We start from the raw sequence: 46,080 nt of genomic DNA, 5'->3' as shown, positions 1-46,080 counted from the left end.
CAGGACCTACAGATGTGCGGAAATCGCGTTATATCATGCGCTTGGCAAGTTACCTGAACCGGAAATGACCCACAGATTTTACTGACGAGGCCTTTTTACCTATGATGATTCAGGTAACCTGATAACGATGACAGACTCATCTGGAGCGGTGACGCAAATGAAGTGGTCTGATACCGGCTATCCTACTCAAAGACGCCCTCGGCAACACCGCCACCATGGCATGGAATGCACGGGGATTAATGCTCAGTGCCACCGACCCACTGGGCCGCACCACTCGTATTCAGTACGATGATCTGGGCAGGCCGGTGAAAACCCTGCGCCCCGATGGCCAGTCATCCACCGTCGTTTACGACGAACTGGACCGGGTCGTTGCCGCTACTGACGCACTCAACCAGACGACAAAGTTCAGCTACGATGCCGCAGGCCGCCTGCTTACCGTTACGGATGCCGCCGGGGGTGTTACTGCATTCCAGTATGACCAGTACGGCAGGCAGATCAGCGAAACCCGCCCCGATGGCAGCGCCATCACCCGCACCTACCGGGCGGACAACCTGCTAGCCAGCAGCACCGACCCACGGGGTATTGAAACCACCTATCAATACGACGCGGCCAAGCGACTGATCCGGATCAATGCTCAGGGAGAAATCACCCAATACACCTACGATGCCAACGGTCGCATGCTCAGCGCCACCAACCCCGAAAGCCAGCTGAGCTGGAGCTACGACAAGGCCGGGCGTACCCTTCAGGAAACCGCCGACGGCAGAACCATTGCCCTGCAATACAATGCCGAGAGCGAACCGGTGGAACAAACCATCGCCGGGGAAACCCTCAGCTATGCCTGGGACAAACGTGGCTTGATAGCGGGCATGACCAGCCCCGATGGTACCCACACCTTTAACTGGGACGCCATTGGTCAGATGAAAGGCATCAATTACCCCAATGGTCGCACCAGCAACTGGGATTACGACGCCGCAGGCCAGCTGACCCGCCAGAACTACACCGATGTGGCCGGTATCGACTACGGCTATGAATACAACAGTAACGGCCTGCTTACTCAGCGAACTGGCGACGGTGCCCAGTGGTCTTACCAGTACGACGCCATCGACCGGCTGGTCAGCGCAACCCACGGTGCAGAAACCTATAACTACCAGTACGATGCATTAGGCAACCGGCAGGAAGCCGGACAACAATACGACGCCTTCAACAAATTACTGGAAGACAGCACCCATACCTATCAGTACGACGCCGCTGGCAACCTGGTGAAGAAAATCAGCAAGGCGGACAACCGCTACGAAACCTTTGGCTACAACCACCGTGGTCGTCTGGTGCGGTTTGAAGCCTTCGCTGCCGGTGCCACTACGCCAGCCACCATCGCTGAATACGCTCACGATGCGTTAGGCCGCCGGGTGCTGAAAACCGTTAACGGCACAGCGACTCGCTTCCAGTGGCAGGGTAACAGTATTGTTGCGGAATACGACAGTAACGATACACTGACCAAACAGTACCGTTATGCCCTGGGTTTTGCACCATTGCAGTACAAAACGACGGAGGGTGTGTATGATGTGCATGCAGACCAGCTGTCCACTCCCAGAGCCATGACCGATCAGGCAGGCAGCACCGCCCGGGCAACCAGCCTCTCACCTTATGGCGTGGCAGATATCACCCGTGGTGAAAGCCTTGGGTTCAATATCCGCTTCCCCGGCCAGTATGCGGATGGTGAGAGTGGGTTGTATTACAACCGGTTCAGGGATTATGCGCCGGGCAGTGGGCGGTATGTGCAGAGTGATCCGATTGGGTTACTGGGTGGTGTGAATTTATTTGTTTATGGATTAGCAAACCCGATTTCACAAGTGGATTTATATGGCTTGTGGTCCTTTGGTGTTGAGGCCTATTTAGGCATTGGAGGTGGCGTTAATGTTGCCTACTCTGGTGGAACTCTGGAAGTTACAGGAAGGCTTGGAGTAGGTATTGGAGGAGGAGCCTCTATTGATCCATATGGCACACCTTCGCCACATTCTGAAGCATGTGGTTCTGGCTATATTGCAAGAACTTCTTTTACTGCTTCTGCTGGAGTTGGATATGGGCCTGTGAGCCGAGGTGTTACTGCGTCAGCTACCAGTGGGAATGCTATTACAACACCAGTTGGAGGGTGGTTCACGCAAAGGTCTGATTGGGGCGGAATTGATGGTAACAATACCATGGGACTTGGTGCACGGCTGGGCGTATCTGCAGGTGTAGAAATTGGGAGTTACTCAAATTGGTAAAATTACCTGTTATTACTGGCAAAGTAAAAATTGTTATTGTTTTATTCTTGCTAGTCGCTGGCTTTCAAGCTTTGGTTAGATACTCGCTTGATAATGATCCAAAGAGAGAAAGTATCCAGCTGTGGGTGCTCAGCAAACAAGAGGTTATGCGCCTGGTTGGTGAAAATGCGGCGGCTAAATTAAAAGAAAAAATTAGTGTACATGCATCTCCTGAAAAATCTGCGTATGAGAAATATACGTTCCACATTATTGGTTCAAGGGGGGGGCACTAGTTACTGTAATTGTTGACTCCAGTGACAGTTACGAGCTAGAAAAAGTTGTGGCTTTAGAGATGAAATAAAGCACCCTGAGTATCGCTTCCATGTTCGGCATGGAAGCCTTTCTTCCTTCACATCAACGCCAGATCCACCAATAGTTTTTCAGCACTTTGTTTTTGCCTCATGAAAGCAATGATGAATGCCGTCCCTGTTGATTCATCAAAACGATAAATCACTTTGTAGTTCTGCATCAGGTTCAGTTGCCAGTAGTCGTGGATGCCAATCAGTGCCAGTTCCGGGCATACCGGGCGTATAGCAACTTCTTTTATCCGCTGTTCTGTGTTGATAAGTAGCTCAGTCAACAGTGCGTTTAACTCTTCTTCCTCAAAAAAAGCACTCATATAGCCTTTTAACAGACTGAGGGTTTGAAAACCGGTTTCAGTGATTGTTACGATGACCGGCTCATTCATTACGTAATCTCTGGATCGCCTCTTCCGTGGATAGGGTTTCGCCCTGGCGTATGTCTCGTTCTGCCCGATTGACCAGCTTAAGCAGGGCAATGGCTTCATCCCGCATTTTGGCTTCCTGTTCGGAGTAGATTCGATAAACCGGCAAGCCATGCTGGGTGATTCTCAGCGGGCCATCATCCACATTGAGTTTGGCGGCATTTTGCTTCAGGTAGCTTAACGTCTGGGTTTCCATGGACTTTTCCTTTAATGGTCTATTAATAGACTGATTATAGACCATATTCGATTTGGTGTTCAGGGTTGTGAAGTTTCATTGGGTCGCTTTTTCATTGGTTGGCAGGCTGCCAGTGCTGAGTATTGAGTCTCAGAACTTCAGTGTTTGCTATGGAGAGTGAATTTGCCGGTGTTACCCGCATGCAGGATGCATTACCATAACTGCTTGAACGACAAAGTAATGATAATAACGTAAAGATGTCACTATGATACCGGGCTGTTCAGAATCAACAGGCCAGAAAGGATTCACTCTCATCGAGCTACTGGTGTGGTTGTGATTACGGGTGTCTTACTCAGCCTTACCTTAATCAATCGGCTTCAGAACCACCATGAAAATTTACCCGCTGCCCAGGCGCAGCGGCTGATCGTGATGATGACCAGCGCCAGGGATCAAGCGGTGGCGCAAAACCGTGAGCTGGGGTTGTCGATTGACGATGGGAATCTTTATCGGTGGTGGCAGCTTAATGACAATCGTATGCGCTGACAGCCTGTTGCAGAACCCTCTTTTCAGCCATACCGCCTACCGGAAAATCTGTTGGTCCGTTTGAGCGTGAGCCATTTCCAGGAGCCAGTTAACACTGGCGAAGCCGTTATCCCTGATCTGGTTTTCTTTCGTGACCGACAGGTGACGCCTTTTCAATTAAGTATCTCAGGCTCTGGTGATGCCAAGCGTATCACTATAGGCAGCGACGGGTTATCTGATGTTGCAATCATGGAGTAAGCACAAAGGGCTCACGCTGATGGAAGTGATGGTGGCTTTGGTTATTTTTTCTGCTACTGCTGCCATGTTGGTGCTGACTGACGGAAATACCGCCAAACAAACCCGGCATGTGCGCACCAGGCTGCTTGCCGCACAAGTTGCTCATTATTATTTGAACTCTGCCTACGCGGAACCGTGGCGTGTGGTGATTGGGCAGCGGGCGGAGCATCGGCAGCAGTTGGGCTATTCGTGGTTTGTGGTACAGCAGGTTACGCCGACTTCTTCACCATTGCTGAGCCACTTACCCGGTATTGGTCATCAGTGTTTCGACGTACTTTTTCGGGGTCGGGGATGGATGGGGGAATCTGGAAGTTTTTGCAGATGGGGTTCTGGCAGCAATTGACCTGAATTCCTTCTACCGGCTCAGGCACCCTTGGTATTTTTACAGCAGAAGATATCTTGGGCAAAACTACGCTCCCTGTACATGCAAAAAACTCCTTTTTTTACAGTGTAGCAAGGGATATTTATAACGTCATTTCACCCGTATTAGGGAAGCGGCTTGAACCGAATCCAGACAAGTCATAATATCGCCAATAATTTCCAGGGGAGGCAAGGAGATGACCGAACAACAGGAAACCCATCCGTTTACGCTGCACGATACCCGTGTTCCCCGTTTTATCTATGGCACGGCCTGGAAAGAACAGGCCACCTCCGAGCTGACACTGAAAGCCCTGAATAACGGTTTCACAGCCATAGACACCGCCAATCAGCGCAAACATTATTTTGAGCAAGGGGTTGGGGAAGCTCTGCAGAACTTTTACCAAACCAGTGGCAAGTGCCGTGAAGACCTCTTCCTGCAAACGAAATTTACCTACGCTGAAGGACAGGACAACCGTCTGCCCTACCATCCTGAAGCCGATACCAAAACTCAGGTTGAGCAGTCCCTTCTCTCATCATTGGAGCACTTGAACACGGATTACCTTGATGCTTATCTGCTGCATGGTCCATCCCGGTCACATGGACTCAGTGACCGGGACTTTGCCGTCTGGGAAGCAATGGAAGGCTTCTATCGGTCCGGCCAAATCAAACTTCTGGGGGTCAGCAATGTAAATCACCAACAGCTGGAGCTCCTGAACCACCATGCGGCGATCAAGCCCATGCTGGTGCAGAACCGCTGCTTTGCCAGAACCGGATGGGACGCCAATATCCGTGCGCTATGCCATCGACATAACATTCTTTACCAGGGGTTTTCGTTACTGACAGCCAACACCCAACTGTTGGCAATGCCTGAATGTCAGACCATTATGAAGAGGACAGGATTAACCGGACCACAGGTCATTTTTCAGGCAGCATTAAAAATGGGGATGATTGTCTTAACAGGCACCAGTGATACAAAACACATGCAACAGGATCTGAATTGTTTGCAGACGCCACTGACGGATGATGAAGTGAATATGATAGAACAACTGATGGCTTAAAATTCAGGCGACATCTCTGAAAATAAAAAAAAAAAACCAGCATGATGCTGGCCAATAAAAAAACAAATCTGGTCGGGGTAGAGAGATTCGAACTCCCGACATCCTGCTCCCAAAGCAGGCGCGCTACCAGACTGCGCTATACCCCGAAATTCATAACCAGGTTATGAATAAAAACAGTGTTCCGGACATCATGGACAGTGATACTTCCTGAAACACCGCCATACCGGAACGGTTGATACTTTAGCAAACCACCCATCTTTTTACAGTGGTGATTTCCGCAAATTAGCTGCGGAATATACTTCAGGCAACAAAAAAGCCCATACTCAAGAGCATGGGCTTTACCTGATCTGGTCGGGGTAGAGAGATTCGAACTCCCGACATCCTGCTCCCAAAGCAGGCGCGCTACCAGACTGCGCTATACCCCGTTAACTCACCGCTACTGCAACCGACGTTGCGCTGAGCCAGTGGATGCGTATTATCCCTATTTTCCGAACGCCGTCAACTGCCATTGAGGTTTTTATGGTCAATTTAATAACTATGGCTCCCAGTCATATTTATCAATGCTATTGATTGTCAGGCCAGCATCAATATCACCATTCAGAGAGACATCCACAGAATAATTAACCAGACGACCCTGCACACCACCGATCACCAGCAGAGACTGTCCCTGAAAATCATAGCCAGCGCCTAATTCCGCCTGCCAGTCAATCTCACCCCGAACACCTTTCAGGAGGAACTTATCAAAGCCATCGGTGAAGTGATAAGAGAGGGAAAGATCAACACCGGTTACATCCTTAATACCATCCACATCGACGCTACGAACTCCGATAATGGCTGAGGGTATCCAGCCATGCTTTACGGTCCAGCCCAACCCGGCGTAGACATGGTTATCATTCTGGGCTGCAGCCGCAGTATTGGTCTGCAACAATACTGTTGCCATAATAGCCGTTATCAAGCCTTTTATTGTCCGGGACATGTCGCTACCCCCTTTTTTTCAGGCAATATATATTTGCTTATACGCGCTTCCAACTCTACCTGACTGGTAAAAATTAGCAATGCAAGGCAAGAGCTGAAGATTTGTGGCGAAATGCTTTTTCTTTCTCCCGGTAAAAGTTGCCATCCATAGCAAACACTCCATTCCCTGAAGATAAAAAACTCAGTGTGATTCGTTTCTGGCCAGCACCGGGCATTGATCACTGGAATCATTGGCAACGGGCTGATAGTACTGACGCTCAAGCCAGTCTAATGCTTCCTGAAATGCAAGGTCGCCGTAGTCTGAATAGCTAAAACGACGAGTTTCGTGTATTTTCGAACAATCAGGTTTTACCAGATGCGCCTGCCAACCTGCCTGCCCATCTCTGAGCGTATATTTCTCAATTCTCAACATTGCTGATGATAGTTTCCGTTCTTAATTTTGACTGTGCACGATCACTTTTATTGGTGTTGTTAATGCCATCAACAAGGGCAGATTAACACTGAAAAGATGACAGAATCGTGACAGTCAATGACCAATCAACAGGCTGATTATTAGACAAATTATCAATACGCATATTGATACGTATCAATACCTGGCAATTAATTAGTCGTTAAACCCTGTGGCTTCGGGTATCTATTATCTTGTCCGCAATGATTCCTGCCCAGACCTGACACCCTGACTCATTAGGGTGATAACCATCTTCCGCCATCAACGAAGCGTCAGGATTCGTGCCACTGTGGATATACGTCCAATCCTCCTGCTGGCAAAGCTTCTGCAACTGTCTGTCCAGCAAGTAGGCCTTTGCTCCCAACAACCAGCTTAATGGGGCTGGAATCAGGGGAAACCGGTTGATCTTTGGAATTGATGTGATAAATACCCTGGTATTGTCGGAAGCAAAGCGATGGACACACGCCTGCATATGTTTATTGAATTCCGAGCCTGAGGTAAATCTGGTCGTATCATTGACGCCAAAGCTGATGATCAACAGATCCGGTTCTTTAATGGTCGCCTCAAAGGTTAATGAGTCGAACACTCTGGCACCATTTTTTGCCAGTATTTCCCAATCAAACTCCACACCCCGATCCTGAGTCAGGTTCCTGATAACCTGGTGGGTCAGCCCCTGTCTTATCTCTGCCACCCCCACCCCGGCGACAGGGCTTTCACCCACATGAACAATTGAAAAATCCGAGCCTCTGGCCTGCAGCCGTTTACCACTGGCCTCGGGCAGGCGAAGTGCACTTCTTTTTAAATGGACGCCCTGGCAGATTGCGATAGAAAGAAGCAATAGACAACATAAAACGGTGCTTACCAATCCAATAAGTTCAAACATCAAAATAGCCGTTGTGCATTTTTATTGTTGATTCATTTAAACCGATGCCCGGTGATTTTGCAGACTTTAGACCAGGAAAACAATGGCAAATCCATGCTGACCAAGCCTTGTCAGCTTATGGTCACAGAAACAGGTGGCTGGCCCTGCTCAAGGACCAGGTTCACTTTTTTAATGGCTAAAGGTTAAACAACACACTCATACATTCAGGCCAGGGCTGGCAGCCACCTTCAGAGGCGACCAATGCAGGGATACCGAGACTGATCCCCATATAAAGCCCGATACCCACCCCATTGGCAATAATATCGCCAAAACTGAAACGGCGATAACGGGTCATGTGCTGACAGACCTCGATAAACACGCCAAACGCCATCAGCCCTGCCGGTTTCCACCAGCAGACGCTGGCCGCTGGAAATGCCAGATCGATCAGCAGAGAGAGCACCATAAAGGTGAGCACATGTTTCACCTTATCATTGATAAAACGGGTGGGGTCCCATTTGCCAGGTATCAATGACATAAACAGGGCAAAAGCCAGGGCACACAAAGAGAGGATTTGCCAGGTTGAAGGGGGAGTTGCCTGAAGTGAAGTAATCAGTTCATTCATTGGATGGCCCTGAGTTAGAGGTTGTAACAGGTCATCGGCCAATGGGCGTTGGGGTTGATGGCACTTAACATTCCTGTTTAAGGCCTGGTGTTAAGCTTACCCCTCCACTCAATCATAAACATTGGAGTCTTTGTCATTAACGATATTGTATGGTTTGTTCCTTACTGATTGTTGAAATATAACAACCCAACTTGCTACATTAGCAACTCTAAAAACAGACACCGTCGTCAGTTTATAAGCGTTAGCTGCTTCCTGGCTCTATATGGCAGTTATGCGCATTAGCAGAATAAAAAGAACAGGGGTAGACCATGCGCCGTTGGAATGGCTGGGGTGATGAGAGTTACGTTAAGGAAGTCTCCGACCATGGGGATGCATTGATTCGCCGTATTATCGGCGAACCGACCCCCTTGAAAGATGCCACCCTGGAGAGTGTGGTAGCCAGGGTACCAGCGTCCCGTCTGCCTGAACATCCACTGATTGTCACTGCTGCAGAAGATCGGGTTCGCCATGCCCGTGGCCAGAGCTTTCCGGACTGGCTGGCCATGCGCAGTGGTGATTTTGGGGTTTTTCCGGACGGTGTCGCCTATCCGGAAACCAGTGCACAGGTTCGCGAACTTCTTGCCCTTGCGGTCCGGCACGATTTTATTGTGATTCCCTATGGCGGTGGAACATCCGTTGCCGGACACATCACGCCACAGAAAAATACCAGAGCCATTTTGACCATTGATATGGGTCACATGAACCAGTTAATGGATCTGAATGAAGAGAGCCAGATTGCCACCTTTGGTGCAGGGACTCCCGGACCACAGGTTGAAGCACAGCTGCAGGCACGGGGTTATACCCTTGGGCACTATCCCCAATCCTGGGAACTGTCCACCATTGGCGGCTGGATCGCCTCCCGCTCTTCAGGCCAACAGTCACTCCGTTACGGCCGTATTGAACAGATGTTTGCCGGTGGCCGTATGGAAACCCTGCAGGGCACACTGGATATTCCTTCGATTCCCGCCTCTTCCGCAGGGCCGGACATTCGTGAGCTCACCATGGGCACCGAAGGCCGCCTGGGTATCTTTACCGAAGTGAAAGTACGCGTACAACGTGCAGCAGAAGAAGAAAAGTTTATGGTCTGCTTTATGCCAAACTGGCAGGCAGGTAAAGCCGTCGCCCGGGAAGTTGCACAGCAGAAGATCCCGCTCTCCATGATGCGGGTCAGCAACGCTAAAGAGGCCCGCGCCCACGCTCATCTTGGTACCTCACTGACACAGTTCAAACTGCTGGATGGCTATCTGCGTTTTCGCGGGCTGGACGACAATCGCTGCATGCTGACCTTTGGCGTGACCGGCTCTGAATACCAAAATAAAGTAGCCCTGAAACAGCTGGGCAAGATTCTGAAAAAACATGGCGGTGTTGGTGGTGCACTGGCCAATATCATGGGCACCATCTGGGCACATGGCCGTTTCAAATTCCCTTATCTGCGGGAAACCACCTGGGCACGGGGCATAGCAGTCGATACACTGGAGACCTCCACCGATTGGGAGAATGTGGACAGCCTGATGCATCAGATGGAAGCGAGCCTGGAAAACGCCTTAAAGGATGAAGGGGAAAATGTCATGGCATTCACTCACCTCTCCCATATCTACGGTCAGGGGTCGAGTATCTATACCACCTATTTCTTCCGCTGCGCTGACAGCTACGAAGCCACTCTGGCACGCTGGAAAAAACTGAAGGCCAAAACCTCTGAAGTGATTGCCCAAGGCTATGCCACCATTTCCCACCAGCATGGCACTGGCCGTGACCACGCGCCTTATATGCCGACAGAAAAAGGTGAGCTGGGGATGCGGATGATTGCCACCCTGGTGCATGACTTTGACCCGGACAAACGACTGAACCCCGGCGTGTTACTCCGGGACAGCGAATAAGTTGAATTAATCAGGTACCCAACCCATGTGGCAGAAATCCTGGCAGACAGGTAACCGGAATCAGTTACTGGAAGCGTTAAAAAACAATACTGACAAAGAATGGGATATCGTTGTGGCCGGTGGCGGCATCACCGGTGCTGGCATTGCCCGTGAAGCGGCACGCCGGGGCCTGAAGGTGCTGCTGGTTGATCGTCAGGATTTCGCCTGGGGAACCTCCAGCCGTTCATCAAAAATGATCCATGGCGGCCTACGCTACATCGCTTCCGGCGATATCAAAACCACCATGCACTCAGTTTCCGAACGGGAACGCCTGATGAAAGAGGCTCCCGGCCTTGTTGATCAAATGGGCTATCTGATGGCCCATTACAAAGGTGGGTTTCCAGGGCCGCTGGTCTTCAATATTCTGCTGCGTATTTATGATTTTTTTGCCGGTAAGCGTTACCGTAAATTTCATAAATCACACGACGTTGAAAACCTGAGCCCACTCATTAATGCGCACAAGCTGCTCGGTGCCACCCAGTTTGCCGATGCCATTACCGACGACTCACGCCTGGTTATCCGGGTTTTGCGCGAAGCTCAGAAAGACGGTGCTACGGTAATAAATTATGTTGGTGTCGATGCGCTGATTAAACACAATGGTCAGGTGACGGGTGCTCAACTGAAGGATACCGAAACCGGTCAGGTAATGCCGGTGAAAGCCAAAGTGGTGATCAATGCCACAGGTGCCTGGGGTGATCAACTTCGGGGTGAGATGACCTCAGAGCAGCATATTCGCCCTGCCCGTGGCAGCCATATTGTCGTACCTGGCTGGCGACTGCCGGTGGCTCAGTCATACACCGCCATGCACCCGGATGATAAACGACCCATATTTATTTACCCCTGGGAAGGCAGAACCGTGGTCGGGACAACCGACCTGGACAACGGCACTATTGGCAACCATGAAGTAGCCATGACCCGTGATGAACTGGAATACCTGATGAAAGCCGCCTGTTCCCAGTTCCCGAAAGCCGGGTTAACCGAACAGGATATTATCTCTTCATGGGCCGGTGTACGCCCACTGGTCAGCTCCGGGACACTGAACCCGTCAAAAGAAAAACGTGACCACAGTATCTGGAACGATAACGGACTGGTGACCATCAGTGGCGGCAAGCTGACCACCTTCCGGCTGATTGCCCTGGATGTATTAAAAGCAGCTGAAGAGTACCTGCCCGGCGTTGATTTCAGTGATACTGGCGCGGAGATGTTTACTCAATACGAGCCTGACAGTTCTCTGTTTAACAAGCTGCCGGACTATTTAAAGAAACGTATCCGGGGCCATTACGGCATGGACGCTGATCGTTTACTGGCACAGATCCAACCCGATGAACAGGACGTTATTCCCGGTGCCCGTGCCCTCTGGGCCGAGTTGCGCTGGTCGGCCGGCAACGAAGCCGTTGTGCACCTGGATGATCTTCTACTCCGCCGTACCCGCCTGGGCTTGCTGCTGGAACAGGGAGGCCTGATTTTTGCCGACAGAATCAAGGCCATCTGCCAGGAAGAACTGGATTGGAGCGAGCAGCAGTGGCAACAGGAAGTCACCCGTTATCAATCCATCTGGAACACTTATTACAGTATTCCGAAACGGCGCAAGAACGCTGATACTCGATAATAAGAAACAAGAAGTGAGTGTGTAGTGAGTGATTCAGACTATGTGCTGGCCATCGACAATGGCACACAGAGCATTCGGGCCCTGGTATTTGACAGTGTCGGCAATGAGATCGCCAAAAGCAAAGTTGCGCTGGAGGCCTATTTTTCACAACACCCCGGCTGGGCAGAACAGCACCCTGACTACTATTGGCAACAGCTTGGAAAAGCCTGTAAAGCGTTATGGGACGAGGGCATTGTATCGCCCGGGCAGATCAAAGGTATGGCACTGACCACACAGCGCTACACCATGATTAACCTGGATGAAGATATAAAGCCTTTGAGACCCGCCATTGTCTGGATGGATCAGCGTAAAGCCGAACCGGAAAAGCCCGTTGGCGGCCTCTGGGGACTGTTAATCAAGACCATCGGCCTGACCAGCCTGATCGAAGATCTGCGCGCCAAAGCCCGTGATAACTGGATCATACAACATCAGCCCGATATCTGGCAGAAGACCCGTTACTATGTAAATTTATCCGGCTACCTGACCTATCAGCTGACTGGCGAAATGAAAGACGCCTGTGGTTCAGTGGCCGGTTATCTGCCCTATGACTATCGCCGTCAGAAATGGGCTGGCAAGCACGATCTGAAATGGCAACTGCTGGCCGCCAGACGACACATGTTGCCGGAACTGGTACAACCCGGCGAGCGGTTAGGTCATATTACGGCTGAAGCTGCGGAGCATACCGGTCTGCCTGCGGGGTTACCAATGATCGCAGCCTCATCCGACAAGGCCTGCGAAGTGCTGGGCGCAGGCGGTGTTGACCCTCATATTGGCTGTTTGAGTTTTGGCACTACAGCCACCATCAGTACGACAACGTCCCGATATTTTGAAACAGTTCCCTTTATTCCACCCTACACAGCGGCGATGCCTAAGCGTTACAACACTGAGGTGATGATTTATCGGGGCTTTTGGATGGTCAGCTGGTTTAAAAATGAGCTGGCCCAGGCCGAGCAGCGTAAAGCAAAAGAGTTGGGTGTAGAGCCCGAGCAGCTTTTCGATGCCCTGTTAACCCAGGTACCACCGGGCTCAATGGGCTTGATGATGCAACCTTACTGGTCCCCGGGCGTACGTCAACCCGGCCCTGAAGGCAAAGGCGCTTTTATTGGCTTTGGCGATGTTCATAAACGGGCGCATATTTACCGTGCGATTCTGGAAGGACTGGCTTACGAACTGCGATCTGGTAAAGAGCAGATTGAAAAACGCAGTGGCACACCGATCACCCGGCTACGGGTCTCCGGTGGTGGATCCCAGAGTGATGCCGCCATGCAACTGACGGCCAATATTTTTGGCATGGAGGCAGAACGGCCACACACCTACGAAGCTTCCGGCCTTGGGGCAGCCATTAACTGCTGTGTCGGCCTTGGCATTCATAAAGACTATAACGAAGCCATTGATAAAATGACCCGGGTAGGCGATGTGTTTGAGCCGGACCTGCCAACCATGCAGCTGTATGACCGTTTGTACAATGAGGTTTATAAAAAGATCTATAAACGCCTGCAGCCGCTGTATAAATCCATTCGGGATATTACTGGTTATCCGAAACATTAAGTTCCTTTTGACTTTTTTGACTTGTTAGGGGTATTGAAATCAGTATCAATAGTGCTACTATCAATTAATGGCAAGTATATCTGATATTCTCGAACTGATGAGCAAAAACCCCAAGTGCATCAGATTCAAGGATTTATGTAAAGTCTGCGATGCATACTTTGGGGCTCCCCGACAAACAGGTTCAAGCCATCGGGTTTACAGAACTCCCTGGCAAGGGGATCCAAGGGTGAATATTCAGGACAGCAAGGGCAAGGCAAAACCTTATCAGGTAAGACAAGTGTTGCAGGCAATAGAACGTATGGAGCAAGAAAGCAATGAATAAATCCACCGACAAATACACCTATCGGGTCACCTGGTCTGAAGAAGATCAGGAATATGTGGGCTTGTGTTCTGAGTTTCCCGGCCTGAGCTGGCTGGAACAAGACCAGATAGCAGCGCTGAACGGTATTCGGAAACTGGTATCAGACACCGTGGCGGATATGCAAGCGGCTAACGAGACAATCCCGGAGCCTTTTTCCATCAGGGACTACAGCGGCAAAGTGTTGCTAAGAGTACCACCGGAAACTCATCGACATCTGGTTATTCAGGCGGCAGAATCCGGTGTAAGTTTGAACCGTTATATTGCCAGCAAGTTGCACTGAGCAGCTGAAGGCAAATGGTTTTGTCCTCACTATCATCTACATTAATGACTATTTTTCCCTGCCGATATCCCCTTTAGAGGGGAGCTGGTGTCAGGACTTTCTTTTTGAACACATTCAAGATTCATAATGACACAGTTTTTTCTGACAGCCTTGTGTACCAGGTACTGACCGAGTATCAATCCGCTGAACCGGTGTTGGTCGAGCAGGCGAATATGGCAACAGCGGGCAACTCAACGGCGAACACCGGAAAAGAACATGACCTCGGCCAACAATCTGAAGGATAATATATGTCCAGCGCTGGAGCCCCGATTTAATCAACAGATATCTGCATTTTCATAGTAAAAAAAGGCGTATGTGATTCAAACAATTCTCACCACTGCTATAGCACTGGCTATTATTTCTTCTCGAGTAGCGTACGTACAGCGTCAGTATTACACGTCAAAAGCAGTTAAACGTTAAAGGTCCACCTGTTTCGCTCCTCCGGGTATTTACTCTGCAAGACAGTGGATCGATATCGCCGTAAACAACTTTGTTATGAGGTATTGGTTTTGATACGGCCACCAGGCGTACCCTCGGCAGGCACTACCATTGACCCGCAACCGGTGACAACCCCGACCACACAACCAGAGGGCCAATGGAGAGGGTTTGGGGTGGCCCAATCCGCAGTCAGTGCATTTGTTCAGTCGCTAAACCCCCACTATGACCCAACCAATTCCCGGCCGCCAGTACCGGATGTTGCTGACTCTGCTGCTGGCATTGATTTCCCGGGCCGTGATGGCCAGACCAGTGATTACCTGCAGTTCATCACACTGGCAGGACGGGCGATAGCAGCCTGTGCCAACCTGCCTCCGACAATCAATAATGCGCTGGGCTATCTTGTCAACCTTGCGGTCGCGGGGCAGTTTGCCAGCGATCAGTTTAACTCGGTCACTGCCCACGCCGGTTTGGTACCCGAACCTGGCACGCACAGGGAAAATACACCGGACGCCCCCCCGGAAAACACTAAAAACAACACCAGAAAAACCTCAAAGAACCCACGACAACAGCCCGGTAAACCCGTTACCACAACACACCGGGCTGGCCAGTTACCAAAAACGTCCCTGGCACTGGGAGCTCTGGCCAGCCTTTCCTCGGTCGGCGGATCAGCACCAGCAGCCACCTCTGACACCGCCCCCTGGGTTAAGGTGGCGGATGCCGAGACTCTGAGCAGGGTCTGCCATGATGTGGAATCATGCGGCAATAAATATCAACTGACTAAAGATATTGATGGTAGCCAGTTAACCCAACCCATTGGTAATAAAACCCATCCGTTTACCGGCAAGTTGGACGGCAATGGCCATACCATTGGCAACCTTTTCCGGTGCCTGGTAGAACACCTCTCCGCTGAGGGCAGTATCGAGAACCTGAGTCTTATTGATGCCAATATAAATTCAACAGCTCCGGCCGGGGTAGCGGCTTGTGAAATGTCAGGCGACGCCAGGATCAGCAATATTCACGTTGAACGTGCTTGCGTTGCTACCAGGGGTGAAAATGCAACCGCAGCTGTTGCTGTGGGCAAAATTAACAAAGGAACAGTTACCAACACAACAGCAGCAAACTGCAGGGTGGAAACCTCCGGTAATAAAACAGATGCCGGTATTGGGGCGGGATATCAGTTAACAGGAACTGTTACCAACACGACAGCGTTGAACTGCACGGTGACAACCTCTGGTGAGGATGCAAATGCCGGTATTGGGGCGGGAAGGTCCCATGCAACTGTTACCGACACGACGGCGGTGGACTGCACGGTGTCAGCTTCCGGAGAGTATTCAAATGCTGGTATTGGGGCGGGAAGATCGTACCTTGCAACTGTTACCAACACGACAGCGTTGAACTGCCGGGTGAGAGCCTCAGGCAAAAAGGCGAATGCTGGTATTGGGGCGGGACATCAGAGAAAAGGAAATGTTATCGAAACGGCAGCGGTGAATTGCACGGTGAAAACCTCAGGTTCAAGTAAAGAGGCGAATGCCGGTATTAAAGAGACGAATGCCGGTATTGGGGCGGGATATCTGGCAGGCGGAAATGATATAGAGGGAAATGTTATAAAAACGACAGCGGTGAACTGCTGGGTGATAGGTGAAAAGGCGAATGCCGGTATTGGGGTGGGAGCAAGGAAGAATAAAGCAAATGTTATCGACACGACAGCGGTGAACTGCACGGTGATAACCTCAGGCAAAGAGGCAAATGCTGGTATTGGCGCAGGATCCATTCAGGGAAAAGGAAGTACTGCCAACACTACGGTGATTAACAGCTTCGTTAACAGTACTGATAATGCTCCCTCCCCGGAGATCAATGGAGGAGATAACCCAGTTATTTGTAATGTCAGTATTAATGGTATAAAGCAAACATACAACCGCCAAGCGTGTATTCATTGGCTAAATAATACTCTATTCTGTGAAGATCTTGACCGCCGATTGGTAACGCGGGATTGCCAAGCTGTTAATACTGGTATTGATACATCAAATGGTACTAATGCCCTTCCATCATCTCCTGTCACAGAGACGCTGGCCACGGTGCCAGGCACCACCATGAACGTTTCCAGCCCGGGTTCTATCACACTTACAACGCCCCCAACAACTGGGGCCACGACACCAGGCATGACCTTTTCCTCCCCGGATTCTGCCACTTTTGCCAAATCAACACCGTTAGTGCAATCACTAAATCTAAATACTGTCGTTTTAGCCTGTATCACCCTGGGCGCGTTGTTTGTTGTGCTGATCGGTGTGTACACCTACCGCTATTGCAACCAAAGATCATCGGCCAGGGCTGGCCGTAACCACCCCATGCCGTGGCAACCCGACGACAGATCCATGACTGGTAGACCACTGCCTGCTCCTCCTCAGAACCATTGCGATCTGCTGTTAGTCAGACCGGAGAACACGGCAACAGGATGCAGCAGCGCCATGGCGAACGCTGGAAAAGAATCAGACCAACAACGCCCTGACCGTCCGGATGTACTGAACGAGGATGAATCCATCTATAGCCTTTACGAACCGATGGGGGTCAGGCAGGCGGGTATGGCAAAAGGGGGCAGCAACTTCATGGTAAACACTGGAAAACAACCTGACCCTGGCCAACAACGCCCTGACCGTCCGGATGAACTGAACGAGGATGAATCCATCGATAGCCTTTACGAACCGATGGGGGTCAAGCAAGCGAGTATGGCAAAAGGGGGCAGCAACTTCATGGTAAACACTGGAAAACAACCTGCCCCTGGCCAACAACGCCCTCCCCCCCCGGTGTACGAGAATGTATCGACCAGGCATAAATCCGCCTCCAGGAGGCTGACCGAGAATAGACTGCCCTACACGGCAACTGCTCCTGCGTTGCTCTAGCTCCTGCATCCATGCAGTCGTGCGGCGACAGCAAATTGATCTAAAAATCCTCTTTTGTTCGGCAAATAGCCCCGCTATTCACCTCACAAAACCAAATTTTTATCCTCAATTTTCTGCCTATCATTTACATTAATGACTATTTTTCCCTGCCGATATCCCCTTTGGTGATGCCCTTTTTCAGTCAGATATGCACTCTGGAATGAATCAGGATCACTTCGTTGTTTCAGAAAGGTCATCACTGTTGCTCCCCGTGCTGGCATCATGGATAACAAACCGGTTCCTCCCATGATTTCATAACAACCAACCGGGCTCAATTGATCAGGATATCCAAAAATAATGAATCAGGAAGCCTACGAGACAGATATTGCGATTGTTGGGGCAGGAGTGGGCGGCGCTTATTCAGCATGGCGCTTAAGGGATAAAATTTCGGCTCCTGAACACCAGAAAATTGACCTGTTTGAAATGAGTGACCGGATTGGCGGCCGTCTTTACTCCCTCAAGATGCCCGGAATGCCCAACGTACCGGCAGAACTGGGGGGCATGCGCTACTTTTCCAGTCATGCAGTGACCCGGGAACTGGTCAACGCTTTGGGCTTACCCACTCTTGACTTTCCGGGCAGTGGCACACAGGGCAATATTTCTTTTGTGCGCAACCACCATCTCCGTGACCTGGACTTTCGTGATCCGGATAAAGTCCCCTACCGGCTGAGTTTCAATGAGCGGGGTAAAACACCTGGCGAACTGATCCAATATGTGATCGATACACTGGTTCCTCAAAGCGTCCGTGCATCCCCTGATGAGTGGAGAGCTTTCCGACAATCCCATACCCTGGAAGGAAAAAGGCTCTATGAGTACGGATGGTGGAGTCTGATGGACTGGGTACTGTCCAGAGAAGCGATTGAACTGATCAATGATGCCGGGGGTTACGACGCTCCTTTTCGCAATTGGAATGCCGCCGTGGCGATGGATGTCTTCAGAAATAATGCACCGGGCTGGGATGTTCCCTCAAGGATGATTGCAACCGGCTTTCAATCATTACCCGAAGCCCTGGTGCAAGGATTTATTAATCAAGGAGGCCGGTACCACTCCCGTCACAGGCTATGCGCCATAACCCCATTTAAACAGCAGGGACAGACCCGGGTTAAACTCGTGTTCGAGAATGCCCGGGGTACCAGAATGGTGGTTAATGCCCGGCACGCCATTTTAGGGTTACCAAAACGCTCACTGGAGCTACTGGATCAGGATTCAGTTCATTTACGCACCCCCGAAATACGGTCGGACATTGACTCAGTCATTTCAAAACCGGCCATTAAACTTTATCTTGGCTACCCTTACCCTTGGTGGAAGGTGCTCGGGATCAGAGGGGGTAAGTCGGTGACTGACCTTCAGATCAAACAGTCCTATTATTTTGGTACAGAAGAGGATCGACCTGCCGGTAAAGCTGGCAACACCAACGCCCTGTTGCTGGCAGCCTATACTGATGGCCGGGTGCTGGATTACTGGCATCCTCTGGCCAGAGGGAATGAGTTTGCCGGAGCAGAGAACCCCTTTGTTCCGGTGGGACAGAGCCCTCTTCCCAACGAGAGCCGGGCCACCAATAACCAGGTTGTGCAAGCCCAAAAGGAACTCAAGGCGCTTCATGACTTGAAATACATTCCGAAACCTTATACTGCGGCCTACATGGATTGGTCTCAAGACCCCTATGGGGGAGGATACAGTTTGTGGAAGCCCGGACAAAAGAGCCTGACTACTCAAAAGCGTATGCGCCACCTGCCCGGTTTACCCATTCACATTTGCGGTGACTCTTATTCCGATCTGCAAGGCTGGGTGGAGGGCGCATTGACCAGCACCGAACTGATGCTGGAAGAACATTTTCAACTGGAACGTCCGCGCTGGATTGAAAAAGACTATTTATCCCGTTTTGCCGTGTAGCACGCTGAATTGGTCAGTTCCAGAGCACCTGAAGAGGAACCTGTTCCAGTCACTCTAGATGACGATTCAGAAAACTCCAGATTTTTTCATGATATGAAAGCCAAAGGTGTACCCGATCATGAAGGGCGATACTCAGGACAGAAAACCGAGACTGGCAGGAAGATTTGCATCCGCAAAGGATCATACGTACTTTTTATCTTCCATCCTCAAAAGTGAACCCCATGGATCAATTTTCAAGGATCAGGATGGCGAACTCTTAGTTGATTGTTTAGCCCAGACAGTCGTCGCAAGATCGGATCAAGACTTGGCAGATAGCTCGCCAATTTAGTAATTGTCCTGAAATAATTTCTACATTTCGCCTATAGTAAAGAGCCATAAATATATTCTTTGATGATCTTTTCTATGCGAGTGGTCATGGGTAATTATTCAGAAGTAGCTGAAACTCAGATGGTAGATTTTTTCTGCTCACTCAATGAGAGAGATCGCCGAAGGTACGCTGCTATTGAAGCAGTAAAGTTAGGTCATGGGGGTATCGAGTACATATCTCGATTACTGGGCTGTCATCGGGAAACTGTTGCTCACGGAATAACTGAACTTAATTCCAAAAAGCAGCTCACTACGAATCGGATTCGTAAAAAAGGGGGGGAAGAAGAAGACTAACGGTGGTATGTCCCTGTTTGGTTGAGAACGTGCTCCGTATTCTACACGATCACACCGCAGGTGATCCTATGCGGCAGGAAGTCCGATGGACAAATCTATCCCGCCGAAATATTTCCCGACAACTTGAGAAGACAGACACTCTGGCAAGTAAGAATATCGTCTCCAAGGTGCTTTATGAACAAGGTTTCCGTCGTCGTAAGCCTCAGAAAAAGAGAACGATGGGGCAGAATAAAGATCGCGACGCACAATTCAGAAATCTTAAAAGATTGAAGCAGGAATATTTGGATGCAGGCAAGCCAGTACTTAGCATGGATACCAAGAAGAAGGAGACATTGGGTAATTTCTATCGCGAAGGGGTGACGGATGCTATTGAGCCAACGATTGTCAATGATCACGATTTCCCCAGTCAGGGCAATGGCAAAGTTATACCACATGGGATATACGACTTGGGCAAAAACAAGTCAGTGGTTCATTTAAATACCAGTAAAGACACGTCTGAATTTTCTTGTGAGTGCATTGCTCTCTGGTGGCTTGAGCATGGACAGAAAGACTATCCAAATGAAGATGAGATATTAATTATGTGCGATGGTGGCGGTAGTAAAGATAGGCTAGAAGCCAGTAAACCAGTAAAATCAAGGGGTTACGGACTTTAAAGGAAGATGGCGGAAAGGCTTCTGGTCGGCGTGAGAGGATTCGAACCTCCGACCCTTTCGTCCCGAACGAAATGCGCTACCAGGCTGCGCTACACGCCGAAGCCAGAGCTATTCTAGACATGCAGACGAAACTGTCAATGGCAGCAGAGAAGAATTCAATGAAGCTTTAAGAAGAGAAGTAAGGAAAGGAAATATGGTCGGGGTAGAGAGATTCGAACTCCCGACATCCTGCTCCCAAAGCAGGCGCGCTACCAGACTGCGCTATACCCCGTTAGATGAAACCTATCATATTGTTTTTGAACGATAAGTCAACAGCTATCAGTAAACCATGTCTATTTTTTAAACTTGCTGGTTAAACGGAATATGTTAGCCGCATTAACAGTGGCATCCAGAGCTAATGTCGTAATATCACCGGATGATGCTAATGCGGTCTTGCATGGTTGAGCCTAAACTATGTTCTATCTCTCAACGTGCGGCACTTCTTCAGGGTATCAGCAATCAGGAATGCCAGCTCCAGCGCCTGATCAGCATTCAGGCGAGGATCACAGTGGGTATGATAACGATTGCCCAGATGATCTTCCGTCACGGCATTGGCACCGCCGACACACTCCGTCACATTCTGACCGGTCATTTCAAAGTGAACGCCGCCGGCATAGGTTCCCTCGGCGCGATGAGCCGCGAAGAACTGCTCAACTTCTGAGAGAATTTTCGACACTTCACGGGTTTTATAGCCATTGCTGGCCTTGTAGGTATTCCCGTGCATTGGATCACAGCTCCAGAGCACATTGCGCCCTTCACGCTGAACCGCTTTCAGCAGTGGCGGCAGGCCTTTCTCCAGGTTGTCAGCCCCCATGCGGACAATGATGTTCAATTTGCCGGGAATATTCTCCGGGTTGATCCGGTCAATCAGCCGAATCAGGTCATCCGGTGGCAGGGTTGGGCCTGCTTTCAAACCAATCGGGTTTTGAATACCACGAACAAATTCAACATGGCCACCATCGACCTGACGGGTTCGGTCACCCACCCAGAGCATATGGGCTGAGCAGTCATACCAGTTACCGGACAGGCTATCACGGCGGGTCAGCGCCTGTTCGTAAGGCAGCAACAACGCTTCATGGGAGGTATAAAATGCGGTTTCTCGGATGGTGGACGAATGCTCTGCTGAGATGCCACAGGCTCTCATGAAATCCAGCGATTCATCAATTCGGTCAGCCATGTTGCGGTATTGATCAGTCTGTGGGCTGTTTGCAACAAAGTCCAGATTCCAGGCATGCACCTGTTCCAGAGAGGCCAGGCCACCCTGGGCAAAAGCTCGCAGCAGGTTCAGGGTGGAAGCAGCCTGGTGATAGGCCTGCAGCATTCTCTGGGGGTCCGGATTACGAGCCGCCGGGGTAAACTCGGTGCCGTTAATGATATCACCGCGATAGATCGGCAATTCAACACCATTGATGGTTTCAGTGCCAGAAGTTCTTGGCTTGGCAAATTGGCCGGCCAAACGCCCTACCTTGATCACCGGGCAGGCAGCACCAAAGGTGAGCACCACCGCCATCTGCATCATGACTTTAAACGTGTCACGGATGTTATTAGCCGAGAACTCCAGGAAGCTTTCTGCACAGTCTCCCCCCTGCAGCAGAAATGCTCTGCCTTCGGTCGCTTCTGCCAGACGGTTTCTCAACTCATTCACTTCACCCGCAAAAACCAGCGGTGGCATGGCAGCCAGCTCCTGTTCAACCCGGCTCAATTTTTCCTGGTCGGGATATTCCGGCAGCTGGAGCAACGGCATATGTCTCCAGCTATCAACAGTCCATGAATTCATTAAGTCACCAGCTCTTTAACACTCGCTAAAAACAGTCATTCTACCTGAATACATCATCAAGGCTGAGAGGTTTTCCCATGAATAATTATGGAAGATATATCAAGAATTATCGCTGATTAGCCGAACTTAAGACTTTACATACCCTATCTGGTTTGTTATAAGTTTTGACCGAACAACAATACGCATACTTACTTATCGCTATGAATTCTTCACTGCTTGCCATGATTACCATGAAACCCGGCACCATTATGATGCTCCGGGGGGGTTATCGTGGATAGCTGAAAAGCAGAAACGAGCCCCCGCACCCTAACCGGTCCGGGGGCTTTTTTATGACCATTTGCCACTGACAGGAAATGACAGCGTGAACGAGTTGAACCTTCGACTGATCACCACCAGTGATCCCGGCAGCCTTGAACAAATTCTCCAGTGCAGCAGCGAGAACGGGTTACACCTGAAAAGTTTTGTTGCTGAGCTGAACAGCAAAAAAGATCAGTATGAAATCAAGATGTGCGTTTCCGGTTTTACCAGTCAGCATCAGATTGTTGGCAGGCTGGCTCAGCAGAAACACATCCGCGAGCTGAGCCCGATAAAATCCCGTGGGTTACTCTGAATGACACGAAGCTATTGGCCTCTGGCGACAGGATGCAGGGGGTCTGTTATCCATTCGCTCCATGAGCCGGGGTACAGTGTGGCACCCGACAAACCCGCAAGCTCCATGGCAAAAATATTGTGACAGGCGGTAACACCGGAGCCACAGTAGAAGACAGGCCGGGAGTCGTCGCCAACCAGTGCAGTAAATAGCTCCCGCAAGTGATCCGCTGAAAGAAAGCGGCCATCTTCATCCAGGTTTTTGGCGAATGGATGGCATACCGCCCCGGGAATGTGCCCAGCCTGCGAGTCCAGGGTTTCTTCTTCTCCACGGAATCGCTCATAAGCCCTGGCATCAATCAGTTTATAACTAAGGCTATCTTCAGTTTCTATCTGCGCCATAAGATCCTGCGCTGAAACCGTTGGCATATGTCCCGTGGTAAAATCAGCCTGAGTTTCTGCCACTTCAGACACATCGTTAGTCACAGGATAACGGCCCGCCTGCCAGGCTTTCATGCCGCCATGCAGAATCATAGCCTGAGAGATACCCGCCCAACGTAACAGCCACCAGGCCCTGGCGGCCATGGCATGACCGCCATCATCATAAACAACGACCTGAGAGTGCTTATCCATTCCCCAACGACGGAGTGTTGCCTGCCAGTCTGCCGACTCGGGCAGTGGATGCCTGCCAGTTTTACCGGGAATAATCAAACCGGAGAGATCTGCTTCAAGATCAGCATGGAGCGCTCCCGGAATATGTCCCTGGTGATACATCACCCGTCCCTGTTTCGGGTCGGCGAGACTGAATCGAGCATCCAGAACCAGCAGATGTTGGTCGTTCAACAGGGTAGCCAGCATCTCCGGCTCTATTAATAAAGGCATCACTTACCTCTGTCTGGCTGCTAACCGAGGCGGAGCCCAGTGCAGCTAACACACCACTATGAAACATTTATGAAGGTTTACTTTTCTTGCCACACAGTAAAAAAATGACAGTGGCTTTGCAACCAGTCCTGATAACCGTGGTTCGAAGGGAGGAATAGTTCGGAGGAAAGGGAAGTTAAGAAGAGAAATAAAACCCACCAGCAGAGCTGGCGGGGTCACATCCGTGTGACAAGTGCATCCATGCAAGGTTTACGTTATCAATACACTCGTGATGGCAATAGCAGTGATTACGCGAAAAAATGTGAGATATGTCTCACACTTTCATCATTTTCCGGTTGCAGGCTTGTCCACTACCTTGTCATCACGAAGCACTTTTTCCGAAAGCAGGTTGCTCAACTCTCCGTTATCCGGCGTTTTCAGGATGATTCGGGTTTCTTCGGAAGACTCGTCAAATTCGATGCCCGGAGAGAAAGCAGGCTCTCCCACCGGCGTGTCTATGACCTCCTGCTGTATCGGAATGACTTCCGTTACGGGCAATGGTTCAGGCTCATCCTTTTTAGCCAGCAAAAACCAGCCAGTCACACCCAGAGCCAGAAGAGCCGCCAGCACTACTGCAATTGTCTTGTTACTCATGCCCATCCTCACCCATAGCCGGAAAGCCTCCAAAACTTATTCAAGAGCGGAGACGAGCCCCGCTCCATCAAACTATCGCATTCGAACAACCCGAGTCGTGTTACCCTGCGTCAAAATCTTCACCGCATCACCCACCTGCATAGGCGCTTTTGAGTCAACCTCCTGAACCACTGAAATATATTTTCCACTATCAAGCCGAATGGTCATCTCAATACCCTGCTGTGTGGTCAGCTGTTTTTCAGCCCTGCTCCCCAGCACACCACCGGCAACTCCGCCCAGGATAGCGGCAATATCACTGCCTCTGCCACCGCCAACACTGGATCCTGCAATACCACCAATGGCCGCACCGGCTACAGTACCCACAGCACCTTCAGTGCCTTCCAGTGTTACATATTGCAGCTCGGAAACAGTGCCAAAACTGACCTGCTGGATTCTCCGGGCCTCACTGCTTGAATAGGTTGTCCCTGTGCTGTCCGTCATACACCCTGACAGCAGAGCGGCAAAAGTGAGGGGCAATATGGCCCAATAGCGTCTCAAATTCATGTCGTTAACTCCTTTTGGGAAAACAGGAAAGACCTTTCCTGTTAACCGACCCAGACCCGTGCGTTGCGGAACATTCTCATCAACGGTGCATCTTCACCCCAGTGCTCCGGGTGCCAGCTGTTTTGAACTGTACGGAATACCCGCTCAGGATGGGGCATCATAATGGTAACCCGACCATCGGCAGAGGTCAGGCCAGTAATTCCCTGCACCGAGCCGTTGGGGTTGTAGGGATAACGTGTGGTGGGCCTGCCCTGGTTATCCACAAACTGCAAAGACACCTGACCACTGTTCGCCAGCCGCTCCAGGTGAGACGGATCGGCAAACTCGGCATGCCCTTCCCCATGAGCGACAGCAATTGGCATACGGGCACCCTCCATCCCCCGGAAGAGGATTGAGTGGCTCTTCTGAACCTTAACCATCGCCACCCGGGCCTCAAACTGCTCAGACTGGTTGCGGACAAAGTGAGGCCAGTAGTCAGCACCGGGAATCAGGTCATGCAGATTGGAGAGCATCTGACAGCCGTTGCATACACCCAGGGCAAAACTGTCGCGACGATCGAAGAAGCGGGCAAACTGATCACGGGCCTGTTCATTAAAGAGAATCGACTTGGCCCAGCCTTCTCCGGCTCCCAGAACATCCCCATAAGAGAAGCCACCACAGGCCACCAGACCTGTAAATTCATCCAGAGTACGTCGACCGGACAGGATATCACTCATGTGCACATCAACTGTTTTGAAACCAGCCCGGTCAAAGGCCGCCGCCATTTCTACCTGACCATTGACACCCTGCTCCCGCAAAATGGCCATGGCTGGACGAACACCGGTGTTGATATAGGGAGCCGCCACATCCAGAGAGATATCGTAAGGCAGGGAGGCATGAAGCCCGTCATCATGATCATCCAGCAGGTTATCGAACTCCTGTCGTGCACACTCGGCATTGTCCCGCAGCGCCTGAATGCGATAACTGGTTTCTGCCCACCAGCGCTGGAACTTGATCCGGCTTTCACTGACCAGCTCGGCTCCATTGAACCGGAACGATACCCGCTGGCCAGCAGCCAGGGTACCGATGGTGTGAGAACAGGCAGCAAGACCATGCTGAGCCAGGATATCCTTAACAAGGCCTTTCTCGCGGTGGCGCACCTGGATAACCGCACCCAGCTCTTCATTAAACAGAGCTGGCAGAACCATGGACTTGTTGCCAGCCAGCTTATCCAGATCAACCGCAATACCGGTATGGCCAGCAAACGCCATCTCAATCAGGGTGGTAAACAGGCCACCGTCGGAGCGGTCGTGGTAGGCCAGCAGCAGGTCTTTATCCATCAGTTCCTGAATGGCATTAAAGAATCCTTTCAGATCTTCCGGAGAGTTAACATCCGGTGCCGAGTCACCTAACTGACCATAGACCTGGGCCAGTGCTGAACCACCCAGTCGGTTGTGATCACGGCCAAGGTCAATCAACAGCAGATCAGTATTACCCTGATCCGTCCTCAGTTGAGGCGTCACCGTCTTGCGAATATCCCGAACCGGGGCGAATGCCGAGATAACCAGCGACAGTGGTGAAGTGACACGCTTATCTTCCCCATTTTCCTGCCATTGGGTGCTCATGGACATGGAGTCTTTACCCACCGGAATAGCAATACCCAGTGCCGGGCAAAGCTCCATACCCACGGCCTTAACCGTATCAAACAGGTTTTCATCTTCACCGGGATGACCTGCTGCGGCCATCCAGTTGGCCGACAGTTTGATATCGCCGATTTTACCAATACGGGCAGCAGAGATATTGGTGATCGCCTCGCCAATCGCCATGCGCCCGGAAGCAGGAGCATTGATCAGGGCAAGCGGTGTGCGTTCCCCCATGGACATGGCTTCGCCGGTATAGCCCTGAAAAGCCGTTGCGGTCACCGCGCAGTCTGCCACAGGCACCTGCCAGGGGCCCACCATCTGGTCACGATTAACCAGACCGGTAATGGTTCGGTCGCCAATGGTGATCAGGAAGTTCTTGCTGGCAACGGATGGCAGTTTTAATACCCGCTCCATCGCTTCCAGCAGCTTGATGTCGGTCAGGTCCAGGGGATCACGCTCGAAGGACTGACGTTGAATCTCACGGTGCATCCTGGGTGGTTTACCCAGCAGCACATCCAGCGGCATATCCACCGGGTGATTATTGAAGTGGCTGTCATCCAGCAGCAGCCGCTGCTCTTGGGTCGCCTCACCTACCACGGCATAAGGGCAACGCTCCTGCTGACAGACCTCCTCGAAGCGGGGAAGGTCTTCTGCAGCCACCGCCATCACATAACGTTCCTGGGACTCATTACACCAGAGCGCCAGCGGCGACATGCCCGGTTCATCATTATGAATGGCACGCAACTGGAAGTGACCGCCCCGGCCACCATCACTGACGAGTTCAGGCAGTGCGTTGGAGAGACCACCGGCCCCCACATCGTGAATAAATGCGATGGGGTTCCTGTCCCCCTGCTGCCAGCAACGGTCGATCACCTCCTGGCATCGACGCTCCATTTCCGGGTTGTCTCGTTGCACACTGGCAAAGTCCAGGTCTTCCTGACCTTCACCCGATGTCATGGAAGAGGCCGCGCCACCACCCAGGCCAATCTGCATGGCAGGACCGCCCAGGACAATCAGCCTGGCACCCACCGGGATCTCCCCTTTTTCAACGTGTTCAGCTTTGATATTGCCAAGACCACCGGCCAGCATAATGGGCTTGTGATAGCCACGAACCTCATAGCCTGCAACGCCTTTGACGCTGGCCTCAAAGGTACGAAAATAGCCACACAGGTTTGGACGACCAAACTCATTATTAAAACCGGCACCGCCTAATGGGCCTTCGATCATGATTTCCAGCGGCGAGACAATGCGGCCTGGCTTGCCATAATCCTGTTCCCAGGGCTGTTGATAGCCTGGAATGTTCAGGTTAGATACGGTGAATCCGGTCAGACCGGCCTTGGGCCTGGATCCCTTACCGGTGGCACCTTCATCACGAATTTCACCACCAGAACCGGTGGCGGCTCCCGCCCAGGGTGCGATGGCCGTCGGGTGGTTGTGGGTTTCTACCTTCATGAGGATATGAATATCGTCCTCATTGAAACCATATTCACGGCTATCAGATTCCGGGTAAAACCGTTTTGCGTGGAAACCTTCAATAACCGAGGCGTTATCTTTATAAGCTGACAGCACCCCTTCACTGTGCAGGGCATGAGTATTTCGGATCATCTTGAACAGGGAAAGATCCTGCTCTTCACCATCAATACTCCAGGAAGCATTAAAAATTTTATGCCGACAGTGTTCCGAGTTTGCCTGGGCAAACATCATCAACTCAACATCCGTAGGATCCCGTTCGAGTTTTTGATAGCTCTCTATCAGATAGTTGATTTCATCCTCAGCCAGAGCCAGGCCCAGGGAAAGATTAGCCGCAGCCAGTGCCTCTCTGCCGCCTTCCAGAATGGACACAGTAGTCATCGGGGCTGGCTCGGCCACAACAAACAGTTTGGTAATTTCACCCTCATCACGGAAGACAGCCTGAGTCATCCGGTCATGGAGCAAATCTGCAATCCGTGTTTCCTGATCTTCTGATAAACGGGTATCCGCAAACACCAAAAACCGAACGCCTCGCTCGATTCGCTGGATCATACCGAGGCCACAATTGTGAGCAATATCGGATGCTTTACTGGACCAGGGGGAAATCGTGCCCGGACGGGGAACCACCAGAAATTCTGCCCTGGAAGAAAAGCTGTCAGGTTCTATCTGTTGAATCTTTGGGCCGTAAGTCAATAGTCTGGCCAGAATATCAGACTGCCTCTCACTCAGACCTTCCGCACAGGACGACTGGATTTTCACATAATGCTGGAATTCAGCAACAACACAGGAGATCTCTGGCACTCGGCTCTGCAGCTGAGCGAGCAGCTTTTGACGGCGAAACTGGGAAAGTGCAGGGGTGCCACGCAGTATCAGCATGTTCTGGTCTGTCCTCGGGCCAATTAACAGCTAGTGAGGAGCTACAGCCTGGATGAGCTAATAATAAACATCAGGAAGCCCGGATGAGTGGCCACTTCCTGATTGGATTACAGCCAGCCCTTATGCTTTAGCCTCTCAACTCAGGGGGATATTCAAAGGCTGCCTATAATAATCGAAACCAGCCTTCGGAAACCAGCAGTCACAGGCTATTTATCAACAAAAGGCTGCTTTCCCCGCTGTTCACGAATTTGCTGACGGCGAAAACGAAAAAACTCGCTGATCATCCCACTGCATTCATCTTGAAGGACACCTCCGGTAACCTCTACCCGGTGGTTCATCTGAGGCTGTTCAAGAACCCTTGCGGCACTGACAATGGCACCGGCCTTGGGTTCTGTTGCACCGTAGATCAGGCGACGAATCCGACTGTGGACAATCGCACCTGCACACATGGTGCAGGGCTCCAGCGTAACATAGAGATCACAATCCAGCAGACGGTAGTTGCCAATGGCTGCAGCCGCTGACTGAAGTACCAGAATTTCAGCATGAGCAACGGGATTACAGGATGAAATAGGTTGATTACACGCCCGGGCGATGATCTGACCCTCCTTAACCACGACAGCACCGACGGGCACCTCGCCCAGGGTACGGCCTTTATCAGCTTCCAGCAGGGCTTCTTTCATCCAAATGGTGTCATCAATCACAAACTATCTACCAAACCTGACAATCTTGAGCGATTTTGCATCATGAAGTAAAACGGCAGGCTTTTCATCCCTTGATTGGCGAATTTATTTCAGCTTTTTATGAAATGTGACAATCCGCCGATTAAATCTATGGAATTTTTTCCCATGGCGAATGTCTGAGCTATATATAGTGTCTAAGCTATAAATAGCCTATCAAAAATAAATTGCTCAATTATGAAAAATAAATCACTGGAGGGAAGGGCCTGATGTCTTTCAAGCAGAATGTAGAACAGCATCTACAACACTTTGCCCAGAGCATCGGCCTGGGAGAACTCAAATTAAACGAACACGATGCCTGCGGGTTGTGTTTTGACGACACCCTGATCGTGAACATGGAGTATCTGGAAGATGATGAGGCGCTGGTATTTGTTGCTTCTGTTCGACCCATGATTACCCATGACAGTCCGGAGAAAACCACACTGCTGGAAAAAATGTGTTCACTGAACCTCCAGCACCATAGTATGCAGGGTGCCTTTCTGGCCTTGAACCATGACAAAACTGAAGTACTGCTGATTCGCTCCCTGCAGGCTTCCTGCGATTACGGTTTATTCGAGTCCACCCTGGAAAAGTTCGTCAACACTCTGGAATGGTGTGTCAGTGAACTGGATGAGTCCAAGCAGGACCAGACTTCTTCAACATCCACCCCTCCCCGCCCCCAGAGTGGTCCCGGAGGAGCCCCCGGAGGCCCCGGCGATATGGGAATGATGGTGTAACTCCCAAAATACCCAATACCATGAAGGGCTTTCACAGCCCTTCTTTTATTTCGCTGCATTTATTTTACCAACACCATTTCAGCTCGAAATCATCAGGCCGAAAAGAAAAATAGCAGCCTGTAATGGATTCGGGAATCCTTTATCCGGTTTTTCAGCCACGTATTGAGTAGAGCAACTATACTCTGCCGCGTCTGGATAATAACTCCATGCTGTCAGGGCAGGTAATGCTGCATTTACCGAGCATGGAAAGCAGAAGGATCTCGATAGCAGCATATCCATAGCAAGAAAAATAATGGAGGCATCAAGTTGGCTCAAACTTTTAACTATCTCACCAATGCGCTGCAAAGCACCGTGGAAAGCGGCAGGCTGATTGATATTCGTGGCCGTGTTACTGAAGTTCAGGGCATGATCATCAAAGCGGCGGTGCCTGGTGTCAAAATCGGTGAGCTCTGTGAGCTGGTATCCCCCAATAACCCTGATGACAGCGACCGGAACTCATACGCCGAAGTGGTCGGTTTCCAGGGACATGAGACGGTACTATCCCCCCTGGGTGAAATTATGGGGATCTCCTCCACCACTGAAGTTATTCCAACCGGCAAAGTACACCACGTAGCCGTTGGCCCTCACCTGCTGGGGCATGTGCTGGACGGTATGGGCAACCCATTAAACCCTGACGCATTTGATGGCATTGAGCCTGAAGCTCATTACCCGGTTTATACCGATGCCCCCGACCCCATGACCCGAAGAATTATTGACCACCCCATTCCCCTGGGCGTTAAAGCCATTGATGGCGTTCTAACCTGTGGTGAAGGGCAGAGAATGGGGATCTTTGCAGCGGCCGGTGGTGGTAAGAGTACCCTGTTGTCCATGCTGGTCAAGGGAGCGGAAGTGGATGTCACCGTACTGGCCCTGATCGGTGAACGGGGGCGGGAGCTGCGGGAGTTTATCGAGCACGACCTTGGCCCGGAGGGGGTTAAGAAATCGGTTATTATTGTGGCGACCTCCGACAAGTCCTCCATGGAGCGTTCCAAAGCCGCTTACACTGCAACAGCCGTTGCTGAGTTTTTTCGTGATAAAGGCAAACGGGTTCTTCTGCTTATGGACTCTGTCACCCGTTTTGCCCGTGCCCAGCGTGAGATCGGACTGGCCGCCGGAGAACCACCGACCCGTCGGGGTTTCCCGCCTTCGGTATTTGCCACCCTTCCCAAGCTGATGGAGCGCACCGGGATGTCAGATGTAGGCTCTATTACGGCACTCTATACCGTGCTGGTTGAAGGGGATGACATGACCGAGCCGGTAGCGGATGAAACACGCTCGATTCTTGATGGTCATATCATTCTCTCCCGAAAGCTGGCCGCATCCGGGCACTACCCGGCCATTGATGTGCTGGCCAGTGCCAGCCGTGTGATGAATGCCATTACTACCGAAGACCACCGGGCGGCGGTCAGTCGGGCAAGAGCCCTGATGTCCAAATATGAAGATATTGAATTACTGGTAAAAGTCGGGGAATACAAACAGGGGGCTGACCCACTGGCCGACGAGGCGATTCAGAAAATTGAAACCATCCGCTCTTTTCTCAAGCAGAGAACGGATGAACTGATGCCCCTCGACCAGACAATTGCCCAACTACAGCAAATCGTAGGTTACTGAGAAGATGCTGCATGATCTGCTGAAGGTTAAAAATATACGGGAGGAATCGGCTGAACGGGAGGTGAAGCGCTGTCAGCATGAGCTGGATCTCGCCCATCAGGAGGTCGAACAACGCAAGCAGGAAGTGGCACAACGTCAAAAGGATCTGGAAGAGTATGTTGTATGGCGCAGTCAAGAAGAACAGCGGCTATACGATAACATTATGAACACAAGTGTTCAGCAGCATGATCTGGATCTGTTGAAGCAGAAAGTTGCCATGTTACGGGAGAAAGATGCCTCCCTGGAACAGGCCATTGCCGATGCAGAAAAACGGGTGGTAGAAGCACAACAACAGGTAGTCAAAGCGGAGCAGGTCCTGGAAGAAGCGAGACAGGCTCACTTTAAAGCCAAGATGGCTGTGGAGAAGTTTGAGGAGTTCTGCAAGGTACAGGATGAAGAGGCTGAGAAAGAAGCCAAACGTCTTGAAGATCTGGAAATGGAAGAATTTACCGTCAAATCCAAGGAATAGGAGTTAACCATCATGTCAACACACGGCGTGAATCAAACCAACACTCAGCCAACTCCACCCCCGCAACAGAATGATGCTAACCAGCAAAGTCGCAATGTATCCGATAAGCAGGCTAACGACTTTGCGGATCGCATGGCAAAAGAAAAGCGTGGCAAAGAGAAAAAAACGGGTGGCGATAAGGAGCAAAGCCTGGAAAGTCTGGAAAGCCTGCTGGCCGAGCGGAACAAAAACTCTAAGAATGCCATCAGGGGACGCCAGGAAAAAGGTTCTCGCGAAGGTTCTCAGGAAGAGAAAAACAATGAGAATATGTTCAAGAATACCCGCGAAGACGCCTCTGAGCAGGTCATGGTCAATAACGCCCAGAACCCAATTAAAGCCGATACCCAGCTTCAGACCCAGATTCGTGAGATCCAGCAGGCCAGCAGCGTGAAAGAAGTTGAAGCTGCACTTCAGAAGATGGCCGATCAAATACAGGTGTCTGCCAAGGATGCGGTGAATGGGGCAGAGGTTCGCATTTCCCTGAAAGACAATGTGCTGCCGGGTACCGAGATCAGAATCCAGAGACACGGTGGCGAGTTGACAGTCACCATGAACACCACATCAGCAGAAGCCGGAAATTTTCTGGCCCAGCATGAAGCCAACCTGCAGAAAATGCTGGCTGAGCGATTCTCCAACGACAAGGTTCAGGTAAATATCAATATGTCAGGCGGCGATAACCAGGACAGTGATGGTCGCTCCCGTAACCAGTATGCGGCAGAAGATGATAACGACCAGAACTCTTCCAGAAACGACCGGGCATAGGTTGAACCATGGCAGCAGAAACTCTTGATCTACCCTCTGTCTCACCGTCGCAGCTGCTGCTTGGCCAAATCCTCAGCAACCGCCAGACAGAGCTTGCACTGCCGGTTAATGAGGACAGGTGGGACATATCCCTGGGCAGTATTGCCCCGGAAACCATGCCTGCTATCTGCATGCAGCTGGAAATCAATCACCAGCCCGTTTCTCTGTACACCGGCAGTGCCTTCATTGACCTGATCATGCCGGACAATCTGAACAGCAAGATACTGCTGAAACTGCCAAAAGACTTGATGCTGGCCGCTCTGGGAAACAGGCTGCAAACCCTGCTGGAGCATCTGATGCAGGGGCTTGGTATTGCCATCCAGTTTACTGACCTGGCACCGAATAAAGATAAATCAAAGCGTGCAGAACTGGCGATGAATATCCGGATAGGCGGTACGCAGTACCCCATTTACCTGGAAAGCACGCCCATTGTTTTTGAGTTGCTCAAACTGCTGCCCACTCATATCCGGGAGCAATCCACCGATATACCTATCTGGGCAGGTCTTGAACTTGGACGGGCAAAACTGTCTAAAGAGGAAACCAGCGCCCTGGGTGTCGGTGACATTGTATTTTTTAATTACCACGTCACCGGGCAGCAGCTGATTATCAGAGTGAACCCGGATACGGCTTTCATCGGGGAAGCAGAGGGTTCTCACATCACCATCAAGCACAGGATGGACTCAATGGAAGACGATCAAATGCATCATGAACAGGAGCCTATCGACCTGTCAGATATTGAGATTGACCTGGTATTCGAAGTGGGGCGACAGCAGTTCACCGCACAGGAAGTCCAGTCTCTTCAGCCTGGCCATGTGTTTGAGCTGGATCGTCCCATCGAACAACCGGTTAAGGTTCGTGCCGGCGGCAAATTGATTGCCGAGTGCCAGCTGGTACAAATAAATAATCGACTGGGTGCACGTATTACCAGAATTGTCGACTGACTGACTACCTAAACAATAAAGTCTCTTGTTCATACTCTGAGACTGGAAAAGGCGACTATGGAAAGCGGCGCAATTACTCTCACCAGTCCATTTTATCTGATGATCCCACTGGCGCTGATGGCGCTGGTGCCCTTTCTTGCGGTGATGGGTACATCCTTCCTGAAACTGGTGGTGGTATTTTCCATTCTCAGAAACGCTACCGGTCTGCAGCAGATTCCTCCCAATATTGCCATGAATGCCCTGGCCATTATCCTGACACTTTACATCATGGCACCGGTAGGTTTTGAGGCATGGGATATCGCGCAAGAGGAGAACATCAGCTTTCAGGGTGAAGACAGTAGAGAGCTGATGAATAACATTGAACTGCTGATAGCCCCCTATCGGGACTTCCTGAAAAAAAATACCACGGAGCGGGAAAGAAACTTCTTTCTGAAAACCGCAAGAATATTGTGGCCAAAGGCGTATCAGGCACAACTGAGCGCAGATGACCTGGTGGTTCTGATGCCGTCCTACTGTATCACGGAACTGACCAAGGCGTTCGAGATTGGCTTTCTGCTCTATTTGCCGTTTATCGTTATTGACCTGATCGTCTCTAACATCCTTCTCGCTATGGGTATGATGATGGTGTCACCCATGACCATATCCCTGCCCTTCAAGCTCTTGCTGTTCGTACTGCTGGATGGCTGGACCCGGCTAATCCACGGACTGGTGCTAAGTTATGCATGACCCGCATATACTGACACTCACAGCCCAGGCACTCTGGCTGACACTGTTACTGTCCATGCCTCCTATCATCGCGGCATCGGCGGTTGGCCTGCTGATCAGTTTGATTCAGGCACTGACCCAGATTCAGGAACAGACACTGCCATTTGCCTTCAAACTGGTCGCGGTCATTATCAGTATCTTCCTGACATCCCGCTGGATGGGTATCGAGGTTTATAACTTCTCAGTGGCCGTGATGGATATGTTCGAAAGGCTCTGACCATGATCCTGCCCATTGATGATCTGAAAGAGTGGTTTTACATCCTGTCAATGGGGATGCCTCGCATCGTTGCCATGTTTACCGTTCTGCCTATGCTGCACAAGCGGAACCTTGGTGGGTCCATGATTCGCAACGGCATCTGCATGAGCCTGGTGCTGTTCATGCACCCCATGCTGTCTGAGACCAAACCCGACGAAACACTGACAATCTACGACACCGGTGGCATCGTGATCAAAGAAGTCTTTATCGGTGCCATCATGGGTTTCGTCCTGGCGATCCCATTCTGGGCAATGGAAGCCGCCGGTTTTTTTATTGATAACCAGCGGGGTGCTTCCATGGCCAGTACCCTCAACCCGTTTTCCGGCGCAGAAACCTCCCCGATGGGCATCCTGTTCAGCCAGGCCTTTATTGCCATGATCATGACCAGTGGGCTGTTTCTATTGATGCTGGAAAGCATGATGCTCACCTACCAGGTCTGGCCGGTATTCAGCTACTTCCCAAAGATCAATCAGGAAGCGGTGACGTTTTTCCTTGGCCAGTTTGACCTGATTATCAAACTGTCCATGTGGCTCTCCGCGCCGGTCATCATCTGCATGTTCATCACCGAATTTGGCATTGCCCTGATCAGCCGGGCGGCTCCCCAGCTGAACGTGTTCATCCTGGCCATGCCCATTAAATCCGGTGTTGCCCTTGCTATTCTGGTGGTTTACATAGGAACCATTCTGGAATTATCCCAAAAGCACATGATGGGAATCCCTGAGATGTTTGAATCATTGGGAGTGATCTGGAAATGAGTGCAGAAAAAACCGAACAGCCCACCCCCAAAAAACTCCGCGATGCACGGCAAAAGGGCCAGGTCGCCAAAAGTAAAGAAGTATCCGGCACCTTTAACCTTATCGCGGTACTGGCAACGCTCTGGTACATGAGTGACACCTTTATTGACAAGATCAAGCAGATGGTGGTGTTTCCCACGTTGAGCTACAACGAACCCTTTGAAGTCTCTTTCAAAATCGTTACCCACGGTATTCTCAGTTTAACCATGGACCTGCTGATTCCCCTGGTCGCCGTCTCCATGTTTTCTGCCATTATCGGCAACGTCATGCAATTTGGCCTGCTGTTTGCGCCTGAAGGTATTAAACCGGATATTGGAAAAATCAGCCCGGTTGGCGGGTTGAAAAAGATTTTCGCCATGAAAAACCTTATGGAGTTTTTCAAGTCGGTGATCAAAATCCTGTTTCTGTCATTTGTTGTGTATTACGTCATTTACAGCAGTGTGGGCGATATGGTTGACATGCCCTATTGCGGCACTTCATGCATATTACCGGTCGCTGCCCATCTGATAAAAAAGCTGCTGCTCTACGCCATGGTTGCTTTCGTGATTATTGCCATTCTCGACTATATGTTTGAGCGCTACAACTTTATGAAGCAGAACCGGATGAGCAAGGATGAGGTCAAACGGGAACATAAAGAGAGTGAAGGTAGCCCGGAAATCAAAGGCAAGCGGAAGGAAATTCATCAGGAAATACTCAACCAGGCAGAAAACACCGGCAAATCAGACGTTGTTATTAAAAATCCAACCCATCTGGCCATTGGTTTGCAGTACCGCCAGGGTAAGACGCCACTGCCTGTTGTCACGGTTAAAGGTCGTGGTGGTCATGCCCGGTTTATTATCAAAATTGCTGAAAAAGAAGGCATCCCTGTTCTTGAAAACGTACCACTGGCGCATGCCCTGTTTCATTTAAACATTGCCGATTTTATTCCCGGCGAGCTGATTGAGCCCGTTGCCGAAGTATTCCGCTGGGTACAGGAAATTAAAGAGCAGGAAAATGAGGGTGAGTCGCCCGGCGAGTAGCTGACCGAATGAAATCGTATTTTATCCTATCCCCTCCCGTATCAAGACTTTGATCAGCAGTTCGACAACCTCCCGCTGCCTGTTCTGTGCTGCCAAAATCAGGGCAGTGACGCCATTGTCGGTACTGGCATTGAGCTCAGCGCCCTTGTCGAGCAACAGCCTGACAGTCTCCACGTGTCCATTCCGGGATGCAAACATCAGGGCAGTGGCACCATTTCCCATGCGGACATTGACCTTGGCGTCACTGTCGATCAACAGCCCGGCAACATCCCGATAGCCTCTCTCGCATGCCGACATCAAGGCAGTAAAACCATCGTTCCTGGCAACATTGACCTCAGTGCCGATGTCGATCAGCAGCTCGACGACCTCACGCCGCCCGTGCAGGGACGCCAACATAAGGGCGGTGGTACCATTTTTTAACACAACATCGACCTCAGCCCCCCTGTCGATCAACAGCCTGACAATCTCCACGTGTCCATTCTGAGATGCAAACATCAGGGCAGTGAGGCCAGTGTCCATAACGACATTGACGTCAGCGCCCCGGTCAATCAGCAACCTGGCAACCTCCCGGTGTCCTTTCTCGCAGGCAAACATCAGGGCAGTGGAACCATCATCCATGGCAACATCGATTTCAGAGTTGTTAGCAATCAGCAGCCGGGCAACCTCCAGATGCCCATTCCGGGATGCCAACATCAGAGAAGTGAAACCGTCGGGCATACAGACATTGACAGACGCGCCCTTGTCGATCAGCAACCAGACAATGTCACTGAAGCCGCTCCGGGCCGCAATCATCAGGGCTGTTAAGTCATCGTCGTTACTGGCGTTGACTTCGGCACCCCTGCTGATCAGCAGTTCTGTGGTGCCCAACTGCCCTTTCATGGCTGCCAACATCAAGGCATTGATGCCATCAGTCATACTGGCATTAACCTCAGCTCCCCTGACAATCAACAGCCTGGCGACCTCCCGCTGCCCGTTCTCCGATGCCGACATCAGGGCAGTCAAGCCATTGTCAGTTACGGCATCGACCTCAGCGCCACTTTCGATCAACAACTCCGCGACCTCACTCCACCCGCTCTCCGCTGCCAACATCAAAGCAGTGGAACCATCTGTCATAGTGGCATTGACATCAGCACCGCTGCCAATCAACAGCACGGCGACATCCCTGTGTCCACTCTGGGATGCCGACATCAGAGCAGTCAAGCCATTATCCACCCTGGCACTGACATCTGCACCTTTGTGGATCAGCAGCGCGGCGACCTCCCACTGTCCGCACCAGGATGCCGACATCAGGACAGTCAAGCCATTGTCCGTACTGTCGTTGACCTCAGCACCGCTGTTGACCAGCAGTTTAACGATCTCCCAATGTCGGTTCCTGGCTGCAAATATCACGGCATTGGTACCATCATCCATCCTGGCTTTAACATCAGCGAACCTGCCGATCAGCAGCCGGGCAATCTCCAGATGCCCATACCGGGATGCCAACATCAGGGCAGTCAAGCCATCTTCACTGACAGCATTGACCTCAGCATCGTGGTCAATCAGCAGTTCAGCGACATCAGGCTTGCCGTACAGGGATGCCGACATCAGGACAGTCAAGCCATTGTCTGCACAGGCATTGACGTCTGCGCCGTTGCCGATCAGCAGCCTGGCAACCTTACTGTACCCGTTATTGGCTGCCAGCTTCAGGGCTGTTGAGCCATCATCCATAACGGCATTGACCTCGGAACCATTGTCGATCAGCAACTCAGCGGTCTCGCAATGCCCGTTTCCGGATGCCAACATCAGGGCTGTGGAGCCATTTTCCATAACGACATTAACCTTAGCCCCCCTATTGATCATTAGCCTGGCAGCCTCCACGTGCCCGTTATCGGATGCCGACATCAGGGCTGTCCAGCCATTGAGATTGTCGGCATTGCTCCGGCAGACATTGAGCTCAGCTCCCCTGTCCATCAGCAGTACGATGATCTCCCGGTGCCCCCTGCCGGCTGCCAGCATCAGGGCAGTGGTGCCTTTGTTGGTAACGGCATTGATGTCAGCGCCGTTGTTGATCAGCAGGTTGGCGATCTCCCGGCTTCCGATCAGGGATGCTGACATCAGGGCTGTGATGCCTTTGTCCGTAACGGCATCGACGTCAGCACCGCTGTCGATCAGCAGCCTTGCGACCTCAAGGCACCCGTTCTGGGATGCCCATATCAGGGCGGTTAAGTCATGCTCCATAGGGACATTAACATTAACCCCCTGGAGCAACCGGGAACGAATCAAAGGCTGATCCCCACGAATACAGGCGTAAAAAAATATCGGATCAGGGAAGTGTTCGTCCCGGTAATATTCACCGGTATGCTCATTCACCAGAGGCATCGGATTCTTCTGACAAGCCGCGCACTTACGTGTCCCGACCAGTTCTCTGGCAAAATCCCTGGAAACACGATCCAGGTCAAAGCGGTGCCCGCACCGGGTATTTACGAACACGGGTACTGCGTCACGGCCATGAAAAGCCCCATGTCCATTGGCACCAGAAACCTCATCCGACGACCCGGAGACCTCCATGGGAACGGAGGATGAATAATCGGGAGTGACATCCATAGAGCAAACACCCGCATGTGTTAATCAGTGACAGGGTTAGATGAACAATAAACAAAAAAATTCAATGCAATAACAACTGTTTAAAGGCGTTGGGAACACAGGCTGGCTTGATGCTGCCTCCGGGAGCCTACTCTCAGTCTTCCTTCCTGGCCAGGGCTGCGCTCAGGGCTTGCAGGCAGGCGATATTATTGTTTTCGGCAGCGATGGAGAGCGCAGTGGCACCATCCGTAGTCCGGGCGTTGAGATCTGCCCCTGCCGCAATCAGGGCTTGCAGGCAGGCGATGTGATTGGCCTCGGCAGCGACCATCAGCGGAGTACTCCCATCATCCGTGCAGGCAATGTTGGGATCCGCCCCTCCTGAGATCAGGGCTTGCAGGCAGGTGATGTTATTGTCCTGGGCCGCGATGTAAAGTGGGGTCGCCCCATCATCCGTGCAGGCAATGTTGGGATCTGCCCCGGCAATGAGCAGGACTAGCAGGCAGTTGACGTTATTGTGCTGGGCAGCAATGTACAGCGGGGTAGCACCATCGGTATTTCGGGCGGTGTTCAGCTTCGCCCCGGCAGTGATCAGGGCTTTCAGGCAGGCGATGTGATTGTCCTGGGCAGCAATGAACAGCGGGGTGGTGCCCGAATTCAGGGCGGCGTTGAAATCTGCCCCGGCAGTGATCAGGGCTTGCAGACAGGCGATGCTATTTTTCTGGACAGCGATGAACAGTGGGGTGGCCCCCGAAGTCCGGGCGGCATTGAGATCCGCCCCGGCAAGGATCAGGGCTTGCAGGCAGGTGATGTGATTGTTCTCGGCAGCGATAAACAGCGGTGTGGTATTCGAAGCCCGGGCGGCGTTGAGATCGGCCCCGGCATCGATCAGGGCTTGCAGGCAGGCGATGTAATTATGCTGGGCAGCGGTGAATAGCGAGGTGGCACCCGAAGTCATGGCGGCATTGAGCTTTGCCCCTGCGGTGATCAGGGCTCTCAGGCAGGCGATGCTATTCTGCTGGGCAGCAATCAACAACGGGGTGATACCATCTGAAGTTCTGGCGACATCAAGCTCTGCCCCGGCAGTAATCAGGGCTCGCAGGCAGGCGATGTGATTCTTCTGGGCAGCGATGAACAGCGGGGTAACACCTGTATTCAGGGCAGCATTGAGATCCGCCCCATCAGTGATCAGGGCTTGCAGGCAGGCGATGTTATTTTTCTGGGCAGCAATGTACAGCGGGGTGGCACCCTCCGGACCCTGAGCGGCATTGAGTTTCGCCCCGGCAGTGATCAGGAGGCGCAGGCAAGCGATGCTATTGTGACAGGCAGCGATGAACAGTGCTGTGGCACCCGAAGCCAAGGTGGCGTTGATATCCGCCCCCCCAGCCATCAGGGCTTGCAGGCAGGCGGTGTCATTATCCTGGGCAGCGATTAACAGAGGGGTGGCACCATCCGCAGACCGGACCGTGTTGGGATCCGCCCCCGCAGCCATCAGGGCTTTCAGGCAGGCGGCGTTATTGTTCTGGGCAGCGACGATCATTAGATCAACTGGCCGCCCTGTAATAGCAGACCTGAACGTTTTCCGGGCAATGCCGGGATCCAGCCTCAAAAGCGCGGCTAATTTCTCGACATCACCATTACGACAGGCTTGCAGTGGAAGGGCTTCGCAGAAGGGTGAGTCCTCATAAACACAGGCACCGGCCTCCCGTACCAGCGGTAACACTGCCTGGCGACAAATGCAACAGGTCCCTTGCCCGAATCCGGAACCGAGCCATCTCGAAATACAGTCCAGATCAAACCTGTGCCCGCATTTGGTTTTGACGATAACGGGTACCACACTACGGCCATGGAAATCCTCTTTGCAAATGGAACACTCATCATCACTGAATGACCCTGAAGTATCAGTAGATACAGGATAAGAGTAACAGCCAACGGGATTCATAAAACAGCCGTATTGGTAAATGGTGGAAAAAGCCTGGGGAAAAAGAATAAACAATAATTCAATATAAATAGCTGTTGCTGGTAAAGAAAAATTCCGAGAGCTTTTTTACGACGAAAATATTATAAATTTAATGACCGGAATGATCAGAAACAAACGACGTTGATCTGTCACGGTAAGATTCAAGCTGTTATTTTCCAGATTATTAATCCGATGCCGTTTATCATCTGAACAGACGATTGGCCCTTCTGAACGTGGTGAAAATATTCAGTGAAGAGTCAGGCATTAAGTAGCTGGCCATATGGAATCGAATATTTCTGGCTACTTGGGCTGGTACTATGCGAGGCACAACGGAGGGAGCATAGCCGTAGCTATGTGACCGGAGTTGTAACGAAGCAGAGTGCCAGCACAAGGAGTCAGAAATATTCGATTTCATATGGTTAGCTACTTAAAGCTGGTGTGCTTTTCAACCATTTGCTGGAGTAGCACCGGACGTCCCGATAATGCCACTGTAGAAATCAGTGAGCACCTGTCTGGTTTCCTCCATCGGATATAATGTTTGCGGGTCCGATGCGATGATGGGTGACAGCAGCTGATGCGTTTCTTTATCAAAGTACCTTCCCGGCCTGCCACTCTCTGTCCAGTAAACTTGATCCGAGAGATTGCGTGAACCGAATCTACGGTTATCCTTATCAATATACTGCACAATATCACTCAGAAAACGCTTGGTCATGATGGTATCCGGAATCAACTTTGACTCTACCCAATAGCAGATACTCAGTTGCTGTGTCAGATCTGCTCCCCATGTAACAGGGCATGTCTTCATGCTTACTTTCCTGATCAGATAAAGCATAATGGATCAACCGCCGGGAAACAGAACTATAGTTTTCATTCCATCTACGGGGGTGCGTTGCCAGCAGAAATAATAAAACGGACAACTCTTCATATTTCATTGAATAGCTACACGATAACTGGTCATCCAGTGCTTTTATGTGGTTGTTGTAACTGCCGAAGCGATGGCTGTTGCGGTTTATGTGATCTGTAAATGACACCATCAAATGACTGATTCTCTCCATGGTTCCGGTATTGCGAGTATGTATTGCGTCAAGCCAGATTTCCCTCACCAGACGGAAAAAGACCGGATAATCCAGGTACGCGTTGCGACTGATTACCGGAAAATCTGCCGGCAGATTTCTAATCAGGGCCTGATACTTTGGGGCACTCTCTTTGAAAGCACGTCGAAAGTCATCATCAGAATAATCCTTGAAATCCCCGGGATCAAAACATGCCCAAAGATCAGGGTGAACCTGTGGATGAAGACCATCGTATTGATCGTCAGGACTGTTGCAAACCTGCATGGCAGACCTGAAATCACACAAAATATCAACACCTCTGCCAACTTTCAAAACTGGCCACCCATAGCGAATATAGATTGCTGACTCCTTCAGCGACTCTGGCCACTGGCTGACCATCTCAGCCACTTTTTGCCGGTCTGGCCACGCAGCGGAGAAATGTTGGTTAAATTCGCAATCCACACGTTTTTTAAGTGACTGGGCGAAATTCATAACCTGACCTGCCAGACGGAGCTTGGCATTAGTGCCGGGAGTGTTGTCGACTGCCGCATCAAGGCTGTTCAGTGTGCTGGTTATATCAACACGTCTGTCTGTCAGCTCCTGAAGAATGCGATCTACCGTCAGTGGTTCGGTTGACCGTTGCTGCAATGTTTTTTCTGCGGCGCAGATATCCTGGTCAGAATACCCCTGCCGCTGCAATTGCAGACGCTCAGATAATGCAAGGGTAGCGTGCCGTGCGTCAAAGCTGGCTACTTCAGCAGAGGCGGCTTGCTGATCTGGCGACAACGGTAATTGATCGGCTGTGACAACAGGTTGTGAAGTGGATGGTAATGGTGACCAAGTGGGATAAGTCATAAGTAAACACCGGATAATTAAACTTTTGGTTTACGTTCAGGACTGCCAGGAGTGAACGTTATCTTTGGCAGCTCAGACGTTTTCAGGCCTAAATCACGCTCCCCCAGTGAAAACTGCCTCACTGATAAAAATTCTTTCTGTCGTTTATCAAGAACTTTATTACTACTAAGACTACGCCCCAGCTTGACATGGGATTTCAATTTAGTCACCACACTCATCATGCCCTTTGTCAGCGGGCTTTTATGTTTTTCTGCCAGAAAAATCTGGTCAAAAATACTTCTCACTGATGGTGATTCAGTTATCCACCATATCCGTGAAGTCTCCAGCACTTCAGCAAACTCTTTCAGCAGTTTTTTTTCATTCGTTGTCAGTGGCTCAACATTGCTGTCATCCCGGAAAAAATGCACCCTGTCTTGCAAGCTGCTCAATCTTTTTATGTTCCTTCCACAAATGTCAGTCATCAGCTTCTTCATGACCGGCTGATACAAATGATAGTCTGCGGACTTTAATGCTACACCATATTTCGTATTACCGGTTGAGCTGCACGCTGCTGGACGCTCTATATTAACGAATGGTTTATTACCGTAATCACTTTGGCTACCCTGGCCTGCAACGTCGGCTAAAGGAACCTTCTCTGAAAAGCTCCAAACCTTTTCAGGCACCAGCCACCGGGCACTTTCTGTCGCTTTTGCCCGCCGGTCACTGCCAGTTTTTTCCCCGGCTACTAATTCCTGCAAGTCCAGCGTTCCCGGAATAAATTGACTATCAACCCGCAACATAACATGGTGAGTGTGGTCCTCTTTTTTCACAAAAAGCCTGGCTGGTGACGCCAATAACCATTGGTTAAGCTTCTGCCAGCAGCCCTTCAGTTGTGACAGTCTCCTTTTCAACTCAGCGATGGAGCCCAGTGTGGGCTCTCTCAAATCAAAGGGGTGCGTCATATCCGGTAAATCCAAACCACTGATTGACGATGGGGCAGGCATTACCTCATTGCATTGACTCATGTACTTTAATAAATATGACCAGCTTGAAGCCAGCTTATAAACTACACAACATCTCTCATCTTGCTTTGAAGTATATTTATCGGGTGTTGAACCCTCACTGACCTTCGGCCCTGCCTGCTCATACACTTTATTTTCAAAGTAGTTTTTACAGGTAAGCAAATCCCTGACCAGTATTGCATAAGATGATCGGCACGCAATCATATTACCAATGAATGAGCGGACTAACAGTTTTGGTAATTTTTTCTTGTTCGCTATTAATTTCTCCACCCAGGAATCAAGATAGTTGAGATCAAGCAAAGCCTGATCTATGAAATTCAGAAATGTTTCATTCCCTGTTGCCAAAATTTCTTCACTGCTTAACCGCTCACAGATCAATCGGGACAAGGTAAAACATTCTTTTTCACTAAGGTATTGTGGCGGTTCGACTTTACAATCATCTGCGCAATCTTCCCTGGCAACCCGTCTTTCCGGGTAGGCATTTTTAACTCTGGAATATCTGCTGCCTAACAACTTTTTACAGGTTTCTTCTCCCCCACGAAGATTATCTGTTGAGCGCACCCGAAGAAGAGAAACTGCTGCTGGTTTTGCATCCTGCACATGATCACCGGGCAGACGCAGGTAGTCTATTACTCTAGCTGTAACACCAAATTCCAAAATATTTCGCCTTCTGAATAGCAGATCAATTAAGGCGATGTAGATTTAAAAAACATGAAAAAGTTCAGAAAAAAGAGGCATGAACCATTATTTATGAAGTGGTCTAATGACTCTGCCCCCCCATCTGAGAAGGTTCAGGCCACCCCTGGAGATTCCTGAATGTTAATCTCCATGCCATATCACTGCCAACAGTCAGGCACCAATAAAATCAAAAAACTCCTGTAAATTAGCGGGCAGGTTGCCTGATGGTCGGCGCAAGATCCCGTGTTCGTCATTAAACAACGAAATATATGCCATGATTTGCAGAACAGGTAGCTTAAAAACCAACTGATTCAGTTCTTCAACCGATTTTGGTTCGGGTATGGGACCAGCATGATCCTCACAATATTTTCCCCAGAAGTAATAGACAGCAAGCCGGAAAACCCGGTTATCTTCAAACATGTCACCGAAAGCTTTGTTATCATCCAATAGTTTGGCACCATAACTGAGCAGCAGTACCAACCGTGATAATTTGTCGGTCTCCCGTAAACTATAGTCACCACTGCCCATGGATGTAAAACTGGGACGAACACGGAATAAATTC

General features: G+C 50.8%; 42 protein-coding genes, 4 tRNA genes and 2 pseudogenes (1 of these 48 running past the window's edge). 25 read left to right on the top strand and 23 right to left on the bottom strand.

The window, feature by feature from the left end:
* The first annotated feature begins 215 nt into the window (after positions 1-215).
* Both ACO6VE_RS01975 and ACO6VE_RS01970 read left to right on the top strand, forming a co-directional pair.
* Complete coding sequence (locus ACO6VE_RS01975) at positions 216-2,264, top strand: RHS repeat-associated core domain-containing protein (RefSeq protein ID WP_422449019.1); 2,049 nt, start codon at positions 216-218, stop codon at positions 2,262-2,264.
* Positions 2,258-2,536 carry a hypothetical protein gene (locus tag ACO6VE_RS01970; protein ID WP_422449021.1) on the top strand — a complete coding sequence of 93 codons (279 nt, stop codon included), beginning with the start codon at positions 2,258-2,260 and terminating at the stop codon, positions 2,534-2,536. The genes ACO6VE_RS01975 and ACO6VE_RS01970 overlap by 7 nt, the downstream gene beginning before the upstream one ends.
* A gap of 116 nt (positions 2,537-2,652) precedes the next feature.
* Here ACO6VE_RS01970 and ACO6VE_RS01965 read toward each other — a convergent pair whose 3' ends face one another.
* Both ACO6VE_RS01965 and ACO6VE_RS01960 read right to left on the bottom strand, forming a co-directional pair.
* Positions 2,653-2,991: a hypothetical protein gene (locus tag ACO6VE_RS01965; protein WP_422449023.1), complete on the bottom strand. Its 339-nt coding sequence runs from the start codon at positions 2,989-2,991 to the stop codon at positions 2,653-2,655.
* Positions 2,984-3,223, bottom strand: coding sequence for a hypothetical protein (locus ACO6VE_RS01960; protein WP_422449025.1), 240 nt, complete (start codon positions 3,221-3,223; stop codon positions 2,984-2,986). Before ACO6VE_RS01960 ends, ACO6VE_RS01965 begins: the two co-directional genes overlap by 8 nt.
* A 244-nt stretch (positions 3,224-3,467) precedes the next feature.
* Between ACO6VE_RS01960 and ACO6VE_RS01955 the strand changes: the two genes are divergently transcribed.
* The 4 genes from ACO6VE_RS01955 to ACO6VE_RS01940 all read left to right on the top strand — a co-directional run bounded on the left by ACO6VE_RS01955 (position 3,468) and on the right by ACO6VE_RS01940 (position 5,439).
* Positions 3,468-3,539 (top strand): type II secretion system protein, encoded by a 72-nt coding sequence (locus ACO6VE_RS01955; protein WP_422449565.1) that lies wholly within the window; start codon positions 3,468-3,470, stop codon positions 3,537-3,539.
* Positions 3,536-3,745 (top strand): hypothetical protein, encoded by a 210-nt coding sequence (locus ACO6VE_RS01950; RefSeq protein ID WP_422449027.1) that lies wholly within the window; start codon positions 3,536-3,538, stop codon positions 3,743-3,745. Before ACO6VE_RS01955 ends, ACO6VE_RS01950 begins: the two co-directional genes overlap by 4 nt.
* 217 nt (positions 3,746-3,962) lie before the next feature.
* On the top strand, positions 3,963-4,364 hold the full coding sequence (locus ACO6VE_RS01945; protein ID WP_422449029.1) for a type II secretion system protein: 402 nt from the start codon (positions 3,963-3,965) through the stop codon (positions 4,362-4,364).
* Between the two features lie 214 nt (positions 4,365-4,578).
* On the top strand, positions 4,579-5,439 hold the full coding sequence (locus ACO6VE_RS01940; protein ID WP_422459426.1) for an aldo/keto reductase family protein: 861 nt from the start codon (positions 4,579-4,581) through the stop codon (positions 5,437-5,439).
* 69 nt (positions 5,440-5,508) lie between these two features.
* Here the strand turns inward: ACO6VE_RS01940 and ACO6VE_RS01935 are convergent.
* The 6 genes from ACO6VE_RS01935 to ACO6VE_RS01910 form a co-directional block, all read right to left on the bottom strand.
* Positions 5,509-5,585 (bottom strand) — tRNA-Pro (locus tag ACO6VE_RS01935).
* A gap of 202 nt (positions 5,586-5,787) precedes the next feature.
* Positions 5,788-5,864: transfer RNA gene (locus ACO6VE_RS01930), tRNA-Pro, on the bottom strand.
* Positions 5,865-5,974: 110 nt separating this feature from the next.
* Positions 5,975-6,415, bottom strand: coding sequence for a hypothetical protein (locus ACO6VE_RS01925; RefSeq protein ID WP_422449033.1), 441 nt, complete (start codon positions 6,413-6,415; stop codon positions 5,975-5,977).
* Between the two features lie 180 nt (positions 6,416-6,595).
* Entirely contained in the window at positions 6,596-6,826 is a 231-nt protein-coding gene (locus ACO6VE_RS01920) for a hypothetical protein (protein WP_422449035.1), read from the bottom strand.
* A gap of 199 nt (positions 6,827-7,025) precedes the next feature.
* Positions 7,026-7,745, bottom strand: a complete 720-nt coding sequence (locus ACO6VE_RS01915; RefSeq protein WP_422449037.1) for an SGNH/GDSL hydrolase family protein — start codon at positions 7,743-7,745, stop codon at positions 7,026-7,028.
* A gap of 175 nt (positions 7,746-7,920) precedes the next feature.
* Entirely contained in the window at positions 7,921-8,346 is a 426-nt protein-coding gene (locus ACO6VE_RS01910) for a VanZ family protein (RefSeq protein WP_422449039.1), read from the bottom strand.
* Between the two features lie 308 nt (positions 8,347-8,654).
* On the opposite strand from ACO6VE_RS01910, the gene ACO6VE_RS01905 reads away from it, so the two are divergent.
* The 9 genes and pseudogenes from ACO6VE_RS01905 to ACO6VE_RS01865 all read left to right on the top strand — a co-directional run.
* Positions 8,655-10,262 carry an FAD-binding oxidoreductase gene (locus tag ACO6VE_RS01905; RefSeq protein ID WP_422459424.1) on the top strand — a complete coding sequence of 536 codons (1,608 nt, stop codon included), beginning with the start codon at positions 8,655-8,657 and terminating at the stop codon, positions 10,260-10,262.
* Between the two features lie 25 nt (positions 10,263-10,287).
* Complete coding sequence (locus ACO6VE_RS01900) at positions 10,288-11,910, top strand: glycerol-3-phosphate dehydrogenase/oxidase (RefSeq protein ID WP_422459422.1); 1,623 nt, start codon at positions 10,288-10,290, stop codon at positions 11,908-11,910.
* Positions 11,911-11,934: 24 nt separating this feature from the next.
* Positions 11,935-13,497: an FGGY-family carbohydrate kinase gene (locus tag ACO6VE_RS01895; protein ID WP_422459420.1), complete on the top strand. Its 1,563-nt coding sequence runs from the start codon at positions 11,935-11,937 to the stop codon at positions 13,495-13,497.
* Positions 13,498-13,564: 67 nt separating this feature from the next.
* On the top strand, positions 13,565-13,819 hold the full coding sequence (locus tag ACO6VE_RS01890; RefSeq protein ID WP_422459418.1) for a toxin HicA: 255 nt from the start codon (positions 13,565-13,567) through the stop codon (positions 13,817-13,819).
* Positions 13,812-14,138 (top strand): type II toxin-antitoxin system HicB family antitoxin, encoded by a 327-nt coding sequence (locus ACO6VE_RS01885; RefSeq protein WP_101748750.1) that lies wholly within the window; start codon positions 13,812-13,814, stop codon positions 14,136-14,138. Before ACO6VE_RS01890 ends, ACO6VE_RS01885 begins: the two co-directional genes overlap by 8 nt.
* A 104-nt stretch (positions 14,139-14,242) precedes the next feature.
* Positions 14,243-14,422: a hypothetical protein gene (locus ACO6VE_RS01880; RefSeq protein WP_422449050.1), complete on the top strand. Its 180-nt coding sequence runs from the start codon at positions 14,243-14,245 to the stop codon at positions 14,420-14,422.
* A 264-nt stretch (positions 14,423-14,686) separates the two neighbouring features.
* Positions 14,687-17,512, top strand: a complete 2,826-nt coding sequence (locus tag ACO6VE_RS01875) for a hypothetical protein (protein WP_422449052.1) — start codon at positions 14,687-14,689, stop codon at positions 17,510-17,512.
* 336 nt (positions 17,513-17,848) lie between these two features.
* On the top strand, positions 17,849-19,444 hold the full coding sequence (locus tag ACO6VE_RS01870; RefSeq protein ID WP_422459416.1) for a flavin monoamine oxidase family protein: 1,596 nt from the start codon (positions 17,849-17,851) through the stop codon (positions 19,442-19,444).
* Between the two features lie 647 nt (positions 19,445-20,091).
* Positions 20,092-20,757, top strand: a pseudogene (locus ACO6VE_RS01865) (ISAzo13 family transposase); the annotation flags it as partial.
* A 22-nt stretch (positions 20,758-20,779) separates the two neighbouring features.
* On the opposite strand, the gene ACO6VE_RS01860 reads toward ACO6VE_RS01865, so the two are convergent.
* The 3 genes from ACO6VE_RS01860 to ACO6VE_RS01850 all read right to left on the bottom strand — a co-directional run bounded on the left by ACO6VE_RS01860 (position 20,780) and on the right by ACO6VE_RS01850 (position 22,573).
* Positions 20,780-20,856: transfer RNA gene (locus ACO6VE_RS01860), tRNA-Pro, on the bottom strand.
* 95 nt (positions 20,857-20,951) lie between these two features.
* Positions 20,952-21,028, bottom strand: a tRNA-Pro gene (locus tag ACO6VE_RS01855).
* Between the two features lie 180 nt (positions 21,029-21,208).
* Complete coding sequence (locus ACO6VE_RS01850; protein ID WP_422449144.1) at positions 21,209-22,573, bottom strand: class II 3-deoxy-7-phosphoheptulonate synthase; 1,365 nt, start codon at positions 22,571-22,573, stop codon at positions 21,209-21,211.
* A 361-nt stretch (positions 22,574-22,934) separates the two neighbouring features.
* On the opposite strand from ACO6VE_RS01850, the gene ACO6VE_RS01845 reads away from it, so the two are divergent.
* Positions 22,935-23,183, top strand: coding sequence for a hypothetical protein (locus tag ACO6VE_RS01845; protein WP_209275299.1), 249 nt, complete (start codon positions 22,935-22,937; stop codon positions 23,181-23,183).
* 11 nt (positions 23,184-23,194) lie between these two features.
* Here the strand turns inward: ACO6VE_RS01845 and ACO6VE_RS01840 are convergent, their stop codons facing one another.
* The 5 genes from ACO6VE_RS01840 to tadA all read right to left on the bottom strand — a co-directional run bounded on the left by ACO6VE_RS01840 (position 23,195) and on the right by tadA (position 29,888).
* Entirely contained in the window at positions 23,195-24,043 is an 849-nt protein-coding gene (locus ACO6VE_RS01840; RefSeq protein ID WP_422459414.1) for a sulfurtransferase, read from the bottom strand.
* Positions 24,044-24,367: 324 nt separating this feature from the next.
* Positions 24,368-24,676: a hypothetical protein gene (locus ACO6VE_RS01835; RefSeq protein WP_422459412.1), complete on the bottom strand. Its 309-nt coding sequence runs from the start codon at positions 24,674-24,676 to the stop codon at positions 24,368-24,370.
* 72 nt (positions 24,677-24,748) lie between these two features.
* On the bottom strand, positions 24,749-25,219 hold the full coding sequence (locus ACO6VE_RS01830; protein WP_422449150.1) for a glycine zipper 2TM domain-containing protein: 471 nt from the start codon (positions 25,217-25,219) through the stop codon (positions 24,749-24,751).
* Positions 25,220-25,260: 41 nt separating this feature from the next.
* Positions 25,261-29,187 carry a phosphoribosylformylglycinamidine synthase gene (gene purL, locus ACO6VE_RS01825; protein ID WP_422459410.1) on the bottom strand — a complete coding sequence of 1,309 codons (3,927 nt, stop codon included), beginning with the start codon at positions 29,185-29,187 and terminating at the stop codon, positions 25,261-25,263.
* 206 nt (positions 29,188-29,393) lie between these two features.
* Positions 29,394-29,888, bottom strand: coding sequence for a tRNA adenosine(34) deaminase TadA (tadA, locus tag ACO6VE_RS01820; RefSeq protein WP_422449154.1), 495 nt, complete (start codon positions 29,886-29,888; stop codon positions 29,394-29,396).
* A gap of 245 nt (positions 29,889-30,133) precedes the next feature.
* On the opposite strand from tadA, the gene ACO6VE_RS01815 reads away from it, so the two are divergent.
* The 9 genes from ACO6VE_RS01815 (at position 30,134) to sctU (ending at position 37,413) form a co-directional block, all read left to right on the top strand.
* Positions 30,134-30,640 carry a type III secretion system chaperone gene (locus ACO6VE_RS01815; protein ID WP_101748737.1) on the top strand — a complete coding sequence of 169 codons (507 nt, stop codon included), beginning with the start codon at positions 30,134-30,136 and terminating at the stop codon, positions 30,638-30,640.
* A gap of 306 nt (positions 30,641-30,946) precedes the next feature.
* Positions 30,947-32,290 carry a type III secretion system ATPase SctN gene (sctN, locus tag ACO6VE_RS01810; protein WP_422449158.1) on the top strand — a complete coding sequence of 448 codons (1,344 nt, stop codon included), beginning with the start codon at positions 30,947-30,949 and terminating at the stop codon, positions 32,288-32,290.
* A gap of 4 nt (positions 32,291-32,294) precedes the next feature.
* The gene (gene sctO, locus ACO6VE_RS01805; RefSeq protein ID WP_422449160.1) at positions 32,295-32,798 is read left to right on the top strand and encodes a type III secretion system stalk subunit SctO; all 504 of its coding nucleotides are present in this window, start codon (positions 32,295-32,297) and stop codon (positions 32,796-32,798) included.
* A 12-nt stretch (positions 32,799-32,810) separates the two neighbouring features.
* Positions 32,811-33,599 carry a type III secretion HpaP family protein gene (locus ACO6VE_RS01800; RefSeq protein WP_422449162.1) on the top strand — a complete coding sequence of 263 codons (789 nt, stop codon included), beginning with the start codon at positions 32,811-32,813 and terminating at the stop codon, positions 33,597-33,599.
* Positions 33,600-33,607: 8 nt separating this feature from the next.
* Positions 33,608-34,579, top strand: coding sequence for a type III secretion system cytoplasmic ring protein SctQ (gene sctQ / locus ACO6VE_RS01795; protein WP_422449164.1), 972 nt, complete (start codon positions 33,608-33,610; stop codon positions 34,577-34,579).
* 57 nt (positions 34,580-34,636) lie between these two features.
* Positions 34,637-35,305 (top strand): type III secretion system export apparatus subunit SctR, encoded by a 669-nt coding sequence (gene sctR, locus ACO6VE_RS01790; protein ID WP_101748641.1) that lies wholly within the window; start codon positions 34,637-34,639, stop codon positions 35,303-35,305.
* Complete coding sequence (gene sctS / locus ACO6VE_RS01785) at positions 35,298-35,561, top strand: type III secretion system export apparatus subunit SctS (protein ID WP_101748640.1); 264 nt, start codon at positions 35,298-35,300, stop codon at positions 35,559-35,561. Before sctR ends, sctS begins: the two co-directional genes overlap by 8 nt.
* Before the next feature lie 2 nt (positions 35,562-35,563).
* The gene (sctT, locus tag ACO6VE_RS01780; RefSeq protein ID WP_101748639.1) at positions 35,564-36,355 is read left to right on the top strand and encodes a type III secretion system export apparatus subunit SctT; all 792 of its coding nucleotides are present in this window, start codon (positions 35,564-35,566) and stop codon (positions 36,353-36,355) included.
* Positions 36,352-37,413 carry a type III secretion system export apparatus subunit SctU gene (sctU, locus tag ACO6VE_RS01775; protein WP_101748638.1) on the top strand — a complete coding sequence of 354 codons (1,062 nt, stop codon included), beginning with the start codon at positions 36,352-36,354 and terminating at the stop codon, positions 37,411-37,413. Before sctT ends, sctU begins: the two co-directional genes overlap by 4 nt.
* Positions 37,414-37,434: 21 nt before the next feature.
* Here the strand turns inward: sctU and ACO6VE_RS01770 are convergent, their stop codons facing one another.
* From ACO6VE_RS01770 to ACO6VE_RS01740, 7 genes and pseudogenes are all read right to left on the bottom strand, one after another.
* Positions 37,435-39,996, bottom strand: a complete 2,562-nt coding sequence (locus tag ACO6VE_RS01770; RefSeq protein WP_422449167.1) for an ankyrin repeat domain-containing protein — start codon at positions 39,994-39,996, stop codon at positions 37,435-37,437.
* 133 nt (positions 39,997-40,129) lie between these two features.
* Positions 40,130-41,695, bottom strand: a complete 1,566-nt coding sequence (locus ACO6VE_RS01765; protein WP_422459439.1) for an ankyrin repeat domain-containing protein — start codon at positions 41,693-41,695, stop codon at positions 40,130-40,132.
* An 18-nt stretch (positions 41,696-41,713) separates the two neighbouring features.
* Positions 41,714-41,914, bottom strand: a pseudogene (locus tag ACO6VE_RS01760) (RING finger domain-containing protein); the annotation flags it as partial.
* Positions 41,915-42,377: 463 nt separating this feature from the next.
* The gene (locus ACO6VE_RS01755; RefSeq protein WP_422459408.1) at positions 42,378-42,644 is read right to left on the bottom strand and encodes a hypothetical protein; all 267 of its coding nucleotides are present in this window, start codon (positions 42,642-42,644) and stop codon (positions 42,378-42,380) included.
* Positions 42,622-43,839 (bottom strand): hypothetical protein, encoded by a 1,218-nt coding sequence (locus ACO6VE_RS01750; protein ID WP_422459406.1) that lies wholly within the window; start codon positions 43,837-43,839, stop codon positions 42,622-42,624. The genes ACO6VE_RS01755 and ACO6VE_RS01750 overlap by 23 nt, the downstream gene beginning before the upstream one ends.
* Before the next feature lie 17 nt (positions 43,840-43,856).
* Positions 43,857-45,497 (bottom strand): hypothetical protein, encoded by a 1,641-nt coding sequence (locus ACO6VE_RS01745; protein ID WP_422449173.1) that lies wholly within the window; start codon positions 45,495-45,497, stop codon positions 43,857-43,859.
* A 192-nt stretch (positions 45,498-45,689) separates the two neighbouring features.
* On the bottom strand, positions 45,690-46,080 hold the final stretch of the coding sequence (locus ACO6VE_RS01740; protein ID WP_422459404.1) for an ankyrin repeat domain-containing protein. The gene runs 599 nt beyond the window's last position; only the last 391 of its 990 coding nucleotides appear in the window; its start codon lies beyond the right edge, outside the window — the gene reads right to left on this strand; its stop codon occupies positions 45,690-45,692.

The organism is Endozoicomonas sp. ALB115 (assembly GCF_049310245.1).
In the GTDB taxonomy this organism is placed as follows: domain Bacteria; phylum Pseudomonadota; class Gammaproteobacteria; order Pseudomonadales; family Endozoicomonadaceae; genus Endozoicomonas.
This window is presented reverse-complemented; position numbering and strand designations above follow the sequence as displayed.

What these genes read in the sequence shown, in the direction of transcription:
- ACO6VE_RS01830 (WP_422449150.1), bottom strand. Translation starts at nt 25,219, where the DNA reads ATGAATTTGAGACGCTATTGGGCCATATTGCCCCTCACTTTTGCCGCT.
- ACO6VE_RS01870 (WP_422459416.1), top strand. Translation starts at nt 17,849, where the DNA reads ATGAATCAGGAAGCCTACGAGACAGATATTGCGATTGTTGGGGCAGGA.
- ACO6VE_RS01890 (WP_422459418.1), top strand. Translation starts at nt 13,565, where the DNA reads ATGGCAAGTATATCTGATATTCTCGAACTGATGAGCAAAAACCCCAAG.
- ACO6VE_RS01835 (WP_422459412.1), bottom strand. Translation starts at nt 24,676, where the DNA reads ATGAGTAACAAGACAATTGCAGTAGTGCTGGCGGCTCTTCTGGCTCTG.
- purL (WP_422459410.1), bottom strand. Translation starts at nt 29,187, where the DNA reads ATGCTGATACTGCGTGGCACCCCTGCACTTTCCCAGTTTCGCCGTCAA.
- ACO6VE_RS01925 (WP_422449033.1), bottom strand. Translation starts at nt 6,415, where the DNA reads ATGTCCCGGACAATAAAAGGCTTGATAACGGCTATTATGGCAACAGTA.
- sctR (WP_101748641.1), top strand. Translation starts at nt 34,637, where the DNA reads ATGGAAAGCGGCGCAATTACTCTCACCAGTCCATTTTATCTGATGATC.
- ACO6VE_RS01840 (WP_422459414.1), bottom strand. Translation starts at nt 24,043, where the DNA reads ATGCCTTTATTAATAGAGCCGGAGATGCTGGCTACCCTGTTGAACGAC.
- ACO6VE_RS01905 (WP_422459424.1), top strand. Translation starts at nt 8,655, where the DNA reads ATGCGCCGTTGGAATGGCTGGGGTGATGAGAGTTACGTTAAGGAAGTC.
- ACO6VE_RS01815 (WP_101748737.1), top strand. Translation starts at nt 30,134, where the DNA reads ATGTCTTTCAAGCAGAATGTAGAACAGCATCTACAACACTTTGCCCAG.
- sctQ (WP_422449164.1), top strand. Translation starts at nt 33,608, where the DNA reads ATGGCAGCAGAAACTCTTGATCTACCCTCTGTCTCACCGTCGCAGCTG.
- ACO6VE_RS01910 (WP_422449039.1), bottom strand. Translation starts at nt 8,346, where the DNA reads ATGAATGAACTGATTACTTCACTTCAGGCAACTCCCCCTTCAACCTGG.
- ACO6VE_RS01800 (WP_422449162.1), top strand. Translation starts at nt 32,811, where the DNA reads ATGTCAACACACGGCGTGAATCAAACCAACACTCAGCCAACTCCACCC.
- ACO6VE_RS01920 (WP_422449035.1), bottom strand. Translation starts at nt 6,826, where the DNA reads ATGTTGAGAATTGAGAAATATACGCTCAGAGATGGGCAGGCAGGTTGG.
- sctU (WP_101748638.1), top strand. Translation starts at nt 36,352, where the DNA reads ATGAGTGCAGAAAAAACCGAACAGCCCACCCCCAAAAAACTCCGCGAT.
- ACO6VE_RS01975 (WP_422449019.1), top strand. Translation starts at nt 216, where the DNA reads ATGGCATGGAATGCACGGGGATTAATGCTCAGTGCCACCGACCCACTG.
- ACO6VE_RS01900 (WP_422459422.1), top strand. Translation starts at nt 10,288, where the DNA reads ATGTGGCAGAAATCCTGGCAGACAGGTAACCGGAATCAGTTACTGGAA.
- ACO6VE_RS01770 (WP_422449167.1), bottom strand. Translation starts at nt 39,996, where the DNA reads ATGGATGTCACTCCCGATTATTCATCCTCCGTTCCCATGGAGGTCTCC.
- ACO6VE_RS01945 (WP_422449029.1), top strand. Translation starts at nt 3,963, where the DNA reads ATGTTGCAATCATGGAGTAAGCACAAAGGGCTCACGCTGATGGAAGTG.
- sctT (WP_101748639.1), top strand. Translation starts at nt 35,564, where the DNA reads ATGATCCTGCCCATTGATGATCTGAAAGAGTGGTTTTACATCCTGTCA.
- ACO6VE_RS01885 (WP_101748750.1), top strand. Translation starts at nt 13,812, where the DNA reads ATGAATAAATCCACCGACAAATACACCTATCGGGTCACCTGGTCTGAA.
- ACO6VE_RS01850 (WP_422449144.1), bottom strand. Translation starts at nt 22,573, where the DNA reads ATGAATTCATGGACTGTTGATAGCTGGAGACATATGCCGTTGCTCCAG.
- sctO (WP_422449160.1), top strand. Translation starts at nt 32,295, where the DNA reads ATGCTGCATGATCTGCTGAAGGTTAAAAATATACGGGAGGAATCGGCT.
- ACO6VE_RS01915 (WP_422449037.1), bottom strand. Translation starts at nt 7,745, where the DNA reads ATGTTTGAACTTATTGGATTGGTAAGCACCGTTTTATGTTGTCTATTG.
- ACO6VE_RS01960 (WP_422449025.1), bottom strand. Translation starts at nt 3,223, where the DNA reads ATGGAAACCCAGACGTTAAGCTACCTGAAGCAAAATGCCGCCAAACTC.
- sctS (WP_101748640.1), top strand. Translation starts at nt 35,298, where the DNA reads ATGCATGACCCGCATATACTGACACTCACAGCCCAGGCACTCTGGCTG.
- ACO6VE_RS01755 (WP_422459408.1), bottom strand. Translation starts at nt 42,644, where the DNA reads ATGACCAAGCGTTTTCTGAGTGATATTGTGCAGTATATTGATAAGGAT.
- ACO6VE_RS01965 (WP_422449023.1), bottom strand. Translation starts at nt 2,991, where the DNA reads ATGAATGAGCCGGTCATCGTAACAATCACTGAAACCGGTTTTCAAACC.
- ACO6VE_RS01940 (WP_422459426.1), top strand. Translation starts at nt 4,579, where the DNA reads ATGACCGAACAACAGGAAACCCATCCGTTTACGCTGCACGATACCCGT.
- ACO6VE_RS01750 (WP_422459406.1), bottom strand. Translation starts at nt 43,839, where the DNA reads ATGACTTATCCCACTTGGTCACCATTACCATCCACTTCACAACCTGTT.